Genomic DNA, 57671 nt, shown 5'->3' with positions numbered 1-57671 from the left:
AACGATGTCTTTATGGTTTTTAACAAGTGCAGCAGCACAAGCAATTAATGCGCAATTAGTTAAGGTCTATGAAGTTGTAAGCGAATTCACATACTTTGGTTTCTTAGGTACCTTATCTATTGTAGTCGGTATTATTATATTGGTGCTTTCACCAATTATTTCCAAGGCTATGAAGGGTATTAATTAAATGAAAGATGCAAGTACAGTTATTAAAAAAACTGTACTTGCATCTTTTTTTGCTATCTAAATAAAAGTCTATCTATGAAGCTGAGAGCGAAATATATTATCGTAAGTAGTTATTTTGTTGAATGTGGGTATAAGTTTCTATGTAGAAAATTATCATTTTCGTTATAATAATTTTAATAATAAGAAAATTTAAGGGGTTGGAATCTATGAAGGAAGAGTTAGATTATTTGAGGCCAAGATTAATGGAGATTTTTACGTATTTACATGCAAATCCAGAAATCAGCTGGCATGAAGTAGAAACCACCAATTATATCGTGGAGCTATTAAAGCAGGAAGGCTTTTCCCCTATACGATTTAAAAATTCGACAGGATTATATGTTGATGTAGGCACCGGTAACCCCAAAGTAGGACTAAGAACAGATATAGATGCCTTATGGCAAGAAGTAGATGGTCATTTCCGAGCGAATCATTCATGTGGACACGACGGTCATATGACGATGGCCATTGGTACACTTTTACTTTTAAAAGAACTACAGCAAACTATTAATGGTACAATCCGCGTTATTTTCCAACCTGCTGAAGAAAAAGGAACTGGAGCGTTATCTGTATTAGAAGAAGGTGTTATTGATGACCTAGATTATTTATTTGGTGTCCATGTAAGACCTGTTCATGAGCTAGAGGACGGCACTTATTGTGCAGCCTTATATCATGGTGCCTCTCGTTTACTTGAAGGCGAAATTATCGGAGAGGATGCTCATGCTGCAAGGCCGCACCTTGGTATTAATGCCATTGAAGTAGGTGCAACAATCATCGAAGATTTGCGAACCATTCATACAGATCCTATGGTTCCTGTATCTGTTAAGATGACGAAATTCCATGCTGGGGGAGATTCGGGCAATATTATCCCAGGTAATGCCTCATTTACAATTGATATTCGTGCACAGCAAAACAAGGTGATGGACGATTTAGCACAAGGCGTAAAGCGTGTGATCGATTCATCTAAATTGTTGCATAAGGTACAAATTGAATTACGTACGGTGGCCAATATCGTAGCTGCTGAAGTTGATACAAGTGCTCAATATTTGATGGAGCAGGCAATTATACAGGCCGCTGGTTTATCAAATTTAAGAAAGCCTGTTCATACACCTGGAGGAGAGGATTTTCACCATTATGCTGTACAACGGCCGCATTTAAAAACAACCATGCTGGGCTTGGGTTGTGGATTAACACCAGGATTGCATCATCCGAAAATGAAATTTAAACAAGCAAGACTTGTCACGGGAGTGGAGATACTTACAAGAGCAGTTTTATTAGCTTTGGAGTCAGGGCATAAAAAGGAGGCGTCAGCGTAATGTTAGAGCAAGTGCGAATTCACAAAGTAACGACACCAGAAGAAATTGCAGAGATCCAAAAATTAAATGGTGAAATATGGGGCAGCCAAGCAATCCCCTCCCATCAATTACTAGCTGCTGTACAAAATGGGGGAATCGTATTAGGAGCATATTTAGATGAAAAGCTAATTGGCTTTAACTATTGCTTCGTTGGTTATCAGAGTAGAGAAATGTACTTACATTCGCACATGATTGGTGTAGAAAAAGCATATCGTGAACAAGGTGTGGGTGAATTATTGAAGCATGCCCAACAAGAATATGCAAAAGAGCATGGTTTTCAACTTGTCCGCTGGTTAATTGAACCATTAGAGGCGCGTTTAGCGAATCTAGCATTTCTAAAATTGAACGCTACTAGTTATCAATATGAAAATGATTATTATGGTCCGCTTCGAGATGACTTTAATGAAGGACTACCTTCAGATAGATTGGTCGTTGAATGGTGGATCGAGCGTGATCAAATGGCAGATAGCCTTGATGAATTAGAAGAAGTAGCACAGGAAATTGTACCTTGGACATTAACAGTTGACGGATTACCTGTTCTAGATATAGAAAATACATTTCAGTTAAAACAATCCTTTTATAAAGATGCCTATCTTTTACCGATCCCTCAATCTCTACAGAAAATGAAAGTGGAAAGTCCAAAACTTGCAGAGGACTGGCGTTATAAAATTCGTACTATCTTAACAACATTATTTAACCAAGATTATGCCATCGTACGCATGAAGAAACATCCACAATATGTTCATAGCTATCTGTTAGTCAGACGCTCCTTATTAGCTTTATAATAATGATAGGGAGTGAACAATGTGAGATTAGAAAAGATTACATTAAGGCATTTAAAAATGCCTATGAAAGCACCATTTACTACAAGTTTTGGCACAATTGATGAAAAGGAAATGTTACTAATAGAAGCAAAAGATGAATCAGGGACCACGGGGTGGGGAGAAACTGTTGCTTTTGTAGCACCATGGTATACAGAAGAAACATTAAAGACAACATGGCATATGCTACAAGATTTTTTGATACCCATCTTGTTACATAAAGAGATTGGGCATCCAGATGAGGTAACCTCATTATTTGCACCTATTCGGCGAAACTGCATGGCGAAAGCTTCAATTGAGGGTGCTGTATGGGATATCTATGCTCAGCAAACAAAGCAATCACTTGCACAGGCGTTAGGTGGTCAAAAACAACGTATTGAAGTAGGAGTCAGTGTGGGTATTCAACCCTCTATCGCTCAGTTAATAGCATTAATAAAAGGTCATATTGAAAAAGGCTACAAAAGGGTGAAGATTAAGATAAAGCCTGGAGAGGATGTAGAGGTAGTACAGGCAATTCGTGCGGAACTGCCAAATTTACCCTTGATGGTAGATGCAAACTCTGCTTATACATTAGAGGATATAGGAATACTACAGCAGCTTGATAACTTTAATTTATTAATGATTGAACAACCATTAGCTACTGATGATATTGTCGATCATGCAGCATTACAGAAAAAGTTAAAAACGCCTATTTGCTTAGATGAAAGCATCTCATCATATGAGGATGCCAGACGAGCAATTGAACTTGGAAGCTGTGGTGTCATCAACATCAAGATTGGACGAGTAGGTGGTTTAACGGAAGCGAAACGAATCCATGACTTATGTAAAGCAAACCATATTCCAGTTTGGTGTGGTGGTATGTTAGAGGCAGGGATTGGACGAGCACATAATGTTGCCTTAACATCTCTTAGTCAATTTATTTTACCTGGCGATACAGCAGGTTCTAGTCATTATTGGTACGAGGATATTATTGATCCTGAAGTAAAAGTCAAAGATGGCTATATTGAGGTACCCCAGTCGGTAGGTATTGGTTTTAAGCCTAATATGGCTGTGATTGATAAATTAACAATTAGCAAAGAAATCTATCAATAACGCAGTACTTAGTCGATCATTTAGTATATGGAAAACGAGGAGAGAACTGTTTGAAAAAAAGCTTGCAAATCGGTGGTGCCTATGTGGGGATTATCGTTGGAGCAGGATTTGCATCAGGGCAGGAAATTGTCCTTTATTTTACAAGCTATGGCTTTAAAGGAATATATGGAGCATTGTTAGCTATGGTTGGTTTCTCAATTGTTGGAATGTGTGTTGCTCAAGTGAGCTCTAGGCTTCGTACATCGTCCCATAAGGATTTGATTTATCAAATTTCAGGGAATACTATGGGCTTTGTCTTGGATTTAGTTCTATCACTCTTTTTATTTGGTGTAGCTGTCATCATGTTTGCTGGGGCTGGTGCAACATTTCAGCAAATGTTTGGACTGCCTAGTTGGTTAGGGAGTATTTGTATGATCTTACTTACAGTAGCCACAGTCATGATGGATGTGAAGAGTATCATCAATATCATAGCACTTGCCACACCGTATCTACTAACAGTTGTGTCCATCATCGCTATCTATGCTATTGCCACGATGGATTTTACCTTTGCAGAGCAAGCAGTTATTGCTCAACAGGCTCAAATAAGTAAGAAAAGTTGGTGGGTAACGGCTTTATTGTACATGTCGTTCAATGTAGGGGTTAGCTTCTCTTTATTGACTGTTATGTGTGGATCCATACGCAATCATAAGGTAGCTGGAATGGGTGGTATAATTGGTGGGATTTTGTTAGGTGCTTTAATCTTGCTTGTGAATTTCTCCCTTTTAGCAAAGATGAATATCATTGTTGGACTAGACATTCCAATGCTAGCGTTAGCGAATGAAATTCATCCGATTGTTGGAGTATTAATGACTATTTCTCTTTTGGGAATGATTTATAATACGGCAGTAGGGATGCTATATTCCTTTATGGTAAGGTTTTTCGAGCCAAGCGGAGCAAGCTTTAGGGTTGCAGTCATATTTATAGGTGGTCTCGGTTTTCTAGCAAGCCTTGTAGGATTCACAACGCTAGTAGCTAAATTATACGCGGTCATGGGCTATGTAGGGTTAGTATTAATCATATTCATTATTTCTGCATGGTTAAGAGGCACAAAAAATATTATCTAATATAAAAATGGTAATTGAGGAATAGATTTCATTCTCAATTACCTTTTTATTTGGATAAAAATATTGTAGAAATAGTGAATTATTTCTGTTGATTGATTTATGGTAATGCTGATATTTCGTTAATTTGGCATATTTTTTCGTTAATCATTAATAAAACGAGAATAATTCTCATTTGCTGGTTGACTGAGAATAAAATCATGCTTATAATGGAAATCGTGAGTAATGATAATCATTTTCACTAATAAGTGAGTTACACACAAAAATGAAATCTACCGGGGATTACTATGAAAATAAGATATCTTTTAACAGCAACTGTTGTGCTGTCTATAGTGTCGCTCTTTATCGGAGTAGTAGATATTAAGCCTAGCGACCTATTAGACTTCCAATCAGAAGAAGCTAGACTATTTTTAATTAGTCGTGTACCTAGACTTGTTGCAATCTTGCTGGCAGGTGCAGGTATGAGTATTGCTGGTTTAATTATGCAAAGCTTAAGTAGGAATAAATTCGTTTCACCAACAACAGCTGGTACATTAGATGCCACACGGTTAGGTGTATTGATTTCCATGATGTTCTTTACGAACGTTACGTATTTCCAAAAAATTTCCTTCGCTTTCATATTTGCTTTAGCCGGCACATTACTATTTATGCAAATATTAAACCGAATTAAGTTTAAAGATGCGATTTTTATACCGCTTATTGGCTTAATGTTTGGGAATATTTTGTCCTCTGTTACAACATTCTTTGCCTATAAGGCGAATATTATCCAAAACATTTCTGCATGGTTACAAGGAGATTTCTCATTAATCATGAAAGGCCGTTACGAACTGTTATACGTAAGTGTACCAATACTCATTTTAGCTTACATTTACGCAAATCGTTTTACAGTAGCTGGGATGGGAGAGGATTTTGCAAAAAATCTTGGTCTATCCTATAAATTTGTAGTCAATTTAGGCTTGGTGTTGGTAGCTCTTATCTCCACGACAGTGGTGTTAACAGTCGGTATCATTCCATTCCTTGGTTTGATTATTCCGAACATTATTTCCCTGTTTAAAGGTGATAATTTGGCAAAAACCTTGCCGCACACAGCATTACTTGGTATGTCATTCTTATTATTCTGTGATATTTTAGGACGAGTACTGATATTCCCTTATGAAATACCAATAAGTATGACTGTTGGTGTAATTGGAAGTGCCATCTTCCTATTCATGTTGTTTAGGGGGAGAGCATATGCGTAATCGTACAAAAATGTTCATTTTACTAGGTCTCGCTGTTATAGCAGTTGTCCTATATTTATTTTGGGAACTCAATGGTAATTATCACTATGCTTTTCCACGCCGTGTCATAAAGGTTGTGGCAATGGCATTAACGGGTATAGCAATTGCCTATTCAACAGTAGTTTTCCAAACAATTACACATAATCGTATTTTAACACCAAGTGTCATGGGTTTAGATGCTTTGTATATGTTAATTCAAACATGCATTTACTTCTTCTTTGGCTCTACATCCATATTAGTTATTAATATCTACTATAATTTTACGCTTGCAATAGGGGCGATGATTTTATTCGCTTTAATTTTCTACCGAGTATTATTTAAAGAAGGAAAGCGACCGATTTATTTTTTACTGCTTGTTGGAATGATTGTTGGTACGTTTTTAGGAAGTATCACTACGTTCTTCCAAGTATTAATAGATCCGAATGAGTTTTTAGGCTTACAAAGTAAAATGTTTGCAAGTTTCAATAATGTTAATTCAGATTTAGTTTGGCTAGCAGGCGTTATCATTTTAATAACGTTTATCTACGGTGCTCGTCATATGAATCAATTAGACGTCATGTCTCTAGGACGAGACACAGCTATAAATTTAGGTGTACCTTACGATAAGCTTGTACAACGCATGTTAATTTTAGCTTCAATTTTGATTGCTGTTTCGACAGCGCTTGTTGGTCCGATCACGTTCTTTGGTTTAATCGTTGCAAATTTATCATATCAGTATTTTAGAACATACAAGCATTCCATCTTAATTACTGGCTCCTGTGTAATGAGTGTTGTAGCTTTAGTCGGTGGACAGTGGATGGTTGAGCGTTTATTTAGTTTCACTACTACACTTAGTGTCATTATTAACTTTGTGGGTGGGGTATACTTCATCTACTTATTATTAAGAGAAAGTAGGTCAGCAGGATGATACAAGTCAAAGAAATTACAAAGTTTTTTGGTAAAAAACCTGTCGTTCAAGATGTAAGTGTTGATATTGTTTCAGGAAAAATCACATCGTTTATTGGACCGAATGGTGCAGGGAAGTCCACGCTACTTTCTATGGTGAGTCGTTTACTGAATGCAGATACTGGCGAAGTACTACTCGATAAGGCAGATGTACGTAGCTGGAAATCGGATGATTTTGCTAAACGTGTATCGATTTTAAAGCAATCAAACTTTATGAATGTTCGTCTTACGATTCGTGAGCTTGTATCTTTTGGCCGTTTCCCTTACTCAAAAGGACACTTAAAACCTGATGACGAAGAAAAAGTGGACGAAGCTATTCGCTATATGAATTTAGAAGATATGCAACATAATTATTTAGATGAGCTTTCAGGTGGTCAGCGTCAGCGAGCATTTATCGCAATGGTTATTGCCCAAGATACTGAATATATCTTACTGGACGAACCATTAAATAATTTAGATATGAAGCATTCTGTCCAGATTATGAAGATTTTACGTAAGTTGGTTGATGAGTTAGGCAAAACAGTGGTTATCGTTTTACACGATATTAATTTTGCTTCTGTTTACTCTGACCATATTGTTGCATTAAAAGATGGCCGTGTTGTTAAAAATGGTCCTACAAATGACATTATTAACTCACATGCATTGAAGGAAATTTATGATATGGATATTCCTGTTCAAGAGCAGGATGGCTGTCGAATTTGTGTTTATTTTAATTCGTAAAAATAGTTTCAGATGGATAAACCGTCTAACTATCAAATATATTAATTAAAGGAGAAATTTCACAATGAAAAAATGGAAATTACTTACAGTACTAATGGCAATGATGTTATTAGTATTAGCTGCTTGCGGTTCGAAAGATGAAGCAAAAGAAGATGATAAAGGTACTTCAACTGACAAACCAGCTGAAGAAAAAAATGGAGAATCATCGGTATATCCACTAACAATTCCAGGTAGCACAGTTGAAGGTCGTGACGGTAGTACAACATTTGAAGAGGTAACACTTGATAAAATGCCAGAAAAAGTTGTCGTTTTTGATAATGGTTTCCTAGATACATTAGATGCTTTAGGCGTTAATCCTACAGCAGTGGTACAAGACTCCTTACCAGCATATTTAAGCAAGTTTAAAGATAGCACTTATGTAAACGCAGGTACATTGTTCGAGCCTGATTATGAAAAATTATCTGAAATTAACCCAGATATTATTTTCATCTCTGGTCGTGCTTCAGCAGCTTATGCTGAATTATCTAAAATTGCTCCTACAGTATACATTGGTGTAGATAATACTAACTTCTTAGAGTCATTCAAAACTAATACAGAATTAGCTGGCAAAATCTTTGGTAAAGAAAAAGAAGCTGCAGATGCAATTGCTGCATATGAAGCAAAAGTAGAAGAAGTAAAAGCTAAAGCTACTGCAACAGAAGAAAAAGCGTTAATCGTTTTAGGTAGTGAAGGTTCATTATCAGTATTCGGTCCTGGTTCACGTTTCGGTGTGATTCATGATGTATATGGTGTAAAAGCTGTAGCTGAAGCTAGTGGTTTCAAAATCGAATCACATGGTGATAATGCAAGCTTTGAATTCGTACGTGAGAAAAACCCAGATATCTTATTCGTCATTGACCGTGACGCTGTTGTAAATGAAAACGGTGAATCAGGTACAAAAGCTGCAATTGAAAACGAAATCGTAAGTGCAACAAACGCTGTGAAAAACGGTAAAGTATTCTACCTAGATCCAGAAATTTGGTACCTTTCAGGTGGCGGTTTACAGTCAGAAACACAAAAAGCTGAAGATGTATTAAAGGCGTTTAACTAATATGTTTGTACAAATTAAACGTATCGTTGTGACGGAAGGGCATTCGGATAAAGTGGTGGAACGTTTTGGTGCTAATCCAAACGGACCATCATTACTTGAACAACAACCTGGTTTCATTGATAAACAGGTACTTGTTAAGAAAGTTCGCCGTGGTGATGAGGAAGTGCTAGTGATGGTTCGTTGGGAATCAGAAGAAGCATGGAAGAATTGGGAGAAGAGCCCTGAGCATATTGCTGGTCATAAGGCAAGCGCAGGTAAGCCAAAGCCTGATCATATCATTGAAAGCGGACAAGAAGTTTATTATGTAAAAGGTTAATCATCTAAAGGTGTCTCAAGGGATTGAGACACCTTTTTATTACACAAAAAGCAGGTCACAATCATTGTGACCTGCTTAGCTGATAGATGAGTTAATGTTTAATAGTTGGTTTTCGCCATTTACTAAATGTCGAATCCATATTAAAGGATATTGTGTTCTCATTAATGGATAAGCCTGAGATACTTGTATTACAAAGTTCATCCAAACTATCTGAATGATTGTTATTATTAGATGCATTGGCCGCCATTGCTAGCCCTCTTGCATTAATAATTGTGTCATGTGGCGTTACATATACTATAGGGGAATCTATATTTAAACCAAAAGTGAAAGGATTGACTAATGACATAGTAGAAATACTTTCGTTTGATATTCTAATAATGCCATATTGCTCAATATAATAATCTCGTTTTTGTTGAAATGTATCCTCAAATCCAGGAATATCACTAATATACTTTGAATAGGGTGAAATATTTTTATATGCAGCCAGTGTATCTTGATAGGCTTTTACTTCAGATTGAATTATGATTTGTTCAATTCGTCGTTGATCATTACTAGGCTGTTTAATTGTAATTTCTTCAGCTGAGACAGAGATATTACATGAAAAAGTAGCCGTAAGTATGAAAACAGTTTCATTCATTTTAAGTCACTCCCAGTACAAAAAGATTTCATGTTCATCAATCTATCCTGACTTTATAAATATATTTTATTGCTAATCTAAGCGTAACATCTGTTAGAGCGCCATTTCAATGGTAAGTTTACGCCACTTTAATGGCGGTACTTGGTTCTCTACCGCCATTTTTTTAGTAATAATTAGCAAAAATCTGGCGTGGTATGCATGAATAACGCCATTTTTTGGCGGTCTTTCTCTTTATAAAGGAATTAATGGTATTTAATGTATTATATAATTGTGTCACTAGTATTATTTCCCACTAATCTATATAATATCTAGTAATACACTAGATAGGGGAGAGGACTATTGAAGGATTTAGATGTACACATCAATGAATCATTAGACATCCTTATAGAAAATGAGCTGCTACTTGGAACTGAGCTAAAATTAATGCTAAAAAGCTTTAAAGAAGAAAAAACAACAGTAGGTTTTTCCTTTGGTAAAATGTGTTTTTGGCATTATGAAGCATTTTCAAGTAGTATAAATCAAGATATCTACAAGGTAGCTGCTGCAATTGAACTTCTAATATTGTCTTTTGATATTATTGATGATCTGCAGGATAAAGATTCAGACTATAGTTGGAACAAAACACCTGAATTATCATTAAACGTTGCTTTAGCTATGCTGATCATGGCGTCTAAAACAATAGAAGAAACCTCTTTTGAACATAAAAGAGCAGCTATAAAGATAGTTAATGAATACGCATTAAAAAGTATAAATGGACAGCAATTAGACTTACTAAATAGTTGTCGCGATGAAGATTCCTATGTAAAAATGATTACCTTGAAATCCGGATCATTAACAGCAATGGGTTGCTTGGTTGGCGAAGTACTTGCAAAAGGAGTAATATCTCAAGAAGTAGAGGAATATGGGAAATACATAGGGATCATCCAACAAATTAAAAATGATATTCAAAGCTTAAAGGTGTGGGGGCCGAAAAATGATCTACTAAATAAAAGGTATTCTCTGCCTATTATTTATCTTTTATCACAGAAAAATGATGTTTCAAAATCTGTTTCTAGCTATTATAATGATGATATAGTTACAGATTTGGATAATAATGCAACAGAAGACGCGTTGACAAATGGTGGGGCGATACGTTATGCCATTACCATAAAAAACGTCTATAAATTTAAAGCATTGAATTTCCTTGAAAATGTAGCTATAAATCAGGTAGGTAGAGAATACCTACAAAAACTATTGAAATGAGGAGAGATAAAAATGATTAATGTAATCCAATATTTAGAGCAAAATCCAAGCCTAGTTGCACTATTAAAAGAACAAAAAGCCTCATTAGTTGGAGTTTCATCTGTAGAGCAAACAGCAATTTTAGAAGCGTTTAACGGTGAAATGAATACAGAAAGTGATATTTGGAACTAAGAAAGTTGCGAAGTAAGTTGTTTTGGCCCGCTATAATTCTCTATTTAATTATTGGTTTTTATTTAAATTATGTGAATTATAGCGAGCCTTATATTCAGATTGGGGTAGAAGAAGAGAATGACAAATGGGTCATTTCTCAACTTTATTATAAAGACTGGGCAGAGGGTCAAAATATTTCTGTTGGTGATGCAATTTTAACTGTAGATCATGAACCCATCAATGAATTAAATCAACTAAGATATAAATCTAAAATTTTATCTGCTAATGAAATAACAATACTGAAGCCCGATGGAGATCTAATCAATATACATATTAAGCATTTGGATATCCCTCAACAATTCATTTATGTATTAATCATTCCAGCTTGTTATTATTTATTAACATTATTTGTTGCATTTTATTTACATTTCAAACAAAGGAATACAAAATTAGCGGACTTACTAATTCTGTTTATGTTAACGGTTTCTTTGGCTTATGTAAGTAGTGGTGTCTCTGGTAGGATGGATACGATTGGCATTATCGTAAATCGAAGTAGTATGCTGTTATGTTTAGTTATACTATTACATTTTTTGAGAAATTATTATTCATTTGTGAAGACAAATTGGGTGTTTACAAATAATATCAAGCTCTTTTATATACTTCCTTTCATAGCTTTTGTATTAGGATGTATGGGTACTATTTATCCTGCTTCAAATGATATTCTTTCCAATGTTATATTGGCTATTTTCTTTATTCTCCTAGTGATCATCCTTAGTATTTTATTAATAAGCTATTTTAAGTACAGCTCACCTCAGTTGAAAATTTTATTAAATAGTATATTAATACCGTTTCTACCATTTCTTTTTTTATATGCACTCCCTAAAATTTTTTTTCATACGTATATACTTTCATCTGAGATAAGCTCCTTATTTTTATTGCTTATACCCTTTAGCTTTATTTTTACGCAATTAGCAGAGAGATTATTTGATATTGAGTATCATATTACAAGATTACGTTATTATGTTATATTCTCTTTAATCTTTACTGTATGGTTTACAGTGGGACTATATTTTATTGCAGGGCGTTATTTAACCATGACTGTCATGTCAGGGGTATCTTTCTTTACATTTTCTTCATTAGTCATACTTTTCTACGTAAAGGAGAAGGTCGATTATCGTAAGCGAAAAATATTATTTTCCACAAAGGGTGACTATATTCATCAGCTATATACAGCCGTAGATAAAATTGGGAAAACAATTAAAATTGACGAACTTTTAGAAAAGTTTGCTTATGAGGTTTCCATGCATCTGGAGTTAGAGGATGTTTTTGTCTTAACATATAACTATGACAAAAATGAATTTATACCAATAGCTGGTGAAAGTATTACGATAGATCCTGACATAATGGAAGAAATCCGATTAGGTGAAATACGCAAAATTGACAAAGTTTATATAGCATTCCTCCATCAGGATGCACATTTTAAAAGAGCGTTAGTGCTAGGGCATAATAATACGATCCATTTAAAAGATGAGGAGCTTTTATGGCTTGAACTGCTCTTATTATATGTAAACAATTTTATTGAGAATACCAAGATGGTGGAAGAGCTGCTAGAGGAACTGAAGCATATGAAGCAAGCTGATGACGGTCAGTTACCGTGGCTGAATAAACTATTATGGCTAAGATTTGAAGAAGAAAAATACCAGTTAGCTCAAGAGTTACATGACACTAATTTACAGGAGCAACTTCATATAGCCCGCGAGGTGGATGTCCTAGTAAATGCAAAAAATACAACGGATATTCAAGATAAGCTTGCAAAAATTCATAAACAAATGGTTGCATCCTTACATGAATTACGTACTTATTGTGAAAACCTAAAACCGCCGTTACTAGATACATTAGGTTTAAATGCTGCATTAGAAAAATTGATTCGAAAAGTTCAAGAAAGAGCTAACTTCGTTCTTATTTACACCATTGATCGTCTTTATTTAGAGGATGAGCGTATGAATTTAATGATTTATCGTTTATTCCAAGAGCTACTTAATAATGCATTAAAGCATTCCTATGCAGCATCAGTTGAAATTCATTTAAAAGAAATGAACGATGGTTTCGAAATCATTTATAAAGATGATGGTGTAGGCTGTAATGTAGAGGACATTATAGTAGCAGAATCTATGGGCATTCAAGGCATGCAGGAGCGCGTAAAAGCGTTTAACGGACAATTTACTATTGACTCGAATATCAATGAAGGGATGTTTATTAGAATCATGGTGAAAGAAGGGAGTGAAACACTTGATTACGATGCTCATAGTGGATGATCACCCTATAGTGTTAGAGGGAACTAAAAATTTATTTCAAGAGAATGAAGATATTATCATCGATACGGAAAGTGATGCAACTTGTGTTATTCAAAGGATAAAGAATAAACCGTACGATATCTATCTAATAGATATCAATATGCCATTAGAAAATGGAATTAACCTAGCCCGTAATATCAAGGCTATTCAGTCAAATGCTTCAGTTATTCTTTACACAGGTGATGATATTACGGATTATTATCCACTCATTTTAGAAAGAAAAATAGAAGGCATTTTAGCTAAAACAGCTTCGAAAGAGCAAATATTAAGAACAGTAAGGGCAATTGCAAACGGTGAAATTGTTTTACCTAAAAATTTCTTAGATTTTCTGGATGATAAATTTAAACTGCAAGGTGCTAAAGATATTCACTTAAATGAAAAGGAAAAGAAAATTTTAAGACTCATTGCAGAGGGGCACACAAATAAAGCTATCGCTATTGAATTAAATATTCCTCAACGTACAACGGAGAGATATTTAACTCAACTCTTTTCTTTGTTAAATGTAGATTCACGAACAGAAGCTGTAAATCTTGCTGAGAGAATGAATTTACTCTAAACTACTTCTATGTTATACTGTTGGTATATTTTTCAATTAATAGGTAGCATTATGGGAATTAAATATCCTATATATTACCTTAGTAAAATAAAACCATATACCTATACTAAAATGCCTATAAAATATGATAGACACCGCCAAAAAAGTGGCGGTGTTTTTTTATAACCGCCAAATCACGCCAAAAATTTGTCTGAATCACGCCAGAAAATTGGCGTAAACCCGAAGTTGAAATAACGGTATAACTACTGGTACGCTTAAATTAACAGTGGTTAAGTAGATTTGCTTTAGTGAGTAATATATAAATCATTTTATTAAATAAGCAGCCTGACTATCTATGAATAAAGTAGCGTTAGTAGATTGTAGAATGTTACTAGCTAGTCAATATACTTCACCATAAAACTTTATAAAGGTAGGCGTGTATTGTGAAAGTAGAACTTGAAAATTTGTTTTCCATAGATGAAACTAGTCAAGATCAAGTTATTAACGTTTATAATCGTCATGGTATTGCTATTGGTGCGCCTGAATTGAGAAAAAGAAACTTAAAAACAAAATTTAATCCTATTTTTACATTAAATGAAGATGTAACATACGAGCAGGTAACAGCTTTATATGAGTCGTTAGAGCGTGAATTTGGAATCGTTTCAATCGGAGAACGGTTTTATTTTGAATTTTCAGATATAGAGTATGAAAGAGCACCATTATTTACTTTAAATTCAACAGGTAATTCACCAGAAATGTTCTTAGAAGATAAAGGGACACTATTTTCTTTGAGTACACATTGTAAGTGTTGTGGGCTCATGGATAAAGAACAGCTATCACCAATCGTCATCGATACTACGCAGATGAAAGATCGTCATTTAGTGCATGTAAATGGTTATTGGGTAGCTTCTGAGGAACTAGTATCATTAATGAAAAGAGAAAAACTAGAAGGCTATGAGCTTTTAGAGGTGATCCATCAAGGCCCTGAAGAAGGCAAACAGCCAGCTTATCAAATTATTCCTATACAAATGCTCCCTGAGTGTAGTAAGGACAGAGTCAAATTATACTTTGCAACTGAGCAACCTCCGTGCAGTTGTGGTTTAAATGGTGTCATTAATGGTCCTGATATTTATCATCATGAAGATTTGGAAAACTTAAAAGGTGATGTTTTCTACTCAGCTGAGTGTAGTCATGACGGAAGATATCTATATAGAAAGACATTGTTTAGTAAAAGATTTAGAGAAACTATTATAAAATATGGTATTTCACGTGAGGTTAGAGGAGAAAAGGATGCAAACTTTGGTCCAAAAGATTGGCTTTTTGATCCAGTGCTAATTAAGTAGACAAATTTGGACTAGTAAAAGAATAAGGGAGTGTTTAGGATGTTTAGAAGAATACTACCTATAGTAGCCATTTTATTCATTGTTGCATTGGCTGTTTCCAATTACTTTAACAAACCAGATGAAGAATCTATCTCTATTTATCAAGAGGTCAATGGTGTAAATCTTTCTTAAAATGTAGGCCTATATTTCATTCAGAAAAGATTTATTTGTGTTATGATGTGAAGGACATAGCATGAATGTTTTTTGAGGTGAAAAAATGAAAAAATGGGCATATCCATTAGCAGTTATAACGTTATTTGTTTTTATAGTATTAAGGGCCACTTATCAAAGTCAGCTGATGAATACATTTGATGCAAAGATGGCAGAACTTTTTTTGGGTAATCGTTTTATTGAGATCTTTCATTATATAGGTGAGCCTAAATTTGTTGTTGCTGTTGCAGTAGTTTTAATGGTGTATTTAGCTTGGAAGGTAAAAAATTATCGAGGTATGCTATTTGTTGTCTTAACTTTTGCAGCAGGCAATGTTCTGAACCAATTACTGAAAAAATGGGAGCAGCGTCCACGACCTGAAATTGAGGATCAACTGACATCCTTTAGTTTTCCATCTGGACATTCGATGACAGGTATACTTTATTTATTTACACTTGCTTATATTTTAGCGGAGAATAGTAGTAAAGGACGTAAAATCCTTCTGTGGCTTGGGGCAACAATTTTAATGGTGCTTATTGGTTTATCACGTATTGCAGGAGCTCGACATTTTGCTACAGATGTACTTGCTGGTTGGAGCATCGGCTATACTTGGTTTATCATCTGTGTCATTTGGTACGAACGGCGTAAACGTTTATTTCAATCTAATCATAAATAAAAAGACAGGCAGTATCTATTTCTTATGATAGATACTGCTTTTTACATTTTACCGAGACATTGTAAAGAATGATATTTGCCTTATAAAAAAGAATTGCGTATAGGAAACTTCTACGTTAAGATGAGTACAATAAGAAAAAGAGCAAAGGAAGAAGGGCATGGACGGAAATGTTTTACTGGCATTAGGATTAACCCTGTTTGCTGGACTTGCAACAGGTGTAGGTAGTTTAATAGCATTTTTTACTTCAAGAACAAATACAAAATTTTTATCATTAGCATTGGGTTTTTCAGCAGGGGTAATGATTTATGTATCCCTTGTAGAAATATTTGTGAAAGCTAAAGATGCTTTAACCAATGCATTAGGTACAACCAATGGCTATTGGATGACAATCCTTGGATTTTTCGGTGGGATGTTGTTTATAGCCTTAATTGATAAATTCATTCCGAAGGCAACTAATCCTCATGAAGTAAAGCTAGTAGAGGATGTTAATGCCATCAAACCTCAAGTTAATGAAGAACATTTGATGAAGATGGGCGTTTTTACAGCTCTGGCGATTGGAATTCATAATTTTCCTGAGGGGATCGCTACATTTATGTCAGCTATTAATGATCCGAATGTAGGGATTGCTATTGCCATTGCAGTTGCTATTCATAATATTCCAGAAGGCATTGCTGTATCTGTTCCTATTTTCTTTGCAACAGGTAATCGAAGGAAAGCCTTTAAATTATCCTTTTTATCAGGATTGGCAGAGCCTGTAGGTGCATTAGTAGCTTTTTTGCTCCTTATGCCCTTTTTAACAGATGTCATGTTTGGAATCGTTTTCGCTGGGGTTGCAGGGATAATGGTCTTTATTTCACTAGATGAATTGCTACCGGCTGCACAAAGATATGATGAAACACATTTATCGATGTATGGTCTAGTAGGGGGGATGGCGGTCATGGCCATTAGCTTAGTATTATTAGCATAAATAAGTAGGAAAAGGGAGACATCTTTGTAAAAGTGGCTCCTTTTTCTTTTTTCTATTAGCGTGTAACAATAGCTTTTTTGGACTCCACTAGCTCTTGTACTATTTTTAGACAATCATGAAATGTGGTAAAAGGTCTATATGGAACATGAAGCTCTTCACAGCGTTGGATAAGATGATCTCTAGCTAAAACAATATCTGCTAGTTTAGCTGCCTCAAAATCCGATAGAGAATCACCAATTACAATTTTATAATGATCCTCCTTAGCAACCTTCCGCATCACGCTTGGTTTACAGCAACCGCATCCTTGTGTGCTGTATTTAGCGCATTCCTCATCGCAGCTATTTGGGTAGATCAACGCTATTTGTTTACCAGAAAAATCCGCTTTATTACAGTAAATGCCTGAAAAGGGACCAAATTTTTCAACTAAAGGCTCGATGAAAAAATCAACTCCGCCACTTACAATATAAAATGGAATATCGTTGTTTTGAGCATAGCGGACAAAATCACCAAATCCCTCACGTATGACTGCCGACTCCATTAGATATTGAATGACTTCACCTTTTTGATGAGTAGAAAGTAGATGAAACATTGCTGATAGCCCATCTTTAAATGAAATGGTTTGTTCCATCATCGCTTGAGCGATTTTCTCAGATTCTTCTGGTACAAATTCAGTCATAAGTGAAAAGATGTTATCTGTTTCTGTTATTGTGCCATCGAAATCACAGAATATAATGGGTTTCAAGATAATTCCTCCTTAGAAAAGCGCGTATAAAAGTCTAATTCTATACTTCTATAATATTAGTTTTATCCTAACTTGCTTTCAAGAAAAAACGCCTACTATTAAAGTAGACGTTTCACACAGTCATTGACTTGTACACCATGTTCATCAGCATTTGTTAAAATAATTTGATGCTCTGGGAATTGCTTTTTCATTAATTCAACGAAGTCAGAGGCAATAGCAGAAGGAATAATAGAAATCATTGTTGGTCCAGCACCACTTAGAGCAGTACCATATGCACCGTTCGATTTTGCAGCCATACGAATTTCATCATAACCAGGAATTAGCTTTGCACGAAACGGTTCATGGAATAAATCTGCCTCCATATAACGTCCAGCACGTTCAAAATCTCGTACCATTAAAGAAGCGGCTAACATATTCGCATTTGCTGAGGCATGAACAGCATAGGAACGGTTAAATTGCTCTGGTAAAACAGAACGGGATTCGCTCGTTTTTAATTCAACATCTGGTACATATACCACAAAGGAGGCATCGATATCATTGATGTGGAATGTATCGACTACGCCATTGTCATCCATCGAAGAAATCGTTAATCCTCCTAAAACTGAAGCAGTTGCGTTATCTGGATGTCCTTCAATTTGTGAAGAGAGATTGAGTTTATCTTGAATTGTTAATTCCAGCTCGCAGACTTGGTTAGCAAGCTCAATACCTGCAACAATAACTGCTGCACTGCTACCAAGTCCACGTGCTAACGGAAGTTCACTAGCCATCTCCACACGACAGGCAGGTAGCTGTTGACCATATAGATCTGCAGTTTTTTTAGCAATGACGTATAGCAAGTGTTCTTCAAGCTCAAACTCTTTAGGACCATTATCATCAAGATGAATAATTTCCCATTGTTCTTGCAATGTAACAGAAAGCTGTAAGTAAAGAGACAAGCCAAGTCCTATTGAATCAAAGCCTGGACCTAAGTTGGCTGTGCTTCCAGGAACTGAGATTTGCCACATTTTACTCATAGTACACCCTCAATATATGCACGAATTTCTTCTTCATCGTTTTTAAGGGATACGACCTCTACAGTGGATACATTCATGGCTGTATCAGGATCTTTTAGGCCATTCCCTGTAAAGATTGTTACAACTTTGGCGCCTTGAGGGATTTTTCCATTTGCAACAGATTTCATAACACCTGCTAAAGAAGCTGCAGAGCCAGGCTCAACAAAAATGCCTTCTGTACTTGCAATTAATTTGTAGGCTGCTACAATTTCTTCATCTGTAACAGAATCAATGATACCGCCAGATTCATCTCGAGCAGCTTCTGCCAATGTCCAGCTCGCAGGATTGCCAATACGAATGGCAGTTGCCACTGTCTCAGGATTAGCAATTGGCTCACCTTTAACGATTGCTGCAGCACCTTCAGCTTCAAAGCCATACATTTTTGGTAGACCACAATTTTTTGCAGCGTGATATTCTTTAAACCCTTTCCAATATGCAGTAATATTACCTGCGTTCCCAACTGGAATACACAAATAATCAGGGGCTGAACCTAAGGCATCTACGATTTCAAACGAAGCCGTTTTTTGACCTTCGATACGGTATGGGTTTACAGAGTTAACAAGTGCAACTGGTGTCGTTTCACTTACTTGGCGAACGATATTGAGTGCATCATCAAAGTTTCCGTCAATTTCAATGATCTTTGCCCCGTACATTGTTGCCTGTGCTAGCTTTCCAAGAGCAACTTTACCTTTTGGAATAACAACGATTGATTGGATGCCTGCACGAGTTGCATAGGCAGCCGCAGCAGCGGAAGTGTTTCCTGTAGAAGCGCAAATAACGCATTGACTTCCATCCTCGATAGCTTTTGCAACAGCAAATACCATTCCTCGGTCTTTAAATGAGCCAGTAGGATTTGCACCCTCAATTTTTCCGTAAAGCTCAATGCCTAGTTTCTTAGATAAATTCACTAAATGTATAAGAGGCGTATTGCCTTCGTTTAAAGTTAAAGCAGGTGTATTTTCAGTTACGGGTAAAAATTGTTTATATTCTTCAATAAGGCCTTTCCACATAACGTAACGATCTCCTTTTGTTCTTATAGAAAGAACAGTTGTTTTTGTATAAAAGACATTTTAACGCAAATAGCACTATTATTTCAATACCATTTCACTAATTGTCGAAACAATTCGGTAATTTGAATAGTACTTGTCACTTTCTTGAAACAACTGTATAGTAATCTTATAATGTAAAGTCATGTGTAAAGACAGGTGGTTAGAATGACAATAAATACAGCAGTAACAAAGAAACCTCAGCAATCCATTTCCAGAAATAAGTTATTGGGTGTAGCGGGGGTTGGGTGGCTCTTCGATGCAATGGACGTTGGTATACTATCCTTTGTCATTGCAGCATTGGCCGCTGAGTGGGGACTATCACCAAGTCAATCGGGTTGGATTGGTAGTATAAATTCTATCGGGATGGCTGTAGGAGCTCTCTTTTTCGGTGTCTTTGCTGATAAAGTAGGTCGCAAGCAAATATTTATGTGGACACTTGTCCTTTTTTCTATTGCAAGTGGTTTGTCCGCTTTTACAACAACATTAACTGCATTTTTAATTTTACGCTTTTTAGTAGGGATGGGGCTAGGAGGAGAATTGCCTGTAGCTTCAACACTTGTATCTGAAAGTGTGGCTGCCAAAGAAAGAGGTCGTGTGGTTGTATTACTTGAAAGCTTTTGGGCAGCAGGTTGGTTAATAGCGGCACTTATTTCGTATTTTATTATTCCCACATGGGGCTGGCGAGTAGCCCTTATACTAACAGCACTTCCAGCGTTTTATGCTATTTATCTTCGTTGGCATTTGCCTGATTCACCTCAATTTACGGTGAAGGAAGAAGCGAAAAAACGGAGCATTGGTCAAAATATGAAAGAGGTTTGGTCAAAAAAGTATGCTCGTTCTACATTTATGCTGTGGCTATTATGGTTTACGGTTGTATTTTCGTATTATGGCATGTTTTTATGGTTGCCAAGTGTGATGGTAGGGAAGGGCTTTGACATGATCACAAGCTTTAAATATGTTTTGATCATGACTTTAGCTCAATTACCAGGTTACTTTACAGCTGCTTGGTTTATAGAAAAGTTCGGGCGTAAATTTGTCCTTGTTTCCTATCTAATTGGTACTGCAGCGAGTGCTTATATTTTTGGAAATGCAGATACTTTAGCCGTATTGCTAACTTCAGGGATGTTTTTATCTTTCTTTAACTTGGGGGCTTGGGGAGCATTATATGCTTATACACCCGAACAATATCCATCGGTTATTCGTGGAACAGGTGCTGGTATGGCAGCAGCGGTTGGACGAATTGGTGGTATTTTTGGGCCGTTGCTCGTTGGGTTTTTATTAACGGCAGGCTATGATATAGGTTTTATCTTTGCCATTTTCTGTGGGGCAATTATTATCGGTGTTGTAGGGGTCATCTTCCTTGGTAAGGAAACGAAGCAGCTTGAATTAGAATAATATGAAACAGAATGTCCTGGATCAGAGAATTGATCTAGGACATTTTTGTCTAATTTCGCTTAAAAAATACATAAAAATGAGCATTTATTAATTTTTATTCGATTTTACTGATTTATTTGTTAAAATGACAAATCAATATAAAATGGTTAAAGAGTAAATTAAATTGTTTTATTAGCAGGTTAATGCGATGAAGATTTTTCAGAAAAGTCATTGTATTCAAATTGTAATCGTGATACTGTATTTTTAATCGAATTTTGAGTCAGTAGGAAACAATCTCCCGTTCGTGATAAGGTCATTGAAAGAAAGGTTGTTAGGAATGAGTATTCATGAGGATATAAAGAAAAGGTTTGTAAGGCTGTCAAAGGGCCAGCGTAAAGTAGCGCAATTTGTAATGGATAATCCCACAACAGTGATTGCTAATGGAGCTGCAGAGGTTGGCAGATTGGCTAATGTAAGTGAATCAACTGTGATTCGATTTTGTTATGCTATGGATTTGTCAGGGTATGTAGAACTGCAAGAGGAAGTTAGAGGCTTTATTATGTCTCAAGATGTAGGTGCAAATCTACAGCCTACATATACTAAGAAGCTGACTAATACTAGCTTTGGTAAGGTGATGCAACGAGATAGCCAAAATATTCAAGAAACAATTCATTTGATCAACGATCAGCAGATCCAAAACTGCTCAAAATGGATGCATGAAGCAGATAATATCTATATTCTAGGTACTCGTTACAATGCATCTGTTGCAAATTGGTTATCTAATACATTGAAAACACTTCGTGCTAATATTAAGCAGCTTCGTTTAGACTCAGATGATTTAGTGAATCAAATAAACAGTATGGGCGAACATACGACTTTAATTGTACTATCTTTTGATAAACAGATTGCGGATATTAAAACGATTGTTGAAATTGCAAAGGTAAAGAAAGTAAAAATTATTGCCATTACAGGTTCTGCATTTTCGCCTATGCGAGAATATGCCAGTGCATTATTTACCCTCGGCACTAAAAATCATTCTTCTCTAGACATTGCCCCAGTCTTGATTTCATTTTTGCATGCGTTGATAGAGGAAATGATAAACCAGGATAAAGACCACTATGAAAAATATCAGCAATTGTATGAGCAAGTAGAAAGTAATGTATTATTCTTAGATGCTGTTAGAGAAAAGCAGGTTTTTTAATGTAAATACGCATAGATAGTTTGTTGAAACACACTATCTATGCGTATTTTTTTGAAATTTTCTATATAAAAAGATGTCCAAATAGTATTTAGACATCTAGGAAAAGTGAATTATAGAATTTTACTTAAGCTATATTCATTAATAAAAGTATCATTTAATTTAATGGCATTTTTTCGAATGCCCTCCTGATGAAATCCTAGCTTTGTAAAGAGGTGTAAAGCTACATTGTTATGCTCCATAACAGATAACTCTAAACGGGAAATATCATGTTGTTTAGACCAACTTTCAACAGCTTTCATCAGTGCGGAGCCGATACCTTTTTGTTGATGCTCTGCTTTCACAGCTAAACGAATAGAGGCAACATGTCTAGCTTTTGATTGTTTATATCCATGAATAACCGCATAACCTGCAAAAATTCCGTTGAGTACACAAAGTAGTATAGTACGGTTTTTTAATTGCTTCCAATAGGTTAAATTTTTACGAAGTTGTTGGACAGTGAGATCTAGCTCGTTTTGAACATTATACATGAAGTCAGTTTCTTGAAAAATCTCCTCTTGTAAATGAATAAATGATCTAGCATCAGATGCTTCAATCCCTCGTATTATGTATGCAGATGAATTCTCCTCACTATTAGAAGTGTTGTTTTCAGTAGACTTCATTTGCGTACGTGAGAAAGATACACTAGAACCTAGTTTAACATCAGTGACATAATAGCCTGCATTTGTCCATGATAAATAATGTGAGAGAGGGGGCTTAGTTTTTTTCCACCAGCTTTTATTTAAGTAGGCAGCGTTCGGTAATGCTTGTCCCATAATGTTTTCTAATTCACTAAAGGATAAAGTAATTTCTTGTTGTAAAGCTACATCAAAATAGTTAGCTAAAGGAATGTACTTTTTTTCTATCTTCTTCGTCATCGTAATCCCCATTTCCTGAATATCCAAAAATATAGACTACCTGATGATAGCATAAAATTATGATGACTTAAATATGAAAACCCAACTAAATATCTATATAAACTAATTATTTTATAAAAAAGAGGCATTTTTACTATTGAATGTTAAAAATAGGTTGGTAAAAATAGAGAATTTTATAGAAGTAATTAGACCTATTAAAAGTATACATAGCAACTGAAGCTAGTTATAATATAGATATTTTATTTGAAAAGTATGGATTTAGAGCGCTGCCATTATATTTGCATATTAAATTTGAATAATACAGTAGGGCGCCATGAGCACTGTTTGTTATACCGAGAGTGAGGGTCAGTGGCAAATAAGCTGAGGCGAAATTGTTCCAAAGTTTCACTTTATCACTTGTCAGGCTATAAGGTATGATAAAATAAAATATAAATGTAAGTGCTATTTTAGGAGGAATTAATTCAATGAGTAAAGTATTAGTTTTTGGACATAAAAACCCAGATACAGACACAATCACGTCTGCAATTGTATATGCCTATTTAAAACAGCAAATTGGTGAAGAAGCTGAGGCGGTCCGTCTTGGAGATGTTAATAATGAGACCCAATTTGCATTGGAAAAATTTGGCTTTGAAGCGCCTCGTTTAATTTCTTCTGTTGCTGGTGAAGTGGACAAGGTAATCCTTGTTGACCACAATGAATTCCAGCAATCAGCTGACGGCATTGAGGAAGTACAAATTACAGAGGTTATCGACCATCACCGTATTGCAAACTTCCAAACAGCCGATCCATTATACTATCGTGCCGAGCCAGTAGGTTGTACAGCTACAATTTTAAACAAAATATTTAATGAAAACGAAGTAGCGATACCAGCCAATATTGCCGGTTTAATGTTATCTGCAATTGTTTCAGATACATTATTATTCAAATCACCGACTTGCACAGAGCAAGATGTAAAAGCTGGTGAAGAGCTAGCAAAAATTGCTGGTGTGGAAATTGCAGAGTATGGCTTGGCAATGCTAAAAGCAGGTGCTGATTTATCTGATAAATCATTAGAAGATTTATTATCATTAGATGCAAAAGAGTTTCAATTTGGTGAGTACAAATCTGTTGTAGCTCAAGTTAATGCAGTTGATGTTAACGATGTGCTTAATCGTCAAGAGGAGTTAGAAATACTACTTAATAAAAATGTTGCAGAAAATGGCTTAGATCTATTCTTCTTCGTTGTGACTGACATTTTGAATAATGATTCTACAGCTGTTGCAATTGGGCAAGTAGCAGAAGCGGCAGCAAAAGGATTCGGTGCTGAACTTGTCAACAATCGTGTTGTATTACCAGGTGTTGTTTCTCGTAAGAAACAAATTGTACCAGTATTAACAGAAGCACTAAAATAAAGATAGGAAAGAGGTTGTCTATTAAGACAACCTCTTTTTTAATCGAGTTTTAATGGTTGTACTGCAGGGCCTTCAAGTACCTCACCCTTAGCGTTAAAACGGGAACCATGGCAAGGACAATCCCATGTTTCATCAGCTTCATTCCATTTCGTTTTGCAGCCTAAATGAGTACAGGTTGGAGCAGTGGCATTCCTCATATACCCAGCTATATATTCCTTGGCAACAAAGCCTCCTACTTTCAGCATTTGCATGAATTGGGCACCGAATTTAGTACGTGATGGTGAATAAAGAGCGATAGCACCCTCTTCGATCTTTGAGCCTGTTAAAAGAGACGATAAGATATCACCAGCGACAAAGGAATTGGAAATTCCCCATTTTCGATAGCCAGTGGCAATTAGTACGTTAGGTAAGGAGTTTGTAATTCTTCCAACATAAGGGACAATATCAGGTGTTTCTATATCCTGGGCTGACCATCGATAGAGTGGCTGTTGTTCAAAATGCTCCTTCATTTCATTAGAAATGGCCTCATAATATGGCTCAGTATGAACGGTCTCGCCAGCAATGTGATTCGCCCCTCCTAATACTAAATAATTTTCCTGATTAATCGTGGCAGTACGTATCGAACGAGAAGGAAAATCTACTGATAAATATTGACCTTGCATAGTCTCAGAGGTTTTGCTTGCAACCATATAGGAGCGACTATTGGATAATTTAAAAAGTTTAAGTCCTTTAAATGCTTCGATGGGATAATGTGAACATAAAATAAGTTTATTATATTGAACCGACATATTTTTTTCGGTATATAAGTTATTTTGTGGTATGTTTAACTGCTGAACACGAGTATTTGCATAAAGTTTGGCGCCCATCTTCTGTGCCTCTTTCGTAAGGAAATTACTTACTTCAACAGGATTTATTTGTGCTTGTTGTGTCATACATAAAGCCTTTGTAATAGGGAATGGGAGCTCTGTGTCAGAGGTAAGGTTAGACTGAATGTTTAAAACCTTATAGACATTCCATTCTTTTAATAATTGTGCATAGCCTTCTTTTGTTTGACAGTATAACAGTGAATCCACTGAACGAACGCTGTCTAGTGGAAGTATTTGTCTAGCTTTATCAATGGCTTGTTGATTCAGTTGATAATAAAGCTGTGCCTCTTCTAAAGATAATTTTTCTAAAAGATTTGCATATACAATACTATGCTGGGCTGTTAATTTTCCTGTTGAATGCCCTGTCGTACCGTGACCAAAATGGGTATTTGCTTCAAGAAGAACTACATCCACACCTGCTTTTGCTAAAGTATAGGCAGTATATAAACCAGTTAAGCCACCACCGATTATACATACATCGCATGTTGTTGAGGAAGAAAGAGAAGATAAAGAGACTGACTCAGTTGTAGCAAGCCAAAGAGATTGTGTCATATAGAAACCTCACATCGTTTTTGTGTTCAGTATGTAGAAGAACTTGAAAATTTATGCAGTGAGGCATTAAAATTGCCTTGTGATTTCAACTATCGCTACAATGTAGCAAAAGGAGTGAGTAAGAAATGAAAATTGAAATTTGGTCTGACTATGTATGCCCATTTTGTTATATTGGTAAAAAACAATTAGAGAAAGCGATTGAGGATACTGGCTATTCTGGGCAGGTGGAGCTTGTCTATAAAAGCTATCAACTAGATCCAACTACTCCAATAGATTCGCATAGTACTGTCTATGAATCATTGGCAAAGAAATATGGAATGTCCTTAGAGAAGGCAAAGGAAATGACAATGGGTGTAACGGAACGTGCGAAAGAGGTAGGGCTAAACTATGATTTTAGCAATTTGATGGAAGAGAATACGCTAAAAGCACATCGGCTTGTAAAATGGGCTGAAAAACAGGGAGATGTTACAGCTCTAGTGGAGTTACTTTTACACAGTCATTTTATTGAAGGAAAGCGTATCGGTCAAGATGATGTTTTATTAGAGATAGCTGAGAAAGTAGGGCTAGAGCGTGAAGAAGTTGCTAAGGTTCTTGCCGATGATGTTTATAAAAATGAAGTAGAAGCGGATATTCAGGAAGGTCTCCAGCTTGGTGTGCGAGGGGTACCGTTCTTTGTTCTAAACCGTAAGTATGGTATTTCAGGTGCACAACCGCAGGAGGTATTTGAGGATACATTGCGTAAAGTTGCTGAAGAAGAGGGTTTACGACCATCGCTAAAGATGGCTGGCACAGGTGATGCGGGTATTTGTACAGACGATAACTGTAAATTTTAGCTTACTAGAGAGAGGAGTAAGGCTTTCAACTCCTCTTGTTAGAATGGATGAAAGATAGAATATTTCAGTCAAAAGTCTGAGGCAAGTAGCATTGACATTTTAGATGAAATTTTTTAAGATAAACACATATCTTGAATTCGAGATATTAGATTTTGAAATTTAAGGGAGATTTTATATAATGAACGTTTTAGTAGTAAAAGCTAACAACCGTCCAGACGGTATTTCAACAAAAATGTATGATACTTTCATGGAAAATGTGCAGGGTGCCAATGTAACAACTTTTGACGTATTTGCAGAAGATATGCCTTATTTTGGACAAGACCTTTTCAATGCTTTTGGTAAAGTACAAAATGGTGGAGAGTTAACAGACATTGAATCACGCCTATTAGCTGCAAAACAAAAAGCAATGGATGCATTAACTGCCGCTGATTTAGTTGTATTTGCATTCCCACTATGGAATTTAACAATTCCAGCACCTTTACAAACATTTATTGACTATGTATACCAAGCAGGATTCACATTCAAATATGGTGAAAATGGTCAATTAATTAGCTTAATGACTGACAAAAAAGCGATTATTTTAAATGCTCGTGGTGGCTACTATTCATCACCAGAAGCTCAACCAATGGAAATGTCAGTAAACTACATTAAAAACGTAGTAGGTGGCGTATTCGGGATGGAAGTTATTGAAGAAGTGATTATTGAAGGTCACAATGCTTCACCAGATAAAGCACAAGAAATTATTGCGAATGGCCTAGAAGAAGTGAAAAAGGTAGCTCAATCACTACAAACTGTGAATGCATAAAAATTATTTTTTAATAAAAGTCCTCTCAATTTTGAGAGGACTTTTTTTATTTTGTCAACAGATGTATGGTGTGGTATGGAGGTAGGACATATTGACAGTAACTAATTATTTAGAATTTACATTTACTAACATCCTATTTAATAGAAAAATGAAGAATGGTAGAAATCTATGATTTTGAGGGGAAGTAATTAACCATTCTTTTAAATATACATATAATTAGGACTATATATTCAGTAAAAATTAGAATGGTTTTAATATAATAGTATTTGTAGGAAAATACTAGATTATTAAGGAGGTTGTTGTATGTATAAGAAATTAATAACTAATTTCTTGACGACGTTACTAGTCCTTTTCGCGTTTATACCATTTGGAATTTCTGCTGATGCTGCTTCCAATGATGTAACACGCGCAGATTATGTAAAAGAATTAGTAGAAAATTTAGATGTAGAGATAGGTGACGGCTCTTCGCTTGCCTTTAAGGATGTCTCTAAGGATTTAGCACCTTATGTAGAAAAAGCTGTTCAATTAAAACTTATTAAAGGTAAAACAGCAACGACATTTGGTCCAGATGACAAATTAACACGTCAACAAGCATTTGTTATCTCTGCTCGCGGACTAGTTAGTGAAAACGCTTCCCTCACAATTTTAGAACAATTCAAGGATGCAGATCAAATTGCAGCGGCATATAAACAAGATTTAGCGAATGCTGTTGCTGCAAACATTTTACAAGCATTTGAGGATAATACTATTCGTCCTCGTGACTATGTGACAAAGGAACAGATGGAGAGTATTGTGGAGCGCTTTGTAGCTGAATATAAAGCACCTTCAACTGACGTATCAGTTGATCTTCAGATTTTAGGGACAACAGATATTCATACCAATTTAGCTAATTACAATTACTATTTAGATGCTCCATCAGCAGAGCTTGGTTTGGCTAATACAGCCACACTAATTGAGCAAGCAAGAGCAAAAAATCCAAACACATTACTATTTGATAATGGCGATTTAATTCAAGGCACACCACTTGGCTCATATAAAGCCTTAGAAAGTGTTTTAAAGCCAGGTGAAGTTCATCCAGCAATTGCTGCACTTAATGCATTGAAATACGATGGTGGAACTTTAGGAAATCATGAATTTAACTATGGTCTAGACTTTTTAGATGAAGTGTTAAACGATGCAAAGTATCCAGTCGTAAATGCTAATACCTATGATGCAAAAACAAAAGAACGCATGTTTACACCTTATGTCATTCTTGATAAAGAAGTGGTAGATAGTTCAGGTAAAAAGCATACACTTAAAGTTGGTGTAACAGGGATTGTTCCAACGAAAATTGTTGAATGGGATGCCATTCATTTAGCAGGTAAAGTTGAAATGCAAGAGCCAGTAGAAGCTGTGAAAGAAGTAGTACCAGAAATGCAAAAGGCTGGAGCAGACGTGATTGTCGTTCTGTCACATTCAGGTATCGGTGAAGATACTTATGTGAAGGGTGCTGAAAATGTTGGTTACCAATTAGCAGAAATTGATGGTATTGATGCTTTAATTACAGGACACTCTCATTTAACATTCCCTGGTGACTATAAGGATTTGAAAGATGTTGACCAAGAAAAGGGTACAATTCACGGTGTTCCTACTGTTATGGCAGGTAGCTATGGTAGTCATCTTGGTGTAATTGATTTAAAACTAGAACAACAAGGATCTGAGTGGGTAGTGGTAGATGGTAAAGGTTCATTGCAATCGATCAAACAAGAAGGTTTACAACCATCCACAACGGTTTTAGAAGCTATTAAAGAGGCACATGATGGCACATTAACGTATATCCGTCAGCCTGTTGGAGAAACAACTGCACCAATCCATAGTTATTTTTCAATGGTGCAAGATGATCCATCCATTCAAATCGTAACACAAGCTCAAAAATGGTTTATCGAACAAGAGCTAAAGGGTACGGCTGATGAAAAGACACCAATTCTTTCGGCTGGGGCACCTTTCAAAGCAGGATCTCGTAATAATCCATTAGATTATACAAATATTCCTGTAGGACCACTTGCTATTAAAAATATGGCTGACATTTATCATTATGACAATACTGTTGCTACGATTAAAGTGACAGGCGCACAAGCAATCGAGTGGTTAGAGATGGCTGCTGGTATTTTTGCAACAATTGATCCGACTAAAACAGAAGAGCAAAATATTATCGATGCAGAAGCTCGTTCATATAACTTTGATGTGTTAGATGGCTTAACATATCAAATTGATGTCACATCGCCAGCAAAATATGACCGCCGCGGTAATCTTACTGATGAAAAGGCAAATCGAATTAAGAATGTACAATATAATGGTAAACCAATCGATTTGAAACAAGAGTTCATCATCATTACAAATAATTATCGTGTTGGTGGATCATATGGGGCGACATTTAAAAATGCTGACGGCTCTAACATAACAAACTATGCTTATGAAAATCGACAAGCTGTTGTAGATTATATTATGGCGAATAAAACAATTAACCCAGCTGCGGATAATAACTGGTCATTTGTATCGTTCCCAGCCAATACAAAGGTTATCTACCTATCTGCAAAAGATGCACAAAAGTTCATTCCAGTAGGTAGTGGTATTGAATATTTAGAAGATACAGAAGCTGGATTTGCTAAATATTTAATTAAATAAAAGAATAGGAAAAGGAGAGTAACGATAATCGCTACTCTCCTTTTTTATGTCTGTTGAATGAATGATACCGTGTACCTTGATAGGTTAAAATGCCAAGATCACCTTCTACAAGCTGACCATAATCGTAGCCATTCATCTTTAGTTCATGCCGTTCACCGTTTTGCTCTTCAAACGTAACGTAATAGGACGTAGATGCCCCAGTATTGTTAGATCCCCCACGTATATTCGTACGCTTTGTCACAACCTTAGCGGGTACTGTTAAAATTGGTGAACGGTTGTTTTTAGACCAAGTGATAATACCGTTTACAATCATAAAGGCTATGCTCCCAAAAACAATAAAGAAGATGATGGTAATAAAAGCGGAGCCAAATAAAAAACCATTATCAAACCAAAACATAAATTCCTCCCTTTCTTTAAGGTAGAAACAATACTTAAAGAGGATTTAATTCAAGATCTACTATCACGTCTATTTCATCGCTAATCAATACACCGCCTGTTTCTAAAAAGGTATTGTAGACTAGATTAAAATCACGACGATCAATTTGGGCTTTAGCTTGGAAGCCAAAAACTTCTTGTGCCCATGGATTCACACCTTTTCCTGTATATACTGTTGTAAATACGATAGGTCTTGTTATGCTTTTGATGGTTAAATCACCATGAATAGCAAAATTTTTATCATCAAGTTTATCAATATATGTAGAGGTAAATACTATTTTGGGATAGACGTCTGCATCAAAAAAGTCAGGAGACACAAGGTGGACATCGCGATCATGATTCTTGGTGGAGACACTAGCCACTGTAATCGTGATAGAAATGTTTGCATCCTGCATTTGTTCGATATTGGATGCAACTATTTCACCGCTGTACGATTCAAACGTACCATGAATCCGAGAAATCATCATATGTCTTACGGAAAACCCGATTGTTGAATGACTGAAATCGATAGTATATTTTTTCATTTGAAAACCTCCTAAAACAGCATTCTACAACGAATGATAAAGTAAACAAATCGCATATTCAATGAGTTTTTTATAAATGTGGAAGTATTTCCCTCTATAAAAGTGTAATCTGTGAACATGAAACAAAACATATTTAAAATGGAATAGGCATATTATTGGAAATATGTGCGTTTTATTAGGATAGCGTTTAGTCTAAGAAATTTTATGTACCCTTGTTAGATATGACAAACCTTGAAATTATAAGTTACTATTTGTAATTAAATATATAAAAGTTAATAGATTATTTTACGTAAATAAGTTACTTCAAATTTACATTTAGAGCATTAATCGTTACAATAGGTACATAGAGGTGAAAAATTATGAATGAGACAACTTTGTGTCCTCGTTTAGCTAAAGCAATGGATTTAATTGGAAAACGATGGACGGGGTTAATATTATATCAATTACTAGATGGACCACAGCGCTTTAATGAAATCGAATCTGCACTACCTGTCAGTGGACGTTTATTATCAGAACGTTTAAAGGAGCTTGAAAAAGAGGGACTTGTTGAACGTAAAGTATATTCAGAAGTACCGGTACGCGTTGAGTATTCATTAACAGATAAAGGTCAGGCACTTGAAGGTGCTATTCGTAATATCGAAACATGGGCAAGTAGTTGGCTCTAAGGTGAATAGATTATTTTACTAGATAATACAATGAAATAGTGTGCTAAAAACGACACTTGGAATGACTGTCAATTTTCTTTATAATATTCATCATCTCTGCACAGGTCTTACCTGTCTTTTAACTATGAGATAAAAATACCCTTCATTTTACTTGTCAAATTGGGGTTGTAAATCCATACTGGTGTAGAGTAAGAAGGACGTTAGAAAGGAATTAGCTCTCATGACAAAAGAACAATGGGCGATGGATTTAGCAAAAAGCATTAATCCTGCCAATATTAAGTTAAATGAATCATTACAGCAATACACAATGACAAAATTAGGTGGCAAAGCAGATGTTTTTGTTCTTCCTGAAACAGAAGAAGAGGCAGCATCCGTTATTCGCTATGCATATATAAATAATATTCCTTTATTAATGTTAGGTAACGGATCTAATATGGTTGTTCGAGATGGCGGTCATAGAGGAATCGTTGTAACATTTTCACGCTTAGATGAGATTCGTATTACTGGTGAGCATGTGTATGCACAAAGTGGAGCACTGATCAAAGATGTATCGAAGCTATCAGCGCAAGCATCCTTAACAGGTTTTGAATTTGCATGTGGTATTCCTGGTTCAATTGGTGGAGCAATGGCTATGAACGCAGGTGCATATGGCGGGGAGATTAAAGATATTATTGTTTCATCGAAGGTGTTAACAAAAGAAGGGGACATTTTAATATTAGGTAAAGAAGAACTTGAGCTAGGATACCGACAAAGCATTATTGCCAAAAAGGGTTATTATGTGCTGTCCTCTGAATTTCAATTAGCAGTAGGTGTACAGGAGGAAATTGATGCGAAGATTGCTGATTTAACCTTCCAACGTGAATCAAAACAGCCTTTAGAATATCCATCTGCTGGAAGTGTATTTAAACGCCCACCTGGACATTTTGCTGGAAAACTTATTCAGGATAGTGGCCTACAAGGTAAAGGTGTTGGTGATGCTGAAGTCTCTACCAAGCATGCAGGATTTATTGTCAACAAAGGAAATGCTACTGCTTCAGACTATATTGAGACAATCCAAATGGTTCAACGTGTAGTGAAAGAAAAATTTGGCGTTGAATTAGAGACGGAAGTTAAAATTGTTGGTGACGATCTATAATAGGATGCCCTTCGCATAAGCCGAAGGGCGTTTTTTTAGGAGTGTGGATAAAATGAAATTTATATCATGGAATGTTAATGGGATACGAGCATGTCTCGGTAAAGGCTTTTTAGAGTTCTTTCATCAAATAGATGCTGATTTCTTTTGTATCCAAGAAACAAAATGTCAAGCTGGACAAGTAGAGCTCTCTATCGAAGGTTATGAACAGTATTGGAATTACGCGCAGAAAAAAGGGTATTCTGGAACAGCAATCTTCACGAAGCACACGCCATTGTCTGTTAAGTATGGAGTGGGCGCCGAAGATTCACAGGATGAAGGTAGAATTATAACTTTAGAATATAAGAATTTCTATTTAGTAAATGTTTATACACCAAATGCACAACGTGATTTAGCGAGATTACCACTACGTTTACAATGGGAGGATCGTTTGGCTAGCTATTTACAAGAACTAAATAGTCAGAAGCCAGTGGTTTATTGTGGTGATCTAAATGTTGCACACACGGAAATTGATTTAAAAAATGCAAAATCTAATATTGGAAATTCGGGCTTTACATATGAAGAGAGAGCAAAATTTTCAGCGTTATTGGAAAGTGGTTTTGTAGATTCTTTTAGATACAAGCATCCTGAGGAAACTGACCACTACACATGGTGGTCCTATATGAATAAAGTGCGTGAACGTAATATTGGTTGGCGTATCGATTATTTTGTTGTATCAAATCAATTGAAGGAACAAATTGAAAGCGCAACAATTCACCCACACATTATTGGCAGTGATCATTGTCCAATTGAATTGCAATTACAATGCTAGTACTTAAATCGTATTTTCTAAATGGAAATACGATTTTTTGTATTTGTAAATTAATAAGGTGACTTTTAAAAATGTGAGGTGTGATAATTTCAGGGGAGATAGCTCGAAAGTGAGGAGTAGACGTTCCAACCATGTGGGATTCTCCGCTTCCACCACAATAGGACGGCTTCATGAGAGAGGATACATCATATCTTTATGAATGCGAATTTTTAACATTACTCAGTAGCCTCTATAATCTCTATTGTTTATACTATTCTAATAGCGAATAAATATAAAATTTTGTATTTAGAGACAATTTTATATACATAAAGTAATAAATTTCGCTAAAAAATTTACGTTTCAAAGCGGGTTTGGGAAGGTAGTACGGGAATATAGTGCAAAGAGGGGGTTATTCAGTGGGGAAGAGAAAGTTTAATTGGAAAAAGTGGCTCATTGTCATAGCTGGGATAATAGCTGCTTTGGCTCTTGTGGCTTTTATTGGATTTACATGGTTTATGAATAAATCTAAGCCGGTGATTGATGGTGAGTTAGCTGTTACTATTCTGGATCAGGATGTGACAGTCACGAGAGATGAAAAAGGGGTTCCACATATTTTTGCCAAAACAGATGCTGATTTATATCGTGCGCAAGGTTATGTCCAAGCGCAAGATAGACTATTTCAAATGGACTTAGCACGAAGGCAGGCAAGTGGTCGATTATCTGAAATTATTGGAGAAGCAACGATTAATACCGACAAACATTTCCGTACATTTAGCTTGAGAAATGCTGCAGAGACATCATTAGCTGCCTATGATGACGAAAGCAAACAAGTACTGGAATGGTATGCTGAAGGAGTAAATGCTTTTATTGCACAGGCAAAGGAAAGTAATACACTAAGCTATGAATTTGCCTTGTTAGGCTATGAACCAGAGGTGTGGACAGTTGTTGATTCCTTAACAATTGGTAAATATATGGCCTATGATTTGGGTGGAAATTGGAATACATTAGCTTTTCGTCATTGGGCATTACAGAATTTTGATGAAGAAAAGGCAAAAGAATTATTTATTAAATATCCAGAAAATGCTTCGGCGATTATCGAGGCCAATATCCAAAATCCTGTAGCAGTAGCTGGGCAATTCAGTGCGGAAATGCTACCAAACGAATTTAATGGAAGTAATAATTGGGTAGTTTCAGGTGATAAAACGAAATCAGGAACGCCTATTTTAGCAGATGACCCACATTTAGGGTTAAGCACCCCTTCTATTTGGTATCAAATGCATCTGCAATCACCACAGCAAAATGTTAGTGGCGTTATCTTTGCAGGGATTCCAGGTATTATATTAGGCCATAATGATGAAATTGCTTGGGGAGTAACCAATGTGGGTCCAGATGTACAGGATTTATATATTGAAATACCAAATCCAGATGATCCAACACAATTCAGATACGATGGAAAGTGGGAACAAGCAGAGGTACGCGACGAATCAATTAAGGTAAAAGATGGAGAAACGGTAGATTTTGAAGTCGTTGTTACACGTCACGGCCCTATAATGACAGATTTAGCTTTTAAAGATACAGAGCCAACCGCACAATTTTCGATGCAGTGGACAGCACTACAACCGACAGCTGAACTAAGAGCAGTGCTTGGTTTTAATAAGGCAAAAACTTGGGGTGATTTCGAAAAAGCTTTAGAAGACTTTAAAGCGCCAGCACAAAATTTTGTATTTGCATCAAAGGACGGTACGATTGCTTATAAAGCTAATGGTCAAATACCTATTCGTAAGCAAGGTGAAGGCCAATTACCAGTTCCAGGTGATTCGAGTGATTATGGCTGGGAGGGCTTTATACCATGGGGTGAATTACCAACTCTAGTAAATCCAAAAGAAGGTTTTATTGCAACCGCAAATAACCAAGTAATAGGAGAGGACTACCCTTATCACATCACTGATTTCTGGGCGCAACCTTATCGTTTCGAAAGAATTAAAGAAGTGTTAGAGGCAAATGATGCGATTACAGTAGACGATATGATGGCTTTGCAAATGGATCAGCACAATCTCTATGCAAGAGAATTTCTGCCTGATTTATTAACATCGATAAAAGAAAAAGATCAGGATGGGAAGTACGCTGAGATTATGGCCATGCTAGAGAAGTGGGATATGGTGGATGCAAAGGAATCAGGTGCACCACTTGTGTTCCATACATTAATGATTAAGTTACAGGAAGTTTTGTTTAAAGATCAAATGCCTGAAGATATGTATGGCATCATGTATGGGAAGTTTAATATTACAGACCAGCTCTTACGTACAGCCTATTCAGGAGAGAAAAGTATTTGGGTTGAGGAGCAGGGTGGCATTGATGAAACCGTATACAAGGCATTTGAGCTAACGGTTGCACAATTAGAAAATCAATTCGGGAAAAATTCCTCGAAATGGCAATGGGGTGATTACCATCAGCTTACTTTTGACCATACACTAGGAAGTGCATCGCCTATTCTTGCAGCCTATTTTAATGCTAAAAAGGTTCCTATTGGTGGTTCGAAAGTTACCGTACAAGCAGCAGATAATGATTTAGCTGGTAATGTAGATCACGGTGCATCTTGGCGTTTTGTGGTGGATGTAGGTGATTTAAGCTCAGCCTATCATATTGTTGGCCCTGGTCAAAGTGGTCATGTGAAATCTGATTGGTATCAAGATCAGGTATTGGATTGGGCAAATGGTGATTACCATCAAACATTTATCAAACAGGAAGAGATAAAAGGGAAAACATTACAATTAATAGCGAAGTAATAAAAGGGTTAGCGTACAGAAGGTGCGCTAACTTTTTTTATTTAAGGATATACATCCTAACATTCAAATATTGGTTTGAATATGATGGAATAATATGTTACATTGAATACAATCAAACGAATATTTGAATGAGGTGAGAAAAATGCCAAAAGAAATATGTGAGGTGACGCTTGTACATGAAGAAGCAGTCACAAAGGTGAAACAACAAATGCCTGATTTATCAGGTGTAGCAAAATTTTTAAAAGCATTATCTGATGAAACTAGACTTAAAATTGCCTATGCTTTAACGGTGGAAGATGAACTATGTGTTTGTGATGTTGCGACTATTATTGGTTCTTCAGTTGCTACAGCATCCCATCATTTACGATATTTGAAAGATAATAATTTAGCGAGATCACACCGTAAAGGCAAGCAAATGTATTACTCTTTAGCGGATGAGCATGTATATCAAATTGTAACAATTGCCTACGAACATGCGAAAGAGGGGATTGCGAATGGCAGCGACGCCAATTAAACAAGAATACAGATTACAAAATTTATCCTGCGCTAGTTGTGCAGCAAAGTTTGAGAAAAATGTAAAGGCTATTCCAGAAGTACAGGATGCACAAGTGAATTTTGGTGCTTCTAAAATTACAGTAATCGGTGCTATTAGTGTAGACCAAATTGAAGAAGCAGGTGCCTTTGATGGCATTAAGGTTACACAGTCGGCAGCAAAAGCACTTGAAAATACTACACCTTTTTATCGTAAAAAGGAAAATGTTCTAGCAGGAATTTCATTGCTTTTTGTCATTCTAGGTTATCTATTTGTGGGTATGAATGGGGAATCGAACCCGCTACCGATTGCCATGTTTATTATAGCTATCCTTGTGGGGGGAGTGGGTATTTTTAAAATAGGCTTCCGCAATTTAGTTCGCTTTGAATTTGATATGAAGACGCTTATGACAATCGCCATCATCGGAGCTGCTATTATCGGTGAATGGGAGGAAGCGGCAGTGGTCGTATTCTTATTTGCTGTGAGTGAGGCACTTGAAGCGTATTCAATGGATAAAGCACGTCAATCTATTCGTCAATTAATGGATATTGCTCCACCAACAGCGATTATCAAAAGAGCCCACGGTGAACACTACCATGAGGTTGAGTTACCTACGGAGGATATAGAAATAGGAGATATTTTGATTGTAAAGCCTGGGCAAAAGATTGCGATGGATGGCATAGTCATTAGTGGATTGTCTGCAGTCAATCAGGCAGCTATTACAGGTGAGTCGATTCCCGTAAATAAAACAGTAAATGATGAAGTATTTGCTGGGACTTTAAATGAAGAGGGTGCACTTGAAGTACGTGTGACAAAGCGTGTAGAAGATACTACTATCGCTAAAATAATTCATCTAGTGGAAGAAGCACAGGCAGAAAAGGCACCTTCTCAGCAATTTGTAGATCGCTTTGCAAAGTATTATACACCAGCGATTATGATTATTGCTTTTCTAGTAGCTGTAATTCCACCTTTATTAATAGGTGATTGGCAGCATTGGATTTACCAAGGTCTAGCTGTTTTAGTGGTAGGATGTCCTTGTGCACTGGTCGTCTCTACTCCCGTTGCCATTGTTACAGCCATTGGTAATGCAGCAAGGCAAGGTGTACTGATCAAAGGTGGTGTTCATTTAGAGCAGCTAGGACATATTGAAGCTGTTGCCTTTGACAAAACAGGAACATTAACAAAAGGGCAGCCAGCAGTAACAGATATCGTAACGACTGAAAATTGGTCAGAGGACTATGTGTTACAACTAGTGGCAGCGGTAGAAAAACAGTCACAGCACCCTTTAGCTAAAGCAATTTTAAATAGATTACACGATAAAAAATTATCTGAGCTCATACCAACAGATTTCCAATCAGTAACAGGAAAAGGTGCCTATGCTACCGTTGATAATCAGATTATTTATGTAGGTAGCATGAAATGGGCTACTTCATTAACCTCTGTAGATCAAAATATAGAAAATCAGGTTAAGAATTTGCAAGAACAGGGTAAAACAGTAGTATCAGCTGTTTCGAATAATCAACTTATTGGCCTGATTGCAATTGCTGATCAATTACGTCATGAAAGCAAGGACGTATTGAACAAATTAAATGCCTTAAAAGTAAAGCATATGGTGATGCTAACAGGCGATGCAGAGCCTACAGCGCAAGCCATTGCTACTTCATTAAAGATGACAGATGTGCGCGCTGGTTTGTTACCAGAAGAAAAATTAAAGGCGATTAAGGATTTACGTGCACAATTTGGTGCTGTAGCAATGGTTGGAGATGGTGTAAACGATGCACCAGCATTGGCCACTGCAAACGTAGGAATAGCCATGGGTGGAGCAGGAACGGATGCAGCTCTTGAGACAGCAGATATTGCCTTAATGGGTGATGATTTAACAAAGCTTCCTTACACTATTGGCTTGAGCAGAAAAACATTACGTATCATTAAAGAAAATATTATATTTGCCCTAGTTTTAAAATTAATTGCATTGCTACTTGTCATACCAGGATGGTTAACATTATGGATAGCAATTTTTGCCGATATGGGTGCAACACTATTAGTTGTGTTTAATTCATTAAGACTAATTAGAGCAAAAAAGTAGTAAGTAAGGTGTAGAACGATCTGAAAAGATAGGAAATTAATCTTGCTTTGACACAAGGGATTTTATGCGAATAGATGCTACTTGTGATTCTTGAAAAAGACTTTTTTTAAGGCTATTATAGTTTCAGGAGTAATGTAACAATTAAATATAAATGAGGCGAAAGTTTGAATATGTCAGATCCTATTTTAGTAAATGTTACAGAAGAAATTGTGCGTGGTTTAGTAAGCTTTTTACTACGAGGACCAGAATATCAAACATTTTGTAAATGCGAAATCTGTGAATTAGACACGGTGGCACTTACACTAAATGCATTGCCAAGTAAGTATGTTACATCTATGGAAGCTAGAGATGAGGCATTTAAAGAAATGAATACTCCTGGAAACATTGAGCGCATTAATAAAGAGATTATTCATGCGTTACATGTGGTAAATAAGTATCCTCGACACAAAGTAGAGCCTACTTCTTAATAGAAGAGGCTCTATTTAAGTTGTAAAGGAAGTGTTTTTCTAGGCTATGTATTTTCAGTTAACTTTTAAGCCAAGCTTGTAGTAAACTAGAGAGTAAGAAAAGGAAAGAGAGGGAAAAGGATATGCCAACACCTAGTATGGAGGACCATATCGAACAAATATATTTATTAATTGCCAACAAGGGATATGCGCGAGTGTCTGACATTGCTGAAGCATTATCTGTTCTTCCTTCTTCTGTTACAAAAATGGTTCAAAAATTAGATAAAGATGGTTATTTAGTTTATGAAAAGTACCGTGGACTGACATTGACGCCTAAAGGGGATAAGCTCGGAAAGCGTCTTGTGCAGCGTCATGAATTGCTCGAGCAGTTTTTACGAATGATTGGTGTGGATGAAGAACGTATTTATGATGATGTGGAGGGAATTGAACATCATTTAAGTTGGAATTCAATCGATCGTATTGCAGATCTTGTGCAAGTAATGGAAGAAAATCCAGACATCGTGAAAAAATTAGAGGCATCTAAGACACAGCACAATCTTTAAATGATGGTGTGAAGGAAAGGGAGACAATATGAACGCATTAAAATCAGGTGAAGTCGTTACATTAACGGTATTAGAGCAACAAGCATCAAAATGGATTTTAACAAATGGAGTTGAAGAACTACCTTTAAATGCTTCAGAGGTAACTGAGCCACTAACAGTAGGTGACCGCCTTGAAGTATTTTTATTTGCAGACCGTCGTGGAGATTTGGCTGCAACAACGTCTATTCCAGCTTTTACACAAGGTGAATACGGCTGGGCACGTGTCTTGAAAGTAGTGGAACGTGAAGGTGCTTTTGTGGATATTGGTACATCTCGTGAAGTATTAGTAAGAGCAGAGGATTTACCTGCATTAAAAGAGGTTTGGCCAGAACCAGGTGATCATTTATTTATGACACTACGTACAGATCGTAACGGTGATTTATTTGGTCGTTTAGCCACAGAGGAAAAAATTTCGGAGCTATATGAAGGTGCATTTGAAGATATGCACAATAAGAATATCCAAGCACGCCCATATCGTTTGTTACCGATTGGAACATTTTTGCTAGGTGTAGAAGTTCCTTACCGTATTTTTGTGCACGAGTCTGAGCGAAATAATGAGCCTCGATTAGGACAAGATGTAGTTGTTCGTATTATCGATGTAAAAGACGATGGTTCCATGAATGGCTCTCTTTTACCAAGAAAACATGAGCGTCTTTCAAATGATGCACAACAAATATTAAACTATATACAGGATGTGGGTGGTAAAATGCCATTTGGTGATAAATCGTCTCCTGAAGAGATTCAAGAAATGTTTAATATGAGTAAAGGGGCATTTAAACGTGCCTTAGGAACATTAATGAAAGCTGGTAAAGTGAAACAACAGGACGGTTGGACTGAAGAAATTTAAAGGATGGTTAGTTTGACTAGCTAGCAAAACATTTACAGCAGGAAAAGTGACGAGAGACATCCTTGAAACCTTCTCGTCTTTTTTTCGTACTAATTATTGTATAGTGGCATACATTATACTTGCTAATTATGAAGTTTTAGCGAAAGGGGTCACACGATTTGAAAAAAACATGGATTAAAATACTAACTGCTACAATGTTAGTATTTGGAGTGATGGCACCAGCAACAGGATTTGCATCTGATAATACGCCTCCAAAAGCAATTGATGAAAAATTAGGTGTACCAATCGTCGTGTATGGGGCAAATTTATCTGAGGCTGAAAAAGAATCTGTGAAAAAATCATTAAAAGTAAGCGAAGAACCTGAAATTGAAGAAATTACTGTGTCTGGTGAGGATCTAGTAAAATACATTAAAGATAGTAATTCAAGCTCACGTATGTACTCTTCTGCAAAGATTACACGCAGAGATGCAGGAGAGGGTCTAGTAATACAAATTGTCACACCATCGAATATAACGCAGGTAACTTCAGAGATGTACGCAAATGCGATGTTAACAGCAGGAATTCAGGATGCATCCGTACAAGTAGCTGCACCAAAAGCCGTTACAGGGCATTCAGCATTAGTAGGTATTTACAAGGCATATGAGGTCACTACAGGGGAAACGCTGGATATTGATCGTACAGATGTAGCAAACGAAGAATTATCTGTAGCAACATCCATTGCAGAATCTGCAGGGGTAGACGATGCAAAGGTTGCGGAATTACTGACAGAAATTAAAAAGCAAATTGCAGAGTTAAAGCCAGCAACACGTGAAGATGTGGAGAAAATTGTAGAAGAGCAATTAAGTAAGCTTGAAATTAATTTAAGTGAAAAGGACCGTCAATTGCTAGTAGATTTAATGGATAAAATAAGCAAGCTGGACATTGATTTTAGTAAATGGTCTGATCAATTAAATGATATCAGTAATACGATCCAAGAAAAATTCGGTTCACTTATGGAAGATAAAGGTTTCTGGGAAAGCGTAAAAAGCTTTTTTGCTAATTTAAAAGATACTATTTCTTCATGGTTTAACTAAACTTATAGTGATAGAAAGAAAATCTGTTATACCTTCTCACTTTGCTAGAGAAGGTGTACAGATTTTTTTAATTAAACAAGTGAAAAATTTTGAAGTGAGATGTTTTCGACATAGGAAAGCTAACTGATTATCTGGAAATAGCTTCGCTGATTAGATAAAAGAAGCGTACACAAATTTTGTGAAAATATAAAAAGCTTATGGTACTATGAATAAAAGGAGTGGTGAGAAATGGAATTCCAATTACAACAATTAGCAGAAAATAAATTTGCATTTTTGAATGAGCAAGCAGGGGAAAAACTAGCAGAAATTACTTGGCAGCAAAATGGCTCAGTAATGGTAATGGATCACACATATGTATCAGATAAGCTCCGTGGTCAAGGTGTGGCCAAACAATTACTCGATCAAGCAGCATCGTATGCACGCGAAAATGGTTATAAAATGAAGGCCGTTTGTTCTTATGTTGTGGCTGCATTTGAAAAATCAGATGCATACAATGACGTGAAACAATAAAAATAAGGCAATCTGCTTTTAATTAAGCGGATTGCCTTTTAATTGCTAGAGCAAATCATGTAAATAGCTCCTTATAATAGAATGACACTATAAATTAGTACTGTTAAGAAGCCAGCTCCGCCGATTAATGAAGCCATATCTATCCAATCATATGCTAAATCGAATTCTTTCATCATAACCACTCTCCTATTTTAGTATTAATTCATTAATTCCCTTTACTTGCCTTTTATAATCATAAATAGTTACAAAATTTTGACGAATGCTAAAAATAGGGGTACGATAACTGGACTTTAATAGGAAATCGAGTGAGATTGTCTGCATTAAAAACTAGACGAACTACAATGGATTGACGGATTTATTACTAGATAAAAGGGCAAGTATTTATCCATACATTAATATATATGCTAGATGGTATAAAAAAATAATGTTTATTCTTTTAAGAATAGGGAAAAACTATACTACAGAGCTAGTTTCTATATTTTTAGGAGGTTATAAACTATGGCAAAACGAAAAGGAACAGGTGTTGTCGTTGCGGGATTAGCAGGACTAGCAGCATCTTATTTCAGTAAAAAAGAGAATCGTGATAAAGCACTAACAATGTTTAATAGTATGAAAGCAAAATTAGAGTCGTATCTTACTACAGGTCCTGATATGCATGACAATATTGCAGAACGTGTAGCTACAGAGGTAGCAACAGAGGCTGGTACTTCACCAACTAAAATTGCCTCGAATGAAATGGTAGCTGAAGGTGGAGGACATACTGGTGTCCATTTCTATAATGAAGAAATTCAAGAAAAGGAAAAGTAAACAAAAAACCTTCTCATCTAAGCATGAGAAGGTCTTTTGTTTGGGATTAGGATGGCGCCTGCAAAGAGCAATAACAAGAAGCCAGTAAATGCAAAGCCACTGACAGTACCAAGTGATAGCCAACCTAATAAAGAAGAGCCTATAACTACACCTAGAGAGAAAAACGCATAGAAATAGCCGTATGCTTTTCCTCGTACTTCAGCAGTTGTAGAGTCAATTAGAAGCGAATTTACTGAAGGGAATAGGAAACCGAATCCGATTCCATAGCAAGCCATTGCTATATAGAGTAAAGAGCTAGAATTTGCTTGGCTAATTAATAGCTGGCTTATTCCCATTAAACCTATACCAAAAGACAATGTTTTGAGTGGATTAACTTTATCAAAAATACGATTAGTTGGTAATAGGAAAACAAGGACTGCAATAATTCCAAATGTACTCATTAAAGTGCCGCTTAAACGAGAGTCGAAGCCTAAGGAATGTACTTTAAGGGGGAGTAGATACGCAATAACCCCTTGGGAAAACATTAAGAAAAACGCTCCTAAAAAGGCTTTTAATGTTCCTGTGTTATTAAAAAAGACACTGATCGGAATGTAATTACTCTGTTTAGCCTTCTCTTTTTTTACTTGATTTGCTTTCAATATAAAGAACGCAAAGATACCTAGCAGAAGCATAAAGCTTGCTGTGATATTGAAAACAAAGGGTACACTTGTCCGGCTAGCTAAAATGCCACTAAATGCAGGGCCTAGAATGGCTGCAATACCTACAAAGGCGCCAGAAATAGCACTGCCCTTTCCTCTTTTATCCTGCTCTGTAGCGTTCGCTAGATATGTAAAGGCAGCGGGAACAATGAAGCCTGCAACAAGGCCATGGATAAAACGTACAATTAATAGAGCAATAGGCTCTTCTACTAGATTATAAAATGTTAATGATAGACCTGTTGTTAGAAGACCTATTATGAGTATGACGAAAGGTCCTTTGCGATCCGTTAAGAAGCCAGAAATGATATTACCGAATGTATTAGAAAGCGAATACATGCCCACTGCAAGACCAGTGAGGAATGCCGATGCACCTAAAGACTCAGCATAAGTACTCATAACAGGAAGCTGAGTAAAAAGGTCGAAAAACGAAAAGAAAATAATAGCATAGATAAATTTCTTCATGGTTCCTCCGATGAAATAGAACATTATAGTCAATGATTGATATAGTCCTATTATAGCATTTTCCAATCGATAATACTTCTCACTTGTTTTTTGCGTTCACGTAAAAAAACGTCTAATAAGTATTAACTTATTAGACGTACGAGAATTTAATAATTAAGCTTTTGCAACTTCTTTTTTCATTGTTTTGTTTTTAGCAAGATTTACATGCCAAGAAAGTGCTTCCTCTAAAAGATGAGGAGTTTGATGGTTGCCAGTTGCTTCAACTGCACGGTTATAGTAATCCCATAATTGTTCTTTGTAGTCTGGGTGTGCACAGTTTTCAATAATTAAAGGTACACGTTCTTTTGGTGCAAGACCACGTAAGTCAGCAATACCTTGTTCCGTAACGATAACATCAACGTCATGTTCAGTATGGTCAACGTGAGATACCATTGGCACGATAGAAGAAATTGCTCCACCTTTTGCGTATGATTTTGTAACAAAAATACCAAGGCGTGCGTTACGTGCGAAGTCACCTGAACCACCGATACCGTTCATCATACGAGTACCAGAAACATGCGTCGAATTAACGTTACCATAGATATCTAACTCAAGAGCTGTGTTGATTGAGATTAGACCCAAACGACGGATAAGCTCAGGGTGGTTAGAAATTTCTTGTGGACGTAAGCAAATTTTATCAGCATACTTTTCTAAATTACCATAAACTTTTTGCTGTAATTCTTCAGTAAGTGTGATTGAAGTTGCAGCAGCGAATTTAACTTTACCAGCATCGATTAAGTTAAATACAGCATCTTGAAGTACTTCAGATGCAACAATTAAATCTTCAAATTCTGAATCTGCAAAGCCATCAAGGACAGCGTTTGCTACAGAACCTACACCAGATTGCAATGGCATTAATTGGTTTGTTAAACGACCCGCTTTAATTTCATCACGGAAGAAGTCTAATAAAATGTTTGCCATCGTTTGTGTTTCTTCATCTGGAGGTACGATTAATGAAGGAGCGTCTGGCTCTTCAGAAATAACAATTGCTTTAATTTTAGCAGGATCTACTTTGATACCAATATCACCAAGGCGTTGCATAGCATCTGTCATTGGAATAGCTTCACGTTTACCTTGTTCTCCAGGTACATAAATATCATGGATACCGATTAAAGCTTCTGGATGAGAAATATTTAATTCGATAATAATATTTTCTGCATATTCTGCAAAGATAGGTGAGTTACCTACAGAGTTTGTTGGAATGATTAATCCATCTTCAGTAATAGCAACCGCTTCAAGAATTAAATACTTGATCGGTCCAATAATTCCTTGGCGCACTAGCTCAGCATTATGAGAAAGATGAGCATCTACATATAAGATATCCCCAGAATTAATTAAATTACGGATACCCGCATCACCCTGGAATGGTCCACGTTTACGAATTGCACCAGCTTCTGCTAAGTACTTGTCTACTTCTGGTCCTAATGATGCACCTGTATATACATCAATTTTGAATTCTTCATTTTTTGCGCGCTCAACTAATGCCATTGGAACAACTTTTGCATCCCCAGCACGAGTAAAACCACTCATCCCAACTACATCACCATTAGAAATAAGTGCTGCTGCTTCTTCAGCAGTTACAATTTTACTCTCAAGTTCTTTTAAACCTAGGCGTTTTTGAACATTTGCATCCATAAAAAAATCCTCCCCTAAATAATTTTGATGGAAACCGATTACAAAACTAGAAAAAACATTTAAGAATTTTCTGTTTATTCAGTTGTAGTATGACTCCAACCATTTGAATAATACTATCACCAAATTGTCACAAAAACTTTAGAATTAGCATTAAATTGAGTAAAAAAAGGAAAATCGAGCATTAAGATGATTTTTCGACAGAGAAAACGTTTTATTGTAGAGCTGTATAAATTTAGTTGTTTTCTACATTAAAAACAGTGCAAAAATAGTTAAATGGGGAGGATTTGTTCACAAAAAAGAACAGCGAACAATTATAAAAATTGCTCGCTGTTCATACAAATTAGAAACCTAAAGAACGACGGAAATAGCTTGCATAGCGTTGGCTTACCGGAATACGTGTACCATCTTTCATAATTAATAAAAACGTTGAGTGTGAATCTGGTTGAATTTCATCAATGTAGTCAATGTTAACGATATAAGAGCGGTGACAACGTATAAATGAGTCAGGTGCTAAAAATAGCTCTAGATCACTTAAGTTTAAACGGTGATAACCTTCACGAGTCATTGTTTTAACAAATGTTTTACGGAGTTGTGTTTCTAAATAAATAACTTGATCATGTTTGATTGGGTACCAGCAATCATCAATTTTGATTGTAATGTAGTTTGTTAAGAATGCTGATGGTTTTTGCGGGAAGATAGCAGTAATAGCTCCTTTTGTTTCGCCTTCCTCCATTAAAGGAATACTCATACCATAATATGCGACACCGAAGACATCAGGTTCGATATAAGAGCTGATTTTTTGACCATAGCTTAATGCTTTGTGTGCGGCTGAACCTTCTTTGATAGGGTCACCAGGTTTAATTTTTAAATCAACTTTCTTGCTTGGTTGATAATACAAATATTCATTTGTATCAGAGATAGCGATGGACGTATTTTCAGGGAAGAATTCCTTAATAATCTCCATGATCTCTTCTATTTGTTTTGGATCCACTTTAAACACCTCGTCTAAACTTTTAAAAATAGTATTATCATCTATTTTACTACATATTCATATAAATTATATAGAGAAGATTTAGGAATAAAATAGAAAAATGTCGAATGATCCATTAGAATGATGTTAGTTGTTTTGTATAATTTGTAAATAAATTTATAAAATGACTAATTTATTTTGATATGTATATGGTAAAATTTAATTGTTAGGAATAAGTTTACGAGGTTTCTACTATGCATATGTGATAAATTAGAACTAGAGTAGCAATTAAAATGTGGTTGAAAGGAAATCGCAGAATATGGTAAAATTCACTGTATAGTCTATTTTTTTTATATTTGGTGTTTTAGTAGGGTTATTTTTGATTTATTTGTTAATAAAATTTGTGAAATAGGACTCAGTTCTTATATTGAATAAGTAAATACTATTTTCTTATTTTTAATTCGTCGGGATTGGTGTCAAATATTGTCATGCAATTCGTGCACTCTGAGGAAAGATGGGGAAGATTATGCAACTACATCAACATTCTATGTCAGAAACGATATCCAAAAGATACTTCCAAGAAATCGATAATATTAATCAATATATCGGTGTCGAAGAATTTTTTAATATTGAGTCGAAATTAATTTTTGAAATTTACCATTTAGAATCTGCAAAAGCGAAAAAATCTTTGCATGAGTTAATTGATATTCTCTCAATTCGTTTTGGCAAACAGGTCATTAAAATCGTTCGAAGTTATTTTTCTGTTTTGTCATCAATTGTTGCTCGTAAATTGCTGGACAATCAAGTACCTTCGAAAAAAGCATTTGCTTTCAATATTGCGTGTAACGATATGATAGAAAATCAGATGAAAGACGCAGAGTTTTTACAATTTGCTGATGATTTAATTGATTTCTTTGTTTACTTTATTGCAGATCGCAAACAACCGACTTTCCGACATCAAACTGTTAACAAAGTGATAATGTATATAAATGACGAGCTTGAAAATGATTTAACTGTTGAAAGTATAGCGAATAACTTTCATATAAGCACTAGTCACTTATCACGTATTTTTAGAGAACATGTGGGCATTACATTGGTTGAGTATTTAAATGTAAGACGTGTAGAAGAATCACAATACTACTTACGACATACAAACAAAAGTATTACTTCTATCTCAGATCAATTCCATTTCTGTAATCAAAGTTATTTTACACGTATTTTCAAAAAATATACGGGAGTTACGCCAAAACATTTTAGAGACGAGCTTCATCACGAATTTTATCGTTTTGAAATGGCAGAGACTGAATTACAAAATGTTTAGATTTTGAGCATAGGGAATGAGAAGGTGCGAACATATTAGCGTTGCTAAAGCTCGCATCTTTTTTGATGAATCAATCTGAGGAAAAGGCTGAAGGAATGAGTAGCACTTGCTATTTGATAAAGAGAGACCCTATAAGGTATACTTCACAGTAGTTGATAAATAATAGTAGGTGGAAAAATGAAAAATTTGAAGCTATTTTCAATGCTTGGTATTGCTGTTTTTGTTCTTAGTGGCTGTCAAGCTGTGCAAAACAAAGAAGGTTTTTTCTATAGTATCTTTGTAAAACCTATGGAATTTTTATTGGAGTTTTTCGGGAATGATATCTTTTCAGGGAGCTATGGTTTAGCAATCATTGCGATTACTGTTCTAATTCGTTTAGTGTTAATGCCGATTATGTTAAAGAACTATCGTCAACAGCAATTAATGAAAACGAAGATGGATGCTTTTAAACCTGAAATGGAAGCCGTTCAGAAAAAAATGAAGGAAGCTAAGACAAAAGAGGAGCAAACGCAATATCAACAAGAAATGATGGCTCTATATCAAAAGCATGGCATTAATCCACTTAATATGGGTTGTTTACCGATGTTAATTCAAATGCCGATTATTATGGGTCTGTATTTCTCGATTTTGTATTCTGCCGATGTGAAATCCCATGAGTTTTTATGGTTTAGCTTAGGTTCACCTGATATCGTGATGACTATAGTTGCAGGGATTGTTTACCTAATCCAGGCTCGTGTATCTTTGTGGACGGTACCTGAGCAACAAAAAGCGCAGATGAAAATGTTTATTTATATTTCACCAATTATGATTGTCTTTATCTCCATGTCTTCTATGGCAGCACTGCCTTTGTATTGGTCTGTCAGTGGTGCATTGTTGATTATTCAAACATATATTGGACGTAAATATTATTCGGAACATCCTGAGAAAGCAAAAAAATAAATTGATTGATGTCGAGGCGCCTTTGTTGCCTCGATTTTTTTAGGAGGACAGCAAGATGAACAAAAAATGGCTATCATCTATTCTTGTTGCAGTTTTTAGTATTGCAGCACTTGTATTTATTATTATGGGGAAGTTTAATTTTGCCGTACTTGCAATGACGGTCATGTTTGCCCTATCAAATGGGTTTAGAGCAAAAAGCTTTAAAGAGCAAGGTTATATAAAAGAAGCAAAATGGATGCAGTATATGGCAATTTTTTTTGCAATTGCATCTATAGTAGTATTTGTCATCGTTCTAACAGATTAATTGAATATTTACGTAGTAAATTTACACCTGAAAATGTGAACAGTGCTAAAATAAGATTATAACTAGTAATACAATAAAATAGGTATTTTCAAGGTGAAATGCTTTAAAACATCCTTTTAGATACCTGATATTTTAAAAGGGGTATAAAGAGTGAAAAACAATCGTCTTCCGTTTATCGTAGGTGCTTTCATATCTATCGCGTTAATCGTAGCAATTTTTGTAGTCTATAACTATAAAAATAATCAAGTAAATAGTGCATCTGATGAGCAGCCAAAAACAACAGAAACAAACAAAACAACTGAACAAGATTCTACTGCAATAGAGAAACCAGACAATATTGAAACACCTGCAAAGCCAGAGCAACAACCAGACGAAAATGGGTATCTTCCAAATCAAACATTACCTACGGAACCAACTTATATCAATGGTATTCTGTTAGCTAATAAAATTTATCCGCTTCCATCTACCTTTGCACCTGAAGAAAATCCAGAAGCACGAGAAGCGTTAAATCAAATGTTAGCCGCTGCCAAGCAACAAGGATTTGATTTAGTTGCATTTAGTGGCTACCGATCTTTTGAATATCAGACAACACTTTATGATAATTATGTTAAACGTGATGGACAGGCAGCAGCAGATCGATATAGTGCTCGTCCTGGCTACTCAGAACATCAAACAGGCTTAGCGTTTGATATAGGAGAGCGTGGAAAAGAAGATGTGTGGCTGACAGAAGAGTTTGGGGAAACTCCAGCAGGGCAATGGCTATTTGCACATGCACAGGAGTATGGCTTTATTTTGCGTTTCCCTCAAAACAAAGAAGAAATAACAGGTTATATGTATGAGTCCTGGCACTATCGTTATGTGGGCAAAGAGGTTGCAAAAGAGATAACAAAGAAAAACATTACGTTGGAAGAATATTTAGGCGTAAAATAATAATAGGAAGAGAAGCCATTCTGTGAACAGGCTCTCTTCCTTTTTATTTTTATAAAATGGGTGTTAATAGTCGGGAAATAGATTCTTTAAATTTAATCAGTGTTGAACGGTTTTTATACATTTCCCATGTTAATTCCGTACAATCAAAAATATCCTTCTCAAACAGTTCTGCCAATTGGTGCGATATATTTGCATCATATATGAAGGCATTGACTTCAAAATTCAGACTAAAACTTCGTACATCAATATTCGCTGTTCCGACAGAGGAAGCCTCGTCATCAATAATAATAGCTTTAGCATGAATAAAGCCCTTTTCATAGATATAGACTTTGGCTCCAGCACGTAGCAATTGACCGACATAAGAATAAGTAGCCCAATATACAAACATGTGATCAGGCTTGTTAGGAATCATAATACGTACATCAATGCCCGACAAGGTGGCAATTTTAATGGCGTCTAAAAAACTAACATCTGGGATGAAATATGGTGTTTGAATATAAATATATTTTTGAGCCATATTAATAAGCTTTAAGTAACCGATCTTTATTTGCTCCCAGTCTGAGTCTGGTCCACTTGAAACAATCTGTAAACCCACATCACCTTTTTTCGGGATGGCAGGGAAGTAACGATCCGAGTACCCCATTTTTTGTTGAGCACTAGCTTGGTTCCAGTCGAGTAAAAAGCGTGTTTGCAAAGGATGTACGGCACTACCCTCAATACGTAAGTGTGTATCTCGCCAATAACCAAACTTTTTTTGTAAACCTAAATACTCATCACCGACGTTAAAACCACCAATATAGCCAATTCGACCATCAATGACAACGATTTTTCGGTGATTTCTAAAATTTAAACGAGGGTTAAGAAGTGGCAAAATGGATGGGAAGAAAACTTCTACTTCACCACCAGCATGCAGTAACTCTTTGAAATGGCGTCTTTTAACATTACGTGATCCCATTTCATCATAGAGAAGACGTACCTTAACACCTTGCTTTGCCTTTTTTATCAATGCATTGACGATACGTGTACCTAAGTCATCAAGTCTGAAAATATAATACTGGATGTGAATGTGATCTTTAGCTGCTTCAATGTCTTTAAGAAGCTGCTCGAACTTATTGGCACCATCATCAAAAATATCCAGATGGTTGTCCTGTGTTAATACTGCATTGTTTGTTCTGAGGTGCATATAAATCATCTCTTGATAATTTTCTGCATTAGCAATACGAAACTCAAACGTTTCATCACGAATCGCTTCCATCTGATAGGTAATCAGATTATCAATCCCGATATCCTTGCGTCCTTCCCAACGGAATAGATGCTTTCTTCGTAATTGTCTTCCAAGTAATAAGTACAGAATAAATCCAGCTAATGGCAGGAAAAATAAAACGAGAATCCATGCCCATGTAGAGGTAGCATCTTTACGTTCTAAGAAAATGATGGTCATGGCTAATAAAATATTAAAAAACAAAGTTAAAGGAACTAAATATTCTATATCTGTAAAAATGCTCATTCCTACACCTGCCTTTGTATTATTAATAACATACCTAGTATAGCCTACTTCAAATGCGGAAAGAAGATATGAAATGGCTAGATAGCATGGAAAAGGATTATCCCTTTGATAGATAGGGATAATCCGCATGGTTTAATTAGTAATTCTCTAATAGAATAGGATGTTTCTCCGATTACTGACTCAACGTTTGGTATCCATAAAATGCAACCTACTATATTTTATGGATGGCGCAATGATTTACGCGATGCCTTATATATGTAGATTAGGCTTATAGAAAGAATGGCTATTGCAGCGGAAATATAATAACCAAGACTTGCTTGTAAGGTAAATAACCATGTGAAAAATAGTGGTCCAAGAATACGTCCTAAGTTATCCATTGAATAGGACAGTCCAGCGGCAGTCCCATATTGTCCTCCAGATTCTTTAGAGGAGAGTGATACAACACATGTTCTTGCAAGTGCATTACCTGCTGTAAAGACACAAAGGGCAAGCCCGGCGATAAAAAGATTAGCTGTCAATGTAAATAAAAGCATGCCGATAGCAGTTACAATTTGTGCGCCAATTAACCATGTCGTTTCACTGCCATTTTTTATGCGTCGAACGACCCCTCCTTGAATAGCTGCATCGACAAAGCCACTAAACATGAACAAGTAACCAATTTGTAACGGTGTAATGTGAATTTTTTCGATTTGAAATAGCTGAAATGTAGCCTCAACGCCCGCTAACATAAAAGTTACTAAAAAAGAAAACATAAACAGATAGCGCACACGGTATTGTAGCATGGTTGCAGCACCTTTTGGCACTATAGCACGTTTATTTGAATCTTTTCGTTTTTTAGGTTCTTTTAGGACGAAACTTGCATAAATAAATAATAGTGCAATTAATGCTGCTGATGCAGTAAACGGTAGCTGCAAGCTATAATGGCCTAGCATTCCCCCGATTGCTGGACCAAAAATAAACCCAAGACCAATGGACATGCCCATAAAGCCCATATACTTATTGCGATCCTCTTCACTAGACATATCGGCGATAAATCCTGTTACTGCTGTATATAATGCACCAGAAAATAAACCACCAATAATACGTGAAACATACAGTATAGCTAGGTTATCTATAAATAGTGAAAAAATAACAAAACTAAGGCTAAAGCCAATTAGACCAGTAAGGATTAGTTGTTTTCGCCCTACCTTATCGGATAGCATACCCCAAAACGGTGCTGTGAAAAAACTTGCAAGTGAATAGACGGTCAATAAACCACCTACGTGGAGATCATGCCAATTTTGCTGCACAATTACCTCTGGTAAGACGGGGATAATAATGCCGAACCCTAGATAAACGAGGAATTGAACAGACATCAATAGTAAAATAGCCTTTTTCATACAGTTCCCTGCTTTCATACGATATTTCAATATGTATATTCTACCCTTCTTGTTCTTGCGATTACAACAATAGGGGATGCTAAGCTTGAATAAAGTGGAACAATTTAGTAAAGAAAAAATGAAGCAATTTGAGATTTTTTAAATCTATGTTCTGATTTTTGAATAAAATGTAGCCATTTTGGGTAATTTAAATATGTTTGATGGAAAAGTTTGATGATGTGAAAAATTTACAATGTAACAAAATTGAAAAATTTTAAAGGTAAGTTAAATGGTATGATAAATTTGTCAGACATCATACTCGTAGAAAAATGAAACTTTTTCGTAAATAAAACGTTATATAAAATCGAGGAAAGATTGAGGTGGAATGTATGACAAAAGAAGTAGATTTGAAAAAGATTGTTTCGAATTTATCTAAGTTGGGTGTAACAGCCACTGTAACAAAGTCTCGACTAGAACTTTTAAAAGTGCTAACACCACCAACGCAAACTCCGCAAGTTCAAGCTTAACTCGTTTCCAATAGAAAAAGGGAGGTCTCATTACGCGAGACTTCCCTTTTTCTATAGTTATTCATCTTCATCATGTGTGGTAAACATATATGTTCGATAATGGAATCGCATACTAAAGACTAGCCCAATCGCTAAAGCATTCCCCATAAGCGAACTTCCTCCATAGCTAATGAACGGAAGTGGAATACCTGTGATAGGTAATAATTGAATAGTCATACCAATATTTTCGAAAACGTGGAAGGTAATCATGGCAATAATCCCAGCACATACATAGGTCGAGAAGGGATCTTTCAATAAAAGGGTTGTCTTTGTTAAATGATAAATTAATAAGAAGAATATGCAAATAACAATACTAGCCCCAATAAAGCCCCATTCCTCACCGATAACTGTAAAAATGAAATCGGTATGGTTTTCAGCTACATATACTTCACGATTTCTAAATCCCTTACCAAAAATTTCACCTGATCCAATGGCATTTAAAGAGGTAATTAAATGATAGCCATCGCTGGATGAATAGGAATAGGGGTCTAGCCAAGAATAAATACGAGCAAATTGATAAGCCTTAAAACCAAATGTTTTTTCTAGAAAGTCCTGCATATAGAGTGCCATCCACAGTAGTGTACCGCCTGCTACCATGCCACCTAAAAATGTTGGTAGAATGATTTTCCAAGAAATACCTGCTACAATGATGAGTGCGGCAGTAATAGCAAAGAATACAAGTGCTGAGCCTAGATCAGGCTGCTTTAAAATAATAGCTAATGGTACGATTAGGGTGATAGCGATTTTACCTAGTAGCAAAAAGTCTGTTTTAATTGATCGTAATGAATAAATTTCATGGTGCTTACTAATTAATCGAGCTAGTGCTAAAATGTAAAAAGTTTTCATAAACTCAGAAGGCTGAATATTTCCAATCGGCGTATGATACCAGCTTTTAGCACCATTAACGGGTGCACCGATTTGACCTTCTCCTTCTGGCATAAAAATAAGCAGTACCAGTAAGGCAATCCCTGCTCCATACATATACCATGACATTTTTTTATATTGATCTGGCTCAAAAAACATGACTATACCAATAATTACTGCACCGATCACATACCATTGCATTTGTTTTGGTACGTAGTTAATGCCATATTGTCCTGAGGTTTGGGCAGATGCAATAGCTAACAAACTAATGACTAGAAAAGTGAAGAGTATAAATGCAAGTGTCCAGTCAAAACGATTTGCGAAATTTCGTTTATTTTCCATAAAAGCCACCTAAAATTAAAATAGTATCTCAATATGAGTAAATATGATGTGATTCTCCCTATTTCGTTTATAATTGGTCAAAGAAGAAAGCAAAATAATAACCAGCAGTGGTGTAAGAATAGCTCATATCTATTGATAAGCTTGCAATTTGCTTTGAATATTGTCAATGGAATTTTAAGCAAATACTTGAACTCATTGAGTAATCTAAACTTTATATGCAAATGCATGTTTAACATTCCTAATTATAACGCATAAATTACTTTTATGCCTGCGTATATAGTAGTGACGACAATTAACATAAAATGTTTCAAAAAAATCATGTTTAGTCTTATAATGTAGTGAAGAATGGGGTGATGGTTGTGGCTAAAAAATTAAAGTCATCTGATGATTTTATGTATCATATTTATGTTCATATGAATGATGTCGATAAATTTGTTATATTTAGCGGGTTAAAATTCTCGCAATTTGTGGCTGCACTTGAACCACTACATCACTTGCTGTTATTAAAACATTCCTATGAAGACGGTTCTTTTAATATGCATACACAATTTGAATATGTATTAGAAGAAGATGTTCCTCGTTTTGTTAAAAAATCTGCTGAATCTAAAGAATTATGTTGGATTGATTTTATGGACGAGAAGAGGCTAGATCATTTAACACCGATGGAACAAGGAGAATTGCTTTACATAAGTCACAAGAAAGAACCTATTACGTCAGCGTTTTTTAATAAATTACAAAATAGATTTGTCTATTATTCTTCAGACTTAGAGAAAATGACGAAAATTTATTTTCGTCATTTAAGTGATTCGGATTTATTGGTTGCCAATGTTTTTAATAGTTTAATTCGTGAAAAGGAACGCAGCACTGGATTTTGGCGTCGAAAAGTAAAAGCGAGTATACCCGCTATATCACCAGATTTTTTACGTTCTTACCGATCCTTTGCGAAAGATGGAGCATTACTATCTCTGTATCGAATTGAGAAACCGAAAGTAGCGTATGGAATAGAAGTTCGCAATCTGTCTGAATATTCTTTTCCTGACGAAGTTTGGGATGACTTAAGTACGATTCTAAAAACAGAACACGATGAATTAATCTATATTATTTAATTAAAATGGTGACGCAATCAAAGAACAATGACTTCTATAAACTGAAGATCTAGGATGTTGGTAGATATTATTCATATTGCATTGTTCCTGTATAATTCTATAGCAGGAACTAATGATGCCAGGGCATAATCGATGAAATATACGTAAAATCTCACCGTTAAAAATACGGTGAGATTTTTATGTCATTTGTCAAGACGTTTCATGATAAACTAATAGTACTCAAGAAGTATGTGGAGGGCACAAAAATGAAAAAAAGAATCGGTTTATTATACGGCGGAAAGTCAGCGGAGCACGAAGTGTCATTATCGACAGCACGTGCAGTCACTGGAGCTTTGAATTTCGAGGAGTATGAAGTATATCCGATTTTCATTACATCTGATGGGGAATGGCGTCGTGGAGAGCGTTTAGAAAAACCCGTAAGTGCAATAGAAGAACTACAATTTGGTGATAATACTACAATTTTAGAAAATAATATCACTGATTTTTTGATTGATAAAAGTGGCAATGAGGTAAAGTTTGATGTCATTTTCCCATTGTTACATGGTACGAATGGTGAGGATGGAACAGTGCAAGGTTTACTTGAAGTTCTAAATTTACCGTATGTAGGAAATGGTGTATTAGCATCCTCTGCTGGAATGGATAAAGTGGTAATGAAGCAATTATTTGAAATTGCTGGATTACCTCAAGTGCCCTATACGTATTTTATTCGTAGTGAGTGGAAGAATGAGCAACAGGCAATCATTGAACGCTGTGAAAATAACTTGAATTGGCCAATGTTTGTAAAGCCTGCAAACTTAGGATCAAGTGTTGGGATTAGCAAGGCAACAGATCGCGGGCAATTAGTAAAAGCAATTGAGGTTGCTTTGCAATATGATCGTAAAATCGTTGTTGAACAGGGAATTGTCGCTCGTGAGGTTGAAC

At 35.9% G+C, this 57671-nt stretch carries 57 protein-coding genes (2 of these 57 only partly in view); 43 read left to right on the top strand and 14 right to left on the bottom strand.

Features of this window, described 5'->3' with window-relative positions; translation table 11 throughout:
- The 10 genes from PSR12_RS21670 to PSR12_RS21625 form a co-directional block, all read left to right on the top strand.
- Nucleotides 1-187: the end of a peptide MFS transporter gene (locus PSR12_RS21670; protein WP_004231940.1), read on the top strand. It extends 1301 nt beyond the left edge of the window; only the last 187 of its 1488 coding nucleotides appear in the window; the start codon falls outside the window, past its left edge; the stop codon is at nt 185-187.
- 205 nt (nt 188-392) lie between these two features.
- The gene (locus tag PSR12_RS21665; protein ID WP_221681484.1) at nt 393-1538 is read left to right on the top strand and encodes a M20 peptidase aminoacylase family protein; all 1146 of its coding nucleotides are present in this window, start codon (nt 393-395) and stop codon (nt 1536-1538) included.
- Nucleotides 1538-2362, top strand: coding sequence for a GNAT family N-acetyltransferase (locus tag PSR12_RS21660; RefSeq protein ID WP_221681483.1), 825 nt, complete (start codon nt 1538-1540; stop codon nt 2360-2362). The genes PSR12_RS21665 and PSR12_RS21660 overlap by 1 nt, the downstream gene beginning before the upstream one ends.
- Before the next feature lie 21 nt (nt 2363-2383).
- Nucleotides 2384-3490 carry an o-succinylbenzoate synthase gene (gene menC, locus PSR12_RS21655; protein WP_274770487.1) on the top strand — a complete coding sequence of 369 codons (1107 nt, stop codon included), beginning with the start codon at nt 2384-2386 and terminating at the stop codon, nt 3488-3490.
- A 50-nt stretch (nt 3491-3540) separates the two neighbouring features.
- Complete coding sequence (locus PSR12_RS21650) at nt 3541-4593, top strand: YkvI family membrane protein (RefSeq protein ID WP_274770485.1); 1053 nt, start codon at nt 3541-3543, stop codon at nt 4591-4593.
- A 284-nt stretch (nt 4594-4877) separates the two neighbouring features.
- Nucleotides 4878-5828 (top strand): ABC transporter permease, encoded by a 951-nt coding sequence (locus PSR12_RS21645; RefSeq protein ID WP_004231947.1) that lies wholly within the window; start codon nt 4878-4880, stop codon nt 5826-5828.
- Nucleotides 5821-6774: an iron chelate uptake ABC transporter family permease subunit gene (locus tag PSR12_RS21640; RefSeq protein ID WP_004231949.1), complete on the top strand. Its 954-nt coding sequence runs from the start codon at nt 5821-5823 to the stop codon at nt 6772-6774. The genes PSR12_RS21645 and PSR12_RS21640 overlap by 8 nt, the downstream gene beginning before the upstream one ends.
- Nucleotides 6771-7532 (top strand): iron ABC transporter ATP-binding protein, encoded by a 762-nt coding sequence (locus tag PSR12_RS21635; protein WP_221681470.1) that lies wholly within the window; start codon nt 6771-6773, stop codon nt 7530-7532. The genes PSR12_RS21640 and PSR12_RS21635 overlap by 4 nt, the downstream gene beginning before the upstream one ends.
- 64 nt (nt 7533-7596) lie before the next feature.
- Nucleotides 7597-8622: a siderophore ABC transporter substrate-binding protein gene (locus PSR12_RS21630; protein ID WP_221681468.1), complete on the top strand. Its 1026-nt coding sequence runs from the start codon at nt 7597-7599 to the stop codon at nt 8620-8622.
- A 1-nt stretch (nt 8623) separates the two neighbouring features.
- The gene (locus PSR12_RS21625) at nt 8624-8938 is read left to right on the top strand and encodes an antibiotic biosynthesis monooxygenase family protein (protein ID WP_221681464.1); all 315 of its coding nucleotides are present in this window, start codon (nt 8624-8626) and stop codon (nt 8936-8938) included.
- Nucleotides 8939-9029: 91 nt separating this feature from the next.
- On the opposite strand, the gene PSR12_RS21620 is transcribed toward PSR12_RS21625, so the two are convergent.
- Nucleotides 9030-9575, bottom strand: a complete 546-nt coding sequence (locus PSR12_RS21620) for a hypothetical protein (protein WP_221681462.1) — start codon at nt 9573-9575, stop codon at nt 9030-9032.
- Nucleotides 9576-9914: 339 nt separating this feature from the next.
- Here PSR12_RS21620 and PSR12_RS21615 point away from each other — a divergent pair, with 339 nt between their 5' ends.
- The 8 genes from PSR12_RS21615 to zupT all read left to right on the top strand — a co-directional run bounded on the left by PSR12_RS21615 (nt 9915) and on the right by zupT (nt 17031).
- On the top strand, nt 9915-10817 hold the full coding sequence (locus PSR12_RS21615) for a polyprenyl synthetase family protein (protein ID WP_221681461.1): 903 nt from the start codon (nt 9915-9917) through the stop codon (nt 10815-10817).
- Nucleotides 10818-10829: 12 nt separating this feature from the next.
- A complete protein-coding gene (gene comX, locus PSR12_RS21610) occupies nt 10830-10988 on the top strand; it encodes a competence pheromone ComX (RefSeq protein WP_221681459.1) in 159 nt (52 codons plus the stop codon).
- Between the two features lie 5 nt (nt 10989-10993).
- Nucleotides 10994-13282, top strand: a complete 2289-nt coding sequence (locus PSR12_RS21605; RefSeq protein WP_274770480.1) for a sensor histidine kinase — start codon at nt 10994-10996, stop codon at nt 13280-13282.
- Nucleotides 13266-13877, top strand: coding sequence for a response regulator transcription factor (locus PSR12_RS21600; RefSeq protein ID WP_225341057.1), 612 nt, complete (start codon nt 13266-13268; stop codon nt 13875-13877). The genes PSR12_RS21605 and PSR12_RS21600 overlap by 17 nt, the downstream gene beginning before the upstream one ends.
- 422 nt (nt 13878-14299) lie before the next feature.
- The gene (locus PSR12_RS21595) at nt 14300-15199 is read left to right on the top strand and encodes a hypothetical protein (RefSeq protein ID WP_221681452.1); all 900 of its coding nucleotides are present in this window, start codon (nt 14300-14302) and stop codon (nt 15197-15199) included.
- 39 nt (nt 15200-15238) lie between these two features.
- The gene (locus tag PSR12_RS21590) at nt 15239-15370 is read left to right on the top strand and encodes a hypothetical protein (RefSeq protein ID WP_255601422.1); all 132 of its coding nucleotides are present in this window, start codon (nt 15239-15241) and stop codon (nt 15368-15370) included.
- A gap of 85 nt (nt 15371-15455) precedes the next feature.
- Nucleotides 15456-16064 carry a phosphatase PAP2 family protein gene (locus PSR12_RS21585; protein WP_221681449.1) on the top strand — a complete coding sequence of 203 codons (609 nt, stop codon included), beginning with the start codon at nt 15456-15458 and terminating at the stop codon, nt 16062-16064.
- Nucleotides 16065-16221: 157 nt separating this feature from the next.
- Complete coding sequence (gene zupT, locus PSR12_RS21580; protein ID WP_016992734.1) at nt 16222-17031, top strand: zinc transporter ZupT; 810 nt, start codon at nt 16222-16224, stop codon at nt 17029-17031.
- Between the two features lie 55 nt (nt 17032-17086).
- Here the strand turns inward: zupT and PSR12_RS21575 are convergent, their stop codons facing one another.
- The 3 genes from PSR12_RS21575 to thrC form a co-directional block, all read right to left on the bottom strand.
- Complete coding sequence (locus PSR12_RS21575; protein WP_221681447.1) at nt 17087-17773, bottom strand: MtnX-like HAD-IB family phosphatase; 687 nt, start codon at nt 17771-17773, stop codon at nt 17087-17089.
- 98 nt (nt 17774-17871) lie between these two features.
- Entirely contained in the window at nt 17872-18786 is a 915-nt protein-coding gene (gene thrB, locus PSR12_RS21570) for a homoserine kinase (RefSeq protein ID WP_274770476.1), read from the bottom strand.
- Nucleotides 18783-19835, bottom strand: coding sequence for a threonine synthase (thrC, locus tag PSR12_RS21565; RefSeq protein ID WP_004231969.1), 1053 nt, complete (start codon nt 19833-19835; stop codon nt 18783-18785). Before thrC ends, thrB begins: the two co-directional genes overlap by 4 nt.
- Before the next feature lie 204 nt (nt 19836-20039).
- Here thrC and PSR12_RS21560 point away from each other — a divergent pair, with 204 nt between their 5' ends.
- Nucleotides 20040-21269, top strand: a complete 1230-nt coding sequence (locus tag PSR12_RS21560) for an MFS transporter (RefSeq protein ID WP_221681445.1) — start codon at nt 20040-20042, stop codon at nt 21267-21269.
- Nucleotides 21270-21585: 316 nt separating this feature from the next.
- Nucleotides 21586-22449: a MurR/RpiR family transcriptional regulator gene (locus PSR12_RS21555; protein WP_274770474.1), complete on the top strand. Its 864-nt coding sequence runs from the start codon at nt 21586-21588 to the stop codon at nt 22447-22449.
- Nucleotides 22450-22559: 110 nt separating this feature from the next.
- Here PSR12_RS21555 and PSR12_RS21550 read toward each other — a convergent pair whose 3' ends face one another.
- The gene (locus PSR12_RS21550) at nt 22560-23390 is read right to left on the bottom strand and encodes a GNAT family N-acetyltransferase (RefSeq protein WP_255601421.1); all 831 of its coding nucleotides are present in this window, start codon (nt 23388-23390) and stop codon (nt 22560-22562) included.
- A 437-nt stretch (nt 23391-23827) separates the two neighbouring features.
- Between PSR12_RS21550 and PSR12_RS21545 the strand changes: the two genes are divergently transcribed.
- Nucleotides 23828-24754, top strand: coding sequence for a manganese-dependent inorganic pyrophosphatase (locus PSR12_RS21545; RefSeq protein ID WP_274770473.1), 927 nt, complete (start codon nt 23828-23830; stop codon nt 24752-24754).
- 38 nt (nt 24755-24792) lie between these two features.
- Here the strand turns inward: PSR12_RS21545 and PSR12_RS21540 are convergent, their stop codons facing one another.
- Nucleotides 24793-26172, bottom strand: coding sequence for an FAD-dependent oxidoreductase (locus PSR12_RS21540; protein ID WP_274770471.1), 1380 nt, complete (start codon nt 26170-26172; stop codon nt 24793-24795).
- A gap of 125 nt (nt 26173-26297) precedes the next feature.
- Between PSR12_RS21540 and PSR12_RS21535 the strand changes: the two genes are divergently transcribed.
- The 3 genes from PSR12_RS21535 to PSR12_RS21525 all read left to right on the top strand — a co-directional run bounded on the left by PSR12_RS21535 (nt 26298) and on the right by PSR12_RS21525 (nt 30474).
- A complete protein-coding gene (locus PSR12_RS21535) occupies nt 26298-27005 on the top strand; it encodes a DsbA family oxidoreductase (protein ID WP_274770470.1) in 708 nt (235 codons plus the stop codon).
- 178 nt (nt 27006-27183) lie between these two features.
- Nucleotides 27184-27810 (top strand): FMN-dependent NADH-azoreductase, encoded by a 627-nt coding sequence (locus PSR12_RS21530; RefSeq protein WP_048394231.1) that lies wholly within the window; start codon nt 27184-27186, stop codon nt 27808-27810.
- A gap of 303 nt (nt 27811-28113) precedes the next feature.
- On the top strand, nt 28114-30474 hold the full coding sequence (locus PSR12_RS21525; protein ID WP_274770469.1) for a bifunctional 2',3'-cyclic-nucleotide 2'-phosphodiesterase/3'-nucleotidase: 2361 nt from the start codon (nt 28114-28116) through the stop codon (nt 30472-30474).
- 31 nt (nt 30475-30505) lie between these two features.
- Here the strand turns inward: PSR12_RS21525 and PSR12_RS21520 are convergent, their stop codons facing one another.
- Together PSR12_RS21520 and PSR12_RS21515 are read right to left on the bottom strand one after the other, a co-directional pair.
- Nucleotides 30506-30871 (bottom strand): DUF2500 domain-containing protein, encoded by a 366-nt coding sequence (locus tag PSR12_RS21520; RefSeq protein WP_221681431.1) that lies wholly within the window; start codon nt 30869-30871, stop codon nt 30506-30508.
- A 34-nt stretch (nt 30872-30905) separates the two neighbouring features.
- The gene (locus PSR12_RS21515) at nt 30906-31433 is read right to left on the bottom strand and encodes a YceI family protein (protein ID WP_221681429.1); all 528 of its coding nucleotides are present in this window, start codon (nt 31431-31433) and stop codon (nt 30906-30908) included.
- A 359-nt stretch (nt 31434-31792) separates the two neighbouring features.
- Here PSR12_RS21515 and PSR12_RS21510 point away from each other — a divergent pair, with 359 nt between their 5' ends.
- The 12 genes from PSR12_RS21510 to PSR12_RS21455 all read left to right on the top strand — a co-directional run bounded on the left by PSR12_RS21510 (nt 31793) and on the right by PSR12_RS21455 (nt 43709).
- Nucleotides 31793-32098 carry a winged helix-turn-helix transcriptional regulator gene (locus tag PSR12_RS21510; protein WP_004231981.1) on the top strand — a complete coding sequence of 102 codons (306 nt, stop codon included), beginning with the start codon at nt 31793-31795 and terminating at the stop codon, nt 32096-32098.
- A gap of 220 nt (nt 32099-32318) precedes the next feature.
- On the top strand, nt 32319-33233 hold the full coding sequence (gene murB / locus PSR12_RS21505; RefSeq protein ID WP_221681427.1) for a UDP-N-acetylmuramate dehydrogenase: 915 nt from the start codon (nt 32319-32321) through the stop codon (nt 33231-33233).
- Between the two features lie 52 nt (nt 33234-33285).
- Entirely contained in the window at nt 33286-34041 is a 756-nt protein-coding gene (locus PSR12_RS21500) for an exodeoxyribonuclease III (protein WP_274770466.1), read from the top strand.
- 395 nt (nt 34042-34436) lie between these two features.
- Nucleotides 34437-36806, top strand: coding sequence for a penicillin acylase family protein (locus PSR12_RS21495; RefSeq protein WP_274770465.1), 2370 nt, complete (start codon nt 34437-34439; stop codon nt 36804-36806).
- 142 nt (nt 36807-36948) lie between these two features.
- On the top strand, nt 36949-37320 hold the full coding sequence (locus PSR12_RS21490) for an ArsR/SmtB family transcription factor (protein WP_221681424.1): 372 nt from the start codon (nt 36949-36951) through the stop codon (nt 37318-37320).
- Nucleotides 37301-39424, top strand: coding sequence for a heavy metal translocating P-type ATPase (locus PSR12_RS21485; protein WP_274770463.1), 2124 nt, complete (start codon nt 37301-37303; stop codon nt 39422-39424). The genes PSR12_RS21490 and PSR12_RS21485 overlap by 20 nt, the downstream gene beginning before the upstream one ends.
- Before the next feature lie 170 nt (nt 39425-39594).
- The gene (locus PSR12_RS21480; RefSeq protein ID WP_004231991.1) at nt 39595-39891 is read left to right on the top strand and encodes a late competence development ComFB family protein; all 297 of its coding nucleotides are present in this window, start codon (nt 39595-39597) and stop codon (nt 39889-39891) included.
- A 122-nt stretch (nt 39892-40013) separates the two neighbouring features.
- Nucleotides 40014-40433 carry a transcriptional regulator MntR gene (mntR, locus tag PSR12_RS21475; RefSeq protein WP_004231993.1) on the top strand — a complete coding sequence of 140 codons (420 nt, stop codon included), beginning with the start codon at nt 40014-40016 and terminating at the stop codon, nt 40431-40433.
- Nucleotides 40434-40461: 28 nt separating this feature from the next.
- On the top strand, nt 40462-41319 hold the full coding sequence (locus PSR12_RS21470) for a CvfB family protein (protein WP_004231994.1): 858 nt from the start codon (nt 40462-40464) through the stop codon (nt 41317-41319).
- A 158-nt stretch (nt 41320-41477) separates the two neighbouring features.
- Nucleotides 41478-42392, top strand: coding sequence for a DUF1002 domain-containing protein (locus PSR12_RS21465; RefSeq protein ID WP_004231995.1), 915 nt, complete (start codon nt 41478-41480; stop codon nt 42390-42392).
- A gap of 228 nt (nt 42393-42620) precedes the next feature.
- Complete coding sequence (locus PSR12_RS21460; protein WP_009370656.1) at nt 42621-42902, top strand: GNAT family N-acetyltransferase; 282 nt, start codon at nt 42621-42623, stop codon at nt 42900-42902.
- A 498-nt stretch (nt 42903-43400) separates the two neighbouring features.
- On the top strand, nt 43401-43709 hold the full coding sequence (locus PSR12_RS21455) for a hypothetical protein (RefSeq protein ID WP_004232000.1): 309 nt from the start codon (nt 43401-43403) through the stop codon (nt 43707-43709).
- Nucleotides 43710-43726: 17 nt separating this feature from the next.
- Here PSR12_RS21455 and PSR12_RS21450 read toward each other — a convergent pair whose 3' ends face one another.
- The 3 genes from PSR12_RS21450 to PSR12_RS21440 form a co-directional block, all read right to left on the bottom strand.
- Nucleotides 43727-44869: an MFS transporter gene (locus tag PSR12_RS21450; protein WP_257520674.1), complete on the bottom strand. Its 1143-nt coding sequence runs from the start codon at nt 44867-44869 to the stop codon at nt 43727-43729.
- A 153-nt stretch (nt 44870-45022) separates the two neighbouring features.
- Nucleotides 45023-46543 carry a succinyl-CoA:acetate CoA-transferase ScpC gene (locus tag PSR12_RS21445; protein WP_004232003.1) on the bottom strand — a complete coding sequence of 507 codons (1521 nt, stop codon included), beginning with the start codon at nt 46541-46543 and terminating at the stop codon, nt 45023-45025.
- Nucleotides 46544-46883: 340 nt separating this feature from the next.
- A complete protein-coding gene (locus PSR12_RS21440) occupies nt 46884-47534 on the bottom strand; it encodes a LytTR family DNA-binding domain-containing protein (protein WP_004232004.1) in 651 nt (216 codons plus the stop codon).
- A gap of 505 nt (nt 47535-48039) precedes the next feature.
- Between PSR12_RS21440 and PSR12_RS21435 the strand changes: the two genes are divergently transcribed.
- From PSR12_RS21435 to PSR12_RS21420, 4 genes are all read left to right on the top strand, one after another.
- A complete protein-coding gene (locus PSR12_RS21435) occupies nt 48040-48834 on the top strand; it encodes a helix-turn-helix transcriptional regulator (RefSeq protein ID WP_004232009.1) in 795 nt (264 codons plus the stop codon).
- A gap of 177 nt (nt 48835-49011) precedes the next feature.
- Nucleotides 49012-49773 carry a membrane protein insertase YidC gene (yidC, locus tag PSR12_RS21430; protein ID WP_004232011.1) on the top strand — a complete coding sequence of 254 codons (762 nt, stop codon included), beginning with the start codon at nt 49012-49014 and terminating at the stop codon, nt 49771-49773.
- Between the two features lie 55 nt (nt 49774-49828).
- Nucleotides 49829-50077, top strand: coding sequence for a hypothetical protein (locus PSR12_RS21425; RefSeq protein WP_221681422.1), 249 nt, complete (start codon nt 49829-49831; stop codon nt 50075-50077).
- 150 nt (nt 50078-50227) lie between these two features.
- The gene (locus PSR12_RS21420; protein ID WP_274770457.1) at nt 50228-51007 is read left to right on the top strand and encodes a M15 family metallopeptidase; all 780 of its coding nucleotides are present in this window, start codon (nt 50228-50230) and stop codon (nt 51005-51007) included.
- Between the two features lie 49 nt (nt 51008-51056).
- Here PSR12_RS21420 and cls read toward each other — a convergent pair whose 3' ends face one another.
- Both cls and PSR12_RS21410 read right to left on the bottom strand, forming a co-directional pair.
- On the bottom strand, nt 51057-52514 hold the full coding sequence (gene cls / locus PSR12_RS21415) for a cardiolipin synthase (RefSeq protein WP_202342249.1): 1458 nt from the start codon (nt 52512-52514) through the stop codon (nt 51057-51059).
- 218 nt (nt 52515-52732) lie between these two features.
- Nucleotides 52733-53893, bottom strand: a complete 1161-nt coding sequence (locus tag PSR12_RS21410) for an MFS transporter (protein WP_342456118.1) — start codon at nt 53891-53893, stop codon at nt 52733-52735.
- A 368-nt stretch (nt 53894-54261) separates the two neighbouring features.
- Between PSR12_RS21410 and PSR12_RS21405 the strand changes: the two genes are divergently transcribed.
- A complete protein-coding gene (locus PSR12_RS21405; protein WP_004232019.1) occupies nt 54262-54399 on the top strand; it encodes an Lmo0850 family protein in 138 nt (45 codons plus the stop codon).
- 57 nt (nt 54400-54456) lie between these two features.
- On the opposite strand, the gene PSR12_RS21400 is transcribed toward PSR12_RS21405, so the two are convergent.
- Nucleotides 54457-55644 (bottom strand): FtsW/RodA/SpoVE family cell cycle protein, encoded by a 1188-nt coding sequence (locus tag PSR12_RS21400; RefSeq protein WP_036079404.1) that lies wholly within the window; start codon nt 55642-55644, stop codon nt 54457-54459.
- Between the two features lie 353 nt (nt 55645-55997).
- Between PSR12_RS21400 and PSR12_RS21395 the strand changes: the two genes are divergently transcribed.
- Nucleotides 55998-56750, top strand: coding sequence for a hypothetical protein (locus tag PSR12_RS21395; protein ID WP_221681420.1), 753 nt, complete (start codon nt 55998-56000; stop codon nt 56748-56750).
- Nucleotides 56751-56995: 245 nt separating this feature from the next.
- Nucleotides 56996-57671, top strand: the 5' portion of a protein-coding gene (locus PSR12_RS21390) for a D-alanine--D-alanine ligase (RefSeq protein ID WP_221681419.1). Its footprint extends 404 nt past the window's final position; 676 of the gene's 1080 nt are visible here — the first part of the coding sequence; it begins with the start codon at nt 56996-56998; its stop codon lies beyond the right edge, outside the window.

The sequence above is a fragment of the Lysinibacillus sp. G01H genome (assembly GCF_028872195.1).
Lineage (GTDB): Bacteria > Bacillota > Bacilli > Bacillales_A > Planococcaceae > Lysinibacillus > Lysinibacillus capsici.
This window is presented reverse-complemented; position numbering and strand designations above follow the sequence as displayed.

Bases quoted from the DNA above. Each gene is read 5' to 3' on its own strand.
- PSR12_RS21665 (WP_221681484.1), top strand. From the start codon at position 393: ATGAAGGAAGAGTTAGATTATTTGAGGCCAAGATTAATGGAGATTTTT.
- PSR12_RS21660 (WP_221681483.1), top strand. From the start codon at position 1,538: ATGTTAGAGCAAGTGCGAATTCACAAAGTAACGACACCAGAAGAAATT.
- PSR12_RS21645 (WP_004231947.1), top strand. From the start codon at position 4,878: ATGAAAATAAGATATCTTTTAACAGCAACTGTTGTGCTGTCTATAGTG.
- PSR12_RS21640 (WP_004231949.1), top strand. From the start codon at position 5,821: ATGCGTAATCGTACAAAAATGTTCATTTTACTAGGTCTCGCTGTTATA.
- PSR12_RS21635 (WP_221681470.1), top strand. From the start codon at position 6,771: ATGATACAAGTCAAAGAAATTACAAAGTTTTTTGGTAAAAAACCTGTC.
- PSR12_RS21630 (WP_221681468.1), top strand. From the start codon at position 7,597: ATGAAAAAATGGAAATTACTTACAGTACTAATGGCAATGATGTTATTA.
- PSR12_RS21625 (WP_221681464.1), top strand. From the start codon at position 8,624: ATGTTTGTACAAATTAAACGTATCGTTGTGACGGAAGGGCATTCGGAT.
- PSR12_RS21620 (WP_221681462.1), bottom strand. From the start codon at position 9,575: ATGAATGAAACTGTTTTCATACTTACGGCTACTTTTTCATGTAATATC.
- comX (WP_221681459.1), top strand. From the start codon at position 10,830: ATGATTAATGTAATCCAATATTTAGAGCAAAATCCAAGCCTAGTTGCA.
- PSR12_RS21600 (WP_225341057.1), top strand. From the start codon at position 13,266: ATGCTCATAGTGGATGATCACCCTATAGTGTTAGAGGGAACTAAAAAT.
- PSR12_RS21590 (WP_255601422.1), top strand. From the start codon at position 15,239: ATGTTTAGAAGAATACTACCTATAGTAGCCATTTTATTCATTGTTGCA.
- PSR12_RS21585 (WP_221681449.1), top strand. From the start codon at position 15,456: ATGAAAAAATGGGCATATCCATTAGCAGTTATAACGTTATTTGTTTTT.
- zupT (WP_016992734.1), top strand. From the start codon at position 16,222: ATGGACGGAAATGTTTTACTGGCATTAGGATTAACCCTGTTTGCTGGA.
- thrB (WP_274770476.1), bottom strand. From the start codon at position 18,786: ATGAGTAAAATGTGGCAAATCTCAGTTCCTGGAAGCACAGCCAACTTA.
- thrC (WP_004231969.1), bottom strand. From the start codon at position 19,835: ATGTGGAAAGGCCTTATTGAAGAATATAAACAATTTTTACCCGTAACT.
- PSR12_RS21560 (WP_221681445.1), top strand. From the start codon at position 20,040: ATGACAATAAATACAGCAGTAACAAAGAAACCTCAGCAATCCATTTCC.
- PSR12_RS21555 (WP_274770474.1), top strand. From the start codon at position 21,586: ATGAGTATTCATGAGGATATAAAGAAAAGGTTTGTAAGGCTGTCAAAG.
- PSR12_RS21545 (WP_274770473.1), top strand. From the start codon at position 23,828: ATGAGTAAAGTATTAGTTTTTGGACATAAAAACCCAGATACAGACACA.
- PSR12_RS21540 (WP_274770471.1), bottom strand. From the start codon at position 26,172: ATGACACAATCTCTTTGGCTTGCTACAACTGAGTCAGTCTCTTTATCT.
- PSR12_RS21535 (WP_274770470.1), top strand. From the start codon at position 26,298: ATGAAAATTGAAATTTGGTCTGACTATGTATGCCCATTTTGTTATATT.
- PSR12_RS21530 (WP_048394231.1), top strand. From the start codon at position 27,184: ATGAACGTTTTAGTAGTAAAAGCTAACAACCGTCCAGACGGTATTTCA.
- PSR12_RS21525 (WP_274770469.1), top strand. From the start codon at position 28,114: ATGTATAAGAAATTAATAACTAATTTCTTGACGACGTTACTAGTCCTT.
- PSR12_RS21520 (WP_221681431.1), bottom strand. From the start codon at position 30,871: ATGTTTTGGTTTGATAATGGTTTTTTATTTGGCTCCGCTTTTATTACC.
- PSR12_RS21515 (WP_221681429.1), bottom strand. From the start codon at position 31,433: ATGAAAAAATATACTATCGATTTCAGTCATTCAACAATCGGGTTTTCC.
- PSR12_RS21510 (WP_004231981.1), top strand. From the start codon at position 31,793: ATGAATGAGACAACTTTGTGTCCTCGTTTAGCTAAAGCAATGGATTTA.
- murB (WP_221681427.1), top strand. From the start codon at position 32,319: ATGACAAAAGAACAATGGGCGATGGATTTAGCAAAAAGCATTAATCCT.
- PSR12_RS21500 (WP_274770466.1), top strand. From the start codon at position 33,286: ATGAAATTTATATCATGGAATGTTAATGGGATACGAGCATGTCTCGGT.
- PSR12_RS21490 (WP_221681424.1), top strand. From the start codon at position 36,949: ATGCCAAAAGAAATATGTGAGGTGACGCTTGTACATGAAGAAGCAGTC.
- PSR12_RS21485 (WP_274770463.1), top strand. From the start codon at position 37,301: ATGGCAGCGACGCCAATTAAACAAGAATACAGATTACAAAATTTATCC.
- PSR12_RS21480 (WP_004231991.1), top strand. From the start codon at position 39,595: ATGTCAGATCCTATTTTAGTAAATGTTACAGAAGAAATTGTGCGTGGT.
- mntR (WP_004231993.1), top strand. From the start codon at position 40,014: ATGCCAACACCTAGTATGGAGGACCATATCGAACAAATATATTTATTA.
- PSR12_RS21470 (WP_004231994.1), top strand. From the start codon at position 40,462: ATGAACGCATTAAAATCAGGTGAAGTCGTTACATTAACGGTATTAGAG.
- PSR12_RS21460 (WP_009370656.1), top strand. From the start codon at position 42,621: ATGGAATTCCAATTACAACAATTAGCAGAAAATAAATTTGCATTTTTG.
- PSR12_RS21455 (WP_004232000.1), top strand. From the start codon at position 43,401: ATGGCAAAACGAAAAGGAACAGGTGTTGTCGTTGCGGGATTAGCAGGA.
- PSR12_RS21450 (WP_257520674.1), bottom strand. From the start codon at position 44,869: ATGAAGAAATTTATCTATGCTATTATTTTCTTTTCGTTTTTCGACCTT.
- PSR12_RS21445 (WP_004232003.1), bottom strand. From the start codon at position 46,543: ATGGATGCAAATGTTCAAAAACGCCTAGGTTTAAAAGAACTTGAGAGT.
- PSR12_RS21435 (WP_004232009.1), top strand. From the start codon at position 48,040: ATGCAACTACATCAACATTCTATGTCAGAAACGATATCCAAAAGATAC.
- yidC (WP_004232011.1), top strand. From the start codon at position 49,012: ATGAAAAATTTGAAGCTATTTTCAATGCTTGGTATTGCTGTTTTTGTT.
- PSR12_RS21425 (WP_221681422.1), top strand. From the start codon at position 49,829: ATGAACAAAAAATGGCTATCATCTATTCTTGTTGCAGTTTTTAGTATT.
- cls (WP_202342249.1), bottom strand. From the start codon at position 52,514: ATGAGCATTTTTACAGATATAGAATATTTAGTTCCTTTAACTTTGTTT.
- PSR12_RS21410 (WP_342456118.1), bottom strand. From the start codon at position 53,893: ATGAAAAAGGCTATTTTACTATTGATGTCTGTTCAATTCCTCGTTTAT.
- PSR12_RS21405 (WP_004232019.1), top strand. From the start codon at position 54,262: ATGACAAAAGAAGTAGATTTGAAAAAGATTGTTTCGAATTTATCTAAG.
- PSR12_RS21400 (WP_036079404.1), bottom strand. From the start codon at position 55,644: ATGGAAAATAAACGAAATTTCGCAAATCGTTTTGACTGGACACTTGCA.
- PSR12_RS21395 (WP_221681420.1), top strand. From the start codon at position 55,998: ATGGTTGTGGCTAAAAAATTAAAGTCATCTGATGATTTTATGTATCAT.